The following is a 54121-nucleotide window of genomic DNA, read 5'->3' as shown; positions in this document are numbered from 1 at the left end:
CGCAACGCCCAGGGCGGCGCGCACGGCGCCGACGCGGGCGCGGTGCACCATCTCCGGAATGCGCTGCGGATTGCCGGCGCTGCGCTGGGCGACTTCGCCGGCGTTCACGGCGCGCGCGGCGGCCAGCGCTTGTTCCAGATGCGCCAGCTGCGGGAAGGGCTTGTCGCGGAAGCTCACGCCGTTGCCTTCGCGGCCGCAGGAGTCGCACTCGGTGGCCAGCAGCATCTGCGTGAAGCGGGCCGGCTTGCGGAAGGCGTCGCAGCGCTCCAGCAGTTTCACGATGGTGTTGGCGCGCAGCTGCAGCGCGCGGCCCACGTTGCCGTGCTCGCGCGCCGTCATCACGGCCAGGTCGCGGCATTCGCTGGGCACTTTCAGGCGCTTGCACACCTGTTCCACCAGTTTGGCGCCGTCGCCTTCGTGGCCGTGGTGCGACGGCCATTTTTCCGGCGGCGTGACGCCTTTGCCCAGGTCGTGCATCAGGCTGGCGAAGCGCACCGGCAGCTCGTGGCCGCGCGAGGCCGCATAGTCCACCACCAGTTGCATGTGGATGCCGGTGTCGATTTCGGGATGGTGCGCCGCCGGCTGCGGCACGCCCCACAGCGCGTCCAGCTCCGGCACGATGCGCGCCAGCGCGCCGCAGTCGCGCAGCACCTGCAGCATGCGCGACGGCTTCTGTTCCATCAGGCCGCGCGACACTTCCTGCCACACGCGCTCTGGCACCAGCGCGTCCACTTCGCCCTGCTCCACCATCTGCCGCATCAGCGCATTGGTTTCGGGCGCCACCGTGAACTCCGGGTAGCGCGCGGCGAAGCGGGCCACGCGCAGGATGCGCACAGGGTCTTCGGCAAAGGCGTCGGACACGTGGCGGAAGATGCGCTGTTCGATGTCGCGCCGACCGTTGAAGGGATCGGTCAGGGTGCCGTCTTCGGCCTTGGCGATGGCGTTGATGGTGAGGTCGCGCCGCACCAGGTCGTCTTCCAGCGTGACGTCGGGCGAGGTGTGGAACACGAAGCCCTTGTAGCCGGGCGCGGTCTTGCGCTCGGTGCGCGCCAGCGCGTATTCCTCCTGCGTCTTCGGATGCAGGAACACGGGGAAGTCCTTGCCTACGGGGCGGAAGCCCTGCGCCACCATGTCCTCCGGCGTGGCGCCGACCACCACGTGGTCGTGGTCCTGCACGGGCAGGCCCAGCAGCTCATCGCGCACCGCGCCGCCGACGACGTAGATCCGCATCGCCATCCTCAGTCCGGCATTTCCGCGTCGTGCTGCGGGCAGGTTTCGGTTTCGGCCAACGCTTCGGCAATCCAGCGCGCCACGGCCGGATGCGCGCGCACGCGCTCGCAGTAGGCGTTCAGCGCGGGCGGCAGCACCACGCCGTAGGTCTTGAAGCGCATCACCACCGGAGCGTAGTAGGCGTCGGCGATGGTGAATTCGCCGAACAGGAATTCGTGGTGGCCGAAGCGGCTCAGGCACTCTTCCCAGATTTCGCTGATGCGGCCGATGTCGGCCTGGGTGCCGGGCGTGCGGCCCTTGCCCGGATAGCTGCCCTTGATGTTCATCGACATCGAGTTGCGCAGGCTGGAGAAGCCGGAGTGCATCTCGGCGCACACCGAACGCGCCATGGCGCGCGCCGCCACGTCCTGCGGCCACATATGTTTTTCCGGGAACTGCTCGGCCAGGTATTCGCAGATGGCCAGGCTGTCCCAGATCGTCATCTCGCCCGCCAGCAGTACCGGCACGCGGCCGCAGGCCGAGTACTCGGCGATCCTGGTGGCGGTGTCGTTCTGGTCCAGCAGCACGCGCACTTCCTGGAAGGGGATGTTAAAGGCCGTCATCGCCACCCACGGGCGCATCGACCACGACGAATAATTCTTGTTGCCGATAACGAGGGTCAGGCCCGGTTCGCGCGCGGCGGCCAGGGTTTGCGACAGCGTGGGGTCCAATACTGTGGTTTGCATAGGTGTTCCTGGTTTTGAATTTTTATCTGCCGCCGAAGCTGGCTTCGCTGCGTTCCTGCTCGGTATAGCCTTTCGGCGCGACCGTGCCCAGGCGCGCCTTCAGCGACTGCGGGCGGCCTTCGAACAGGGCGGCGTAAAAGGTGGCGTTCGACATCACGTTTTTCACGTAGACGCGGGTTTCGAAATACGGAATCGATTCAATGAAGACCGCGCTTTCCATCGGCTTGTCCAGCGTGGAGCGCCATGTGCGCAGGCGGCCCGGGCCGGCGTTGTAGGCGGCGGTGGCCAGCACTTGCGAACCGTCCATGCTGCCCAGCACCATGTTCATGTAGTTCGTGCCCAGCATGATGTTGGTCTTCACGTCGGTGATGGCGTCCTGCACGAAATCGGTGACGCCGATTTTTTTCGCCACCCAGCGCGCGGTGGACGGCATCACCTGCATCAGGCCGGAAGCGCCGGCGTGCGATTGCGCGTCCATGATGAAGCGCGACTCCTGGCGGATGATGCCGTACACCCAAGCCTTGTCCAGGCCCAGCGTCTGCGTGGCCGGATGCATGATGTCGTCGTGCGGCGAAGGGAAGCGCTGCGTGTAGTCCACCTGCACGCGGGTGCGGTCGGAGGTGTTGACCATGCGGTCCAGGATGTGGTTCTGGCGCGCGAATTCGGCGGCGGCCAGGTGCTCGCGCTCATTCAGGCTGCGCAGCTCCCAGTTCCATTCGCGCGTACCTTCGAAGCGCAGCCGCATGCCGAAGAATTTCAGCGCGCGCTGGAAGCCGGGCCGCTCGGCGATGGCGGCCACTTCGGCCGGCGCCAGCGGCGCGCCGGGCGGCGGAATGGAGATCAGCTTGCCCAGTTCCTCCTGCGCCAGCAGGCCATAGAAATTGGACTGGTCGGCAATGCCGCGCAGCAGCTGGGCCGCTTCCGGCGTGGGATGCACGGCGCCCGCTTCGGCCATCAGCGCGCGGGCGCGCCAGTAGATCCAGGTGGAGTCGCTGCGCAGCGACTCGGGCATGGCCGCGATGTTTTTCTTCACCTGCTTCCAATCGCCGTCGCGCAGCGCGATGCGGGTCTTCCACTGGTGCTGGTCGATCGACAACGGCGCGCCTTCGGACTTGCGCCAGTAGCTGCCGGTCTCGGGCGCGAGCGTATACGAGGATTGCAGCGCGATGGCGGCCCAGCCTATGGCCTGCTCCTGCGCGGTGAGCCTGGGCGCGGCCTTTTCCAGCGCCAGCACGGCCAGCTTCATGCTGGTCTTGGCGGCGCGGCCGACCGCCACCAGGAAGGTTTCATGGTCGACGCGGCCGGTGCCGGGGCCTTTGGCGATGGCCACCAGCGGCAGGTCCACCGCCTGCGTGATTTTCTTGTCCACGCCGCCCAGCAGCAGGATAGCGCGGCGCGCCTGGCCGGTGGCGTTGAACTCGCCCGACAGGCGCACCTGCGCCCATACGTCCTCGGCGCTGAACTGGCCGGCCTGGAACAAGGTGGCGATCAGGCCGGCGCACGCTTCGCCGTAGCCGTTGGGCGCGGTCAGCAGGGCGCGCGCCTCGTCGGCCACCATCAAGCCCTTCAGCGCCTTGGACTGCAGCGCATAGCATTTGACCTGGGTGTCGTCATTGAGCACGAACTGCGGCAGCTGGTCGTCGAAATTCGGCCAGTCCTTCTTTCGGCCCAGCTCGAGCAGCCAGTCGTTGCGCAGGCGGTCGGCGATGGCGCTGCCTTCGTAGCGCTTGAGGAATTCGCGGATCTCGTAGGTGGTGGCGTCACGCCAGTGCGATTTCAGCCGATAATAATCGACATAGGAAGGAATGGAGTAGTTCGGCAGGCGCGCGGCGTAGAAGTCGGCCTTTTGCGTTTCGTCCTTGCGCACCGCTTCGCGCAGCAGCAGGAAGGCATCGTCCTCTTTGCGGTTGTCCGCGCCAGCGTCTTGTGCGTGCACCAGGCTGACAAAGGCGCATCCTGCAATGACGCCGGCAATCCATTTCGACGGGGAAATCAATGTACGACTCTCACTAAAATTCAAGACAGACCCAAGACATGATCAGCGACCCTAGAATACCACGCAACCCAGCCCAGCCCCTAGCTCCGCCAGAGGGCGGCAACCCGAAATCGGCGCTGCGCAAACAGATGCTGGCGGCGCGCCGCGCGCTGGACGCGGACACGCGCGCGCAATGGGACCGCGCGCTGTGCGAGCAGGTGCTGGCGTGGCAGCGGAAAAACAAGGTGGCGGCGCTGGGCGTGTACTGGCCGCTGCGCGACGAGCCGGACCTGAACGCGGCCTATGCCGAGCTGGCGCGGCGCGGCGTGCGGCTGCTGCTGCCGGTGGTGGTGCAAAAGGACGCGGCGCTCGAGTTTGCGCACTGGCAGATCGGCGAGGCCATGGTGAAGGATGCGATGGGGGTGGCGGTGCCGGCCGAGCTGCGCATGGCGCCCTATCCGCCGGCGCTGCTGGTGCCCTGCCTAAGCTATAACCGGCACGGCTACCGGCTGGGCTATGGCGGCGGCTTTTACGACCGCACGCTGGCACGCGAGCCGCGCCCGGCCACCGTCGGCATTGCGTACTCCTGCCTGCAAGCCGACTTCCCCGATGATAGCCACGACATCGCGCTCGATGCGGTGCTGACGGAGCTGGCGGGTTACGGCTCCGCCTAACCCGCACTACGCGCCAGCGCCATCATCGGCATCATCGGCGCATCGTAGGGCGGGTTAGCGCGGAGCGCGTAACCCGCCAGGCATCAAACCAGCCGCTGCCAGAGCGCTGTGGTGGCGGCGGCCTGGTTCATGCTGTAGAAGTGCAGGCCGGGAGCGCCGCCCGCCAGCAGGCGTTCGCACAGGGCGCTCACCACGTCCAGGCCGAAGGCCTTGATGGAGGCGCTGTCGTCGCCGAAGCTGGCCAGCTTCAGGCGCACCCAGCGCGGGATCTCGGCGCCGCACATGTCGGAAAAACGCATCAGCTGCGTGTAGTTGGTGATCGGCATGATGCCGGCCACGATGGGCACGGCGATGCCCAGCTTCTGCGTCTGCTCGACGAAGTTGAAATAGGCGTCGGCGTTGTAGAAGTACTGCGTGATGGCCGCGTTGGCGCCGGCCTTCACCTTGCGCTCGAAGGCCAGCAGGTCGTCCTGCGGCGATTTCGCCTGCGGGTGCACTTCCGGGTAGGCCGCCACTTCGATGTGGAACCAGTCGCCGGTCTCGGCGCGGATGAATTCCACCAGCTCGTTGGCGTAGCGGAATTCGCCCGAGGCGCCGTAGCCGCTCGGCAGGTCGCCGCGCAGCGCGACGATGCGCTTGATGCCATGCGACTTGTATTCGTTCAGGATGGCGCGGATCGAGGCGCGCGTGCCGCCCACGCAGGACAGGTGCGGCGCGGCGTCTTCACCGGCGGCGAGGATTTCGCGCACGGTGTCGAGCGTGCCGGTCTGCGTGGTGCCGCCGGCGCCAAACGTCACGGAGAAATACTTGGGGTGCAGCTCGGACAGCTTGGCGCGCACGGCGCGCAGCTTTTCCGCTCCTTCCGCCGTCTTGGGCGGAAAGAATTCGATACTGAAATTATGGGTTTCCATCGGCATTCTTCAGAAGTAAGGTGGACAGAGCCCAGGAAATCACACTGTACAAAATCGCGCCGCCCATGGCTGCCCAGAAGCTGTCGACGTGGAAGCCGTCGACCCAGTGGGCCACCAGCCAGAACATGAAGCCGTTGATGACCAGGATGAACAGGCCCAGCGACAGCACCGTGACAGGCAGGGTGAGCAGCAGCAGGACAGGACGTATCAGTGTGTTGACCAGGCCCAGCACTAAGGCTGCGACCAGGGCTGTGCCAATGCTCGTGACATCGACGGAATGCATCAGGTAGGGCACGGCGAACAGGGCCGCGGCATTGATTAACCAGGTAAGGACCAAACGCATACATAAGCCTCGCAACGGAGCTGGCGGGTTACGGCCTGCGGCCTAACCCGCCCTACGCTAAGTCGGTATTGCCGCGTAGGGCGGGTTAGCGCAGCGTAACCCGCCGAGCCTATTAGTAACGGTAATGCTCAGGCTTGTAAGGGCCTTCTTTTTTCACATTGATGTAGGCGGCCTGCTCTTCGGTCAGCTCGGTCAGCTGCGCGTTCAGCTTGCGCAGCTGCAGGCGGGCGACTTTCTCGTCCAGGTGCTTCGGCAGCACGTACACGCCCACCGGGTAGTTCTTGGTGTTCACGAACAGCTCGATCTGGGCGATGGTCTGGTTGGCGAAGGACGAGGACATCACGTACGACGGGTGGCCCGTGCCGCAGCCCAGGTTCACCAGGCGGCCTTCGGCCAGCAGGATGATGCGCTTGCCGTCGGGGAAGATCACATGGTCCACCTGCGGCTTGATGTTTTCCCACTGGTACTTCTTCAATGCGGCAACGTCGATCTCGTTGTCGAAGTGGCCGATGTTGCAGACGATGGCCTGGTCCTTCATGGCCAGCATGTGCTGCTCGGTCAGGATGTGGTAGTTGCCGGTGCAGGTAACGAAAATGTCGCCGTGTTCGGCGGCGTAGTCCATGGTCACCACGCGGTAGCCTTCCATCGCGGCCTGCAGCGCGCAGATCGGGTCGATTTCGGTGACCCACACTTGCGCCGACAGCGCGCGCATGGCTTGCGCCGAGCCCTTGCCCACGTCGCCGTAGCCGGCGATGACGGCGATCTTGCCGGCGATCATGACGTCGGTGGCGCGCTTGATGCCATCCACCAGCGATTCGCGGCAGCCGTACAGGTTATCGAACTTGGACTTGGTGACGGAATCGTTAACGTTGATCGCAGGGAAAGCCAGCTTGCCTTCCTTGTGCATCTGGTACAGGCGGTGCACGCCGGTGGTGGTTTCCTCGGTCACGCCCAGGATGGCCGGCAGGCGCTTGGAGTACCAGGTGGCGTCTTTCGCCAGGTGGGCCTTGATCGAGTTGAACAGGCAGATTTCTTCTTCCGAACCCGGGTTGGCCAGCACCGAGATATCGGTTTCGGCGCGGGTGCCCAGGTGCAGCAGCAGGGTGGCGTCGCCGCCGTCGTCCAGGATCATGTTGGAGTACACGCCCTCGCCCGGCCACTCGAAGATGCGGTGGGTGTATTCCCAGTATTCGTCCAGGTTCTCGCCCTTGACGGCGAACACCGGGGTGCCGGCGGCAGCGATGGCGGCGGCGGCGTGGTCCTGGGTGGAGTAGATGTTGCAGGACGCCCAGCGCACTTGCGCGCCCAGCGCTTCCAGCGTGCGGATCAGCACGGCGGTCTGGATGGTCATGTGCAGCGAACCGGTGATGCGCGCGCCTTTCAGCGGCTGCGCGGCCGCGAATTCCTCGCGGATGGCCATCAGGCCGGGCATTTCGGTTTCAGCGATCTTGATTTCTTTTTCGCCCCATGCGGCCAGGCCGATGTCAGCGATGATGTAGTCTTGTGCGGATTTGAGTACGGCGTTCATCACGCCCTCCTTTCAATGGTTGAAAAAAGTAACGTGAGCGCGGTGTTGATTTCCGAGCCTGGCCTGCCTGGTGGTGATGGCGGGTCGCAGCGCTCCTCGGGAAGGGAATTCTAGCAGAAAAACTGCCGCGCCAGAAAAACTTGGGGTCAGTTCCGGCATTCAGACACGAGCTCAGCCGTTCAATGGTTGAGCTCGTGTCTGAATGCCGGATCTGACCCCGTTGGGGCGCGTTGGGGCGTTAGTTCAGGCCAGCGGCGGCGCGCAGGGCGGCGACCTTGTCGGTGCGCTCCCAGCTGAATTCCGGCTCTTCGCGGCCGAAGTGGCCGTAGGCGGCGGTCTTCTGGTAGATCGGACGCAGCAGGTCCAGCATCTGCACGATGCCTTTCGGACGCAGGTCGAAGTGCTCCAGCACCAGCTTGGCGATGGCGTCGTCCGAAATCACGCCGGTGCCTTCGGTGTACACGGTAATGTTGATCGGACGGGCGATGCCGATCGCGTACGACACTTGCACCTGGCACTGGCGCGCCAGGCCGGCGGCTACGATGTTCTTGGCCACGTAGCGCGCGGCGTAGGCGGCCGAACGGTCCACTTTCGAGGGGTCCTTGCCGGAGAACGCGCCGCCGCCGTGCGGGGCTGCGCCGCCGTAGGTGTCGACGATGATCTTGCGGCCGGTCAGGCCGCAGTCGCCCTGCGGGCCGCCAATGACGAAGCGGCCGGTCGGGTTGACCAGGAATTTGGTGTCCTTCAGCCAGGCCGACGGCAGCACCGGCTTGATGATCTCTTCGATCACCGCTTCTTCGATCTGCTTGTGGCTCACTTCCGGCGCGTGCTGGGTCGACAGCACCACGGTGTCGACCGACACCGGACGACCGTCCACGTAGCGCAGCGTGACTTGCGACTTGGCGTCCGGACGCAGCCATGGCAGGCGGCCGTCCTTGCGCAGCTGCGACTGGCGCTCGACCAGGCGGTGCGCGTAGTAGATCGCGGCCGGCATCAGTTCCGGGGTTTCGTCGCAGGCGTAGCCGAACATCAGGCCCTGGTCGCCGGCGCCCTGGTCCAGGTCCAGGCCCGCGCCTTCGTCCACGCCCTGGGCGATGTCCGGCGATTGTTTGTCGTAGCACACCATCACGGCGCAACCCTTGTAGTCGATGCCGTAGTCGGTGTTGTCGTAGCCGATGCGCTTGATGGTCTCGCGCGCAACTTGAATATAATCAACGTTGGCGTGCGTGGTAATCTCGCCTGCCAGCACCACCAGGCCGGTGTTGCACAGGGTTTCGGCGGCAACGCGCGCTTTCGGGTCTTGCGCCAGGATGGCGTCGAGAATGGCGTCGGAAATCTGGTCGGCGACCTTGTCCGGGTGGCCTTCGGATACGGATTCAGAGGTGAAGAGGTAGTCGTTGGAAGACATCGCAAGCTCCTGATACTGGTTTGGTAAACATGTCGCAACAACCAATACGGCTTGCGACGCTTTAGCGATATTTATATTCCGCTTCGCAAGTTGTCTGTTAACTCAGCGGATACTGCATACGTGGTATTTTACGCTTCTTTTAAAAACTTTTGGCAAGGCAAAATTTTTTGCCCCGATCGAATCATTCATGCTTGTCACCATATTCCGCTTCCTTTCCGTCTTTCCCTTGCCCGTGCTGCATGCCTTGGGCGCCGCGCTCGGCTGGCTGGTTTACCTGCTGTCGCCCTCGCACCGCCGCCGCATGCGCGACAATATGCGCCAGGCCGGCGTCGAGCGCCATCTGGGCGCGGCAATCGCCGAGTCTGGCAAGAGCATACTGGAATTGCCGTTCATCTGGTGCGCGGCACCGGAACGCGTGTCGCGCCACGCCAGCACCGAGAACTGGGAGCTGGTGCAAAAAAACCTGGACGCCGGACGCGGCATTGTGTTCCTGACGCCACACCTTGGCTGTTTTGAAATTGTCGCGCAGGAAATTGCGCTGCGCACCGAGCTGATGGTGATGTACCGGCCGCCGAAAAAGGCCGCGCTCAAGCCGCTGATCGAGGGCGCCCGCGCGCGCAAGAACCTGCTGCTGGCGCCGGCCAATATGTCCGGCGTGCGCATGCTGGCCAAGACGCTCAAGAAAGGCATGCCGATCGGCCTGCTGCCCGACCAGGTGCCGCAGGAGGGCGAAGGCGTGTTCGCCGATTTCTTCGGCCGCAGCGCCTACACCATGACCTTGCCGGCCAAGCTGGCGCAGCTGGGCGACGCGGTGGTCATCGTCACCTACGCCGAGCGCCTGCCGTTCGGGCGCGGCTACGTGATCCGCTTCGTGCCGTTCGAGGGCACGCTGGACGGCAGCACGGCCGAACAGGCGCGCGCCATCAACGCGGCCATGGAAAAGCTGATCGCGCGTGCGCCATCGCAATATTATTGGAGCTACAACCGCTACAAGGTGCCGGCCGGCGCAGTCCACGCCGACACCCCCGCCGCCGCCAGCGACAAGCCGGAGGCGCCATGAGGCTGCTGATGGGGTTCATGTGGCTGCTGCACTGGCTGCCCCTGCCGGTGCTGGGCCGCTTCGGCAAGGCGGTGGGCTCGCTGCTGTTCATCATCATGAAGCCGCGGCGCGACATCACGCTGGTCAACCTGCGCCTGTGCCTGCCCGAACTGTCCGAAGCCGAGCGCACCGCGCTGGCGCGGCGCCACTTCCAGGCCTATGCGCGCAGCGTGTTCGAGCGCGCCATCCTGTGGTGGGCGTCCGAGGCGCGGCTGCAGCGGCTGATCAGGGTGGTGTCGTACGACGGCGCGCACCCGGAGTCGGCCGGCATCCCGGTGGCGGCCATGACGGGCCAGCCGACCATCCTGCTGTGCCCGCACTTCGTGTGCCTGGACGTGGCCGGCGCGGCCATTGCCATGCAGGCGTCGGCCTCGTCCATGTACGTGCAGCAGAAGAACGCCGTGTTCGACAAGGTGCTGCGCGATGGCCGCGCCCGCTTCAAGCCGGTGCGCCTCTTCACCCGCCTGGACGGCATCAAGCCCATCCTGCGCGCGCTGAAGGAAAAGCTGCCCTACTTCATGCTGCCGGACATGGATTTCGGCGAGAAGGACGCCGAGTTCGTGCCCTTCTTCGGCGTGCAGGCCGCCACCTTGTCGGCCACGGCCCGCATCGCGGCCGCCACCGGCGCCCAGGTGATGCCGGTGATCTCCACTTTCCTGCCCGGCTACCAGGGCTGGCAGGTACAATTCTATGCACCGTGGGACAATTATCCTGGTCCGGACATGGTGGAAGCGACGCGCCGCATGAACGCCTTCATCGAGGAGCGCGTGCGCGAGGCCCCGGCCGAATATTTCTGGACGCATAAGCGCTTCAAGACGCGTCCCAACGGCGAGCCTTCCTTCTACGGCAAGGCGCGCTAAGCCAACCTATGCAGCGAACTATGAAACTCAAATTCACCAAGATGCACGGCGCCGGCAATGACTTCGTGGTCATCGACGCCATCGGCCAGCAGATCGATTTCACCGCGGCGCAATGGAAGCAGCTGGGCGACCGCCGCTTCGGCGTGGGCGCGGACCAGATGCTGGTGGTGGAAAAGCCGACCCAGCCGGGCTGCGACTTCCGCTACCGCATCTTCAACAGCGACGGCGGCGAAGTCGAGCAATGCGGCAACGGCGCGCGCGCCTTCGCCAAGTTCGTGTCGCAAAAAGGGTTGACGGACAAGCGCAGCATCTCCGTGGAAACCATGGCCGGCATCATCGCGCCGCGCCTGGAAGACGATGGCAGCGTGACGGTGGACATGGGCGCGCCGGTGCTGGAGCCGGCCCGCGTGCCGTTCGACGCCGATGGCCTGCAGGGCGTGGCCGAGGGCCGCGACACGCTGTGGCCGCTGGTGCTGGAACTGGGCGGCGACAAGGAGACCGTGCTGGTGTCGGTGGTATCGATGGGCAATCCGCACGCGGTGCAGCTGGTGGGCGACGTGGACACGGCGCCGGTGGAGCTGACCGGGCCGCTGATCGAGCACCATCCGCGCTTCCCGCGCCGCGTCAACGCCGGCTTCATGCAGCTGGTAAACCGCCAGCACATCCGCCTGCGCGTGTTCGAGCGCGGCGTGGGCGAAACCCTGGCCTGCGGCACCGGCACCTGCGCCGCCGTGGTGGCCGGCATCCGCCGCGGCCTGCTCGATTCGCCGGTGAAAGTGGACGCGCGCGGCGGCCAGCTGTCGATCGCCTGGGCCGGCGAAGGCCAGCCGGTCTACCTGACCGGCCCGGCCGTCACCGTGTACGAAGGCGAAATCGAGATCTGAACGACCTGAACGATCTGGACCGGCGCTAGGCCGGCTGCAAACCGTTGCTGCCGGCTTGCTCGGCGGCATCGCCGGCGCCCTCGCCCGGCAGCCAGGTCTTGAGCCGGTACAGGCGCTGGCGGTAATTCCCTTCCGGCCCGTTCAGGCCGGCATCCACATGCTCGAATAAGCGGCCGATGCGGTCCAGCGCCTGGCGCTGCTGGGCGTTGCGCACCAGCACCAGGCGGCGCTTGCCGCGCCCGTAGCTGGCGCGGATGTCCACCACCAGGCAGTGGCCGCGGTCGGCCGCCTTCACGTCCAGCAGCAGCGCCTCGGCCCGGCTCAGGCCGAACCATCCCGCCAGTTCCACGCGCGCCGCCAGCAGCGGCTGGCTGCCCAGCAATTCCCGGCTCACGCCCGGCAGGCTGGCGGCCCAGCCGCCGCCGTCGGTCTGCGGCGCGATGCGGCGCAGCGCCGCCTGCGCTTCGCCGCTGCCCTGCGCGGCCGCCTTGTGCAGCCAGTAGGCGGCGCGCACGTCGTTCTCCTCGCCGCCGCGCCGGGTGCGCCAGGCGTGGATGCCGCATTCGAGCTGCGCCGCGCTGTGGCCCATGTCGGCCGCGCGCTCCAGGCAGGCTTGCGCCTCGCTCACGCTGCGCTGTGAAAATTCCGGCTTGATGTAGATGCGCGACAGCGCGAACCAGGCGTCCGCCAGGCCCTGCTCGCCGGCCTGGGTCAGCCAGCGGATGGCGCGCTTGAAATTGACGGCGGCAATGCCGTCGCGCACGCGCTGGCCGTCGCGGGTCATGCGCGCGAACCACAGGCCCAGCGCCAGCTGGGCGGTGCGGTCGCCGCCATGGGCGGCCAGCTCGCGGCAATGCAGTTCGGTGCCGTCCGCCTCCAGGCCGACATCGGCGTCGGCATAGGCATCCACTTGCGCCAGCGCCTGGGCGCAGCGCGCCAGCAGCTGCACCTGCTGCGGCGCGGCTTGCCAGCCGGCGTTGCGCGCCGCTTCGGCGTCCGGCGGCGCTTCGCGCAGCAACTGGCGCACCAGCGGCAGCGCCTGCTCCAGGAAGGCCGCGCGGGGCAGCTTGCCCCAGGCCTCGTCCAGCGCCACGTAGGCCAGCGAGTTGATGGGGATGGGGGGCGCATCCGCTGCGGCGGCGGCCGGCGCTGCAGCGGCCTGGGCGGCCGGCGCCGGCTGCTGCTGGGCCAGCAGGCGCACCGCGCCCGGCAAGCCGGCCCGCACCGCCGCGTCGAGCGCCTGCATGGCCTTGGCGCGCAGCGAGCCGTGCGCGCTGGCGGCTGCCATGCCGAGGGCGCCCAGCGCCCCCAGCGCGCCGGCCGCGTCCGACTCGCCGGGCGGCGTGCTCAGCACCAGCTGGGCCAGCACCAGGCCGGCCGGCAGCACGCCGGCCTCCCAGGCGCGTTCATACCAGGGCAATACCGCCTCGCGGCTGTGCTGTGCGTGTTCGTAGCCGACATGGCTGCCGATCAAACGCCACGCCTCGTCCCGTCCCTGGATGGCGGCACGGTGCAGCCAGTGCAAGGCGGTGGGCGGGCTTTGCGGCAGGCTGGCGCCGCCGAACAGATACAGCTTCCCCAGTGCCAGTTGGCACTGGGCGTCTCCAGCGCGCGCCCCTCGGATCATTACTAGTTCTTCACGATTTGCCATCGTTCCACTATTAATATGATTCATTCAAGAAAACGCTGCGTCTCTGCCGGTCCCGGTCACGCGCCGGGCGGCTAGTTATTTGTTTGATCTTGCCACATTCCAACAATGTCAGTAAGCCCAAGTGTAGTTTTAATGCCAATCGTCTCATGCCCTAAATGCTAAGTGTTTGATATTGCTCAAGTAATGCGGCACGCGAAAGCGTGTACGCTAAATAACAATCCATTAACTAGACGAAAGGAAACCTTGCCACAGTGCATGCAGTGGACAGCCATTCAAGCGTTTCAAAAATACAACAAGAAACCACATTTTTTTGGCTTTCGACCAATACTACCCCTCATAATCGACCAATCCTTTGCCACATTGTGCAGACAGCAATTAAGGTTTAGACCAGATGAGTGTCGAATGCACGCACTTCATGCTTTAGCTCTTTGATCGATTTATCTATAAGGAAGAACAAATGAAAAAATCATTAGTGGCCCTGGCACTCATGGGCGCCTTCGCTGGAGCTCATGCGCAATCGTCCGTCACTATTTACGGCACGCTGGATGCCGGCGTTTCAAAAACCACCGGCACCACGGCCCAGATCGGCAAACGCGACAACAACAAACTCGGCTTCCGCGGCGTGGAAGACCTGGGCAGCGGCCTGAAGGCCCTGTTCCAGCTGGAGATCCGCTACGAGCCGGACACCGGCACCATCGAGAACACGGCCGGCACCAACAGCCGTCCGCTGTTCCAGGGCCAGAGCCGCGTCGGCCTGCAGGGCGACTTCGGTACCGTGCGCCTGGGCCGCGGCCTGACGCCGTTCCAGGAAACGTCCACCGCCTTCGAGCCATGGAGCGGCGTCCCTGCCGTGGCCGGTTACCAGACCAATCTGCAAGTGGCCGGCTACACCAGCGATCCGCTGGCGCCACCGGGCTCCTCGGGCAACCGCTTCTCGAACGCGGTCTGGTATAACACGCCGGTCGTAAGCGGCTTCCAGCTGAACGTGGCCGTGGCCGCCAAGGAAGCGCTGGGCAATACCACCGCCATCGTCGGCCGCGGCACCACGCTGGCGCCGCAGTACGGCGTCAACGCCATGCCGTCGGCCAACCCATGGGGCGCCAGCGCCACCTACACGCTGAACCAGTTCGCCGCCTACGCAGCCTATGAGCGCAACGCGATCGAGACCAAGCTGTGGTCGGTGGGCGCGTCGTTCAAGCCGATCCCGGCCCTGAAGCTGATGGCTTCCTACCAGAAGCAGGACATGGACCACACCGTGGTGGCCGGCGCGGCCAACCACGAAACCGACGCCTGGATCGTGGGCGCCAACTACACCGTAGGCCCGGGCAAGCTGCTGCTGGGCTATGGCGTGAAGACCCCGGACCGCATCCTGAAGACCAAGCAGGCATCGATCGGCTACGAGTACAACCTGTCGACCCGCACCTATATCTACTTCGACCTGTCGAACAAGAAGACGCCGCTGCCGGCAGCGACCAGCACGCTGAACGACAGCACGGTGAACCACTACTCGGTCGGTATCCACCACAACTTCTGACGCGCCCCCGGCGCATCGCAACGAAACGGACCTCCAGCAGGTCCGTTTCTTTTTGATATTGTGACTTTTTCGCAACTGCGACCGCAGAAGCCAACATGGCTTTCTGTACAAGGTTGGATTGCCGTGTCATATTGGTTGCACCGAATTAGTACGCACGTACTATTTTGAGAATAATAAAAAAACACCTCAATCTTTTGGAGACTGCATGAAAACTAAACTGCTCGCAGCGGGTATTGCCGCCTGTTTCGCCGTGCCTGCCCTGGCACAATCCTCGGTCACCATCTACGGTATCGCCGACGCCGGCGTGATGTACGTGAAGAACGGCGGCCAGGACGCCAAGACCAAGCTGGTCAGCGGCATTGCCGACGGCTCCCGCCTCGGCTTCCGCGGCATCGAAGACATGGGTGGCGGCTACAAGGCCATCTTCAACCTGGAAGCGCGCGTCGAACTGGACACCGGCCGCCAGCAAACCGGCAACCTGAGCAGCAACCCGACCTTCGCGCTGACCGAAGGCCTGAACTTCACCGTGCCGGCCGCTGCCGGCGGCGCCGCCACGGCCGAGAAGCTGCGCGCCGGCGTGCAGGCCGCGCTGAACCCGGCCATCAACGTCAACATTAACAACGCGCTGTTCGACCGCACCTCCATGGTCGGCCTGATCACGCCGGTGGGCGCGGTGCTGCTGGGCCGCATGTACACGCCGGGCTACGAAGTGCTGAACGCCGGCGACGTGTTCGAGTCCGGCACGGCGGCCGGCTGGGGCGGCATCGTGGGCGGCACCGGCGGCCTGCTGACGGCCGGCATCGCCATCCGCTCCGACAAGTCGATCCAGTACCGCATGGAACTGCCAAACGGCATCAAGGCCTCGGCCATGTACGGCACCGAGAAATCGGGCTACATTGGCATGGACAAGCGCTCCTGGGGCGCCAACGTGCGCTACGTGGCGAACGGCTGGGACCTCGGCCTGGGCCACAACCACGGTACCGACCAGGTCGGCGCGCGCGGCCTGGTGACCACCACGCTGGCCGGCTCCTACGCCTTCGACAACTGGAAGCTGTTCCTGGGCACCCACAAGCAGAAGAACGAGAACTCGGTCATCATCCGCTACGCGGGCGACCTGCTGGCGCCGACCTTCGCCGCCTTCCCTGCGCCGCTCGGCACGCTGCTGGCCGGCCAGGCCAACGCCGCGCTCAAGCGCAACTTCCTGCTGGACGCCATCAGCTACCAGGTCGGCTTCCACTACAAGGTGGGCGCGGGCCGCATCATGGCATCCGTGGTGCGCCAGGACGACAAGCGCGCCGACGCCAGCGACGCCACCCAGTACGGCATCGGCTACGACTACAACCTGTCCAAGCGCACCGACGTGTACCTGGTGGGCGCCTACATCAAGAACGAAAACGACGGCCAGTACGCCATCGGCGCGGCCAGCGCCTCGGGCGGCTTCACGTCGAAACCGGGCGAGTCGAGCAAGGGCATCCAGGTCGGCATGCGCCACCGCTTCTGATACCGTTTCCGCGCCACACCGAAAGACGCCTGCGGGCGTCTTTTTTATTGTGGCGTCGGTTAGAATGTGCATTGCTCTCAACCCACAAGCTGAACAATGGATGCCACCGCCGTACTGCAATACTTGACCGACCACCCGCACTTCTTCGAAGAGCACGCCAGCCTGCTGGGCGAGGTGAAACTTTCCAGTCCGCTGACCGGGCGCGCCGTCTCGCTGCAGGAGCGCCAGATGGAAGTGATGCGCGACAAGTACAAGGCGCTGGAACTGCGCATGGCCGAACTGTCGCGCCACGCCAAGGAAAACGAAACCATCGCCGGCCGCTTCCACAGCTGGACCCAGGCGCTGCTGCAGGTGCGCGAAGACAGCGCCATGCCGCGCGTGCTGGCCGACAGCCTGAAGAGCAGCTTCCACGTGCCGCAAGCCACCCTGCGCCTGTGGGGCGCCAAGCCCGAGTACGCGGACGAGTGGTTCACCGCCGGCGCCTCGGACGACGCGCGCATCTTCGCCAACAGCCTGATGGCCCCGTACTGCGGCGCCAACAACGACTTCGAGGCGGTGCGCTGGCTGGAAGACGCGGGCCATGTGCAATCGACCGTCATCATCCCGCTGCGCAAGCCGGGCACGTCCGTTCCGGGCGGCAAGAGCGCCACCTTCGGCCTGCTGATCCTGGGCTCGCCGGACTCCGAACGCTTCACCTCGCTGATGGCGACCGACTTCCTGGTCCACATCGGCGAAACGGCCAGCACCGCGCTGGCCCCGCTGCTGGCCTGAGCGCCATGGGCGAGCGCGGCAAAGCCGGGTGGGTGCAGGCCTACATCGAGCAGCTGCGCACGCAGCGCAAGCTGTCGCCGCACACGCTGGACGCCTACCGGCGCGACCTGGCCGAGCTGGCCGCGCTCAGCGGCGAGACCGGCTGGACCGCGCTGACGCAGGCCGACGTGCGGCGCTACGCCGCGCGCCTGCACGGCAAGGAACTGGAGCCGCGCTCCATCGCCCGCAAGCTGTCCAGCTGGCGCGGCTTCTTCGACTGGCTGGCCGGGCAGACCGCGCTGGCCGCCAATCCCGCGCAGGGCGTGCGCGCCCCCAAGCGCGCCAAGACCCTGCCCAAAGCCCTGTCCGTGGACGACGCAGTGCGCCTGGTGTCGACGCCGGCGCACGCCCATGCCGCCGGCGGCCCGGACGCGGCGCTGGAGCCGGCCGCGCTGTGCAACCAGGCCATGTTCGAGCTGCTGTATTCGAGCGGGCTGCGGGTGTCGGAACTGGTGGGGCTGGACGTGCAGTACAGCAAGGACGCGCTGGGCTGGCTGGAACAGGGCAATGCCGACGTGACCGTGCTGGGCAAGGGCAACAAGCGCCGCACCGTGCCCGTGGGCCAGGCCGCCATGGCCGCGCTCGCCGCCTGGCTCAAGGTGCGCCCCGCGCCGGCCGACGGCAGCGCGGCGCTGTTTACCGGCGCGCGCGGCACGCGGGTGTCGGCGCGCGTGGTGCAGCTGCGGCTCAAGGCGCACGGCGTGGCCACCGGCGCGCCGTCCGGCGTGCACCCGCACATGCTGCGCCACTCCTTCGCCTCGCACGTGCTGCAATCGTCGGGCGACCTGCGCGCCGTGCAGGACATGCTGGGCCACGCCACCATCGCCTCCACCCAGGTCTACACGGCGCTGGACTTCCAGCACCTGGCCCAGGTCTACGACCAAGCCCATCCGCGCGCCAAAGTTAAGTAAACAAAGTAAAGTAAGCATGCGCTGCATCAAGGCTCGGGTTTGGCCGCCTTGACGAAATTCCGGCATAATCGCTCGATCCCGGCCCCCACGGGCCAACTAACTACTGATCGGCAAGTTGACATGGCACTGATACCTACCACCATCCTGACCGGCTTCCTCGGCGCGGGCAAAACCACGCTGCTCAACCGTATCCTGCAGGAAAGCCACGGCATGCGCATTGCCGTTATCGAGAACGAATTCGGCCAGGAAAACATCGACAATGAAATCCTGGTGCAGGACAGCAAGGAGCAGATCGTCGAGATGAACAACGGCTGCATCTGCTGCACCGTGCGCGGCGACCTGATCGTGGCGCTGTCCAGCCTGGCGCAAAAGCGCGCGGCCGGCGAGCTGACCTTCGACCGCGTGGTGATCGAGACCACCGGCCTGGCCAACCCCGGCCCGGTGGCGCAAACCTTCTTCATCGACGACGAAGTGGGCAGCCACTACATGCTGGACGCCATCGTCACCGTGGTGGACGCGCGCCATGCCATGCAGCAGCTGGACGACAACGAGGAAGCGCAGCGCCAGGTGGGCTTTGCCGACAAGCTGCTGCTGTCCAAGACCGACCTGGTGGACCAGGCCATGCTGGACGAGCTGCTGCCGCGCCTGAAGCGCATCAACCCGCGCGCGCCGATCAGCCAGTCCAACTTCGGCAGCGCGCCGATTGCGGAAGTGCTGGACCTGAAGGGCTTCAACCTGAACGAAAAGCTGGAGCTGGACCCGGACTTCCTGGCCGCCGAGGAGCACGACCACGAGCACGGCGAGCACGACCACGAGCACGGCGAGCACTGCAACCACCCCAGCCATGCGCACGGGCACGACGGGCATCACGACCACCACCACAGCCATCACACGGACGACATCGCCGCCTTCGTCTTCAAGAGCACGCGCCCGTTCGACAGCGCCAAACTGGACGAATTCCTGGGCGGACTGGTCAATGTGTACGGTCCTCGCATGTTGCGCTACAAAGGCGTATTGTTGATGCAGGGCGCTGAACGCAAGGTGGTGTTCCAGGGCGTGCACCAGCTGATGGGTAGCGATCTGGGCGCAAAGTGGGCAGAAGGCGAAGAACGTGGCAGCAAAATGGTATTTATTGGCAAAAATCTACCGAAAGACATCTTTATTCGCGGATTGGAACAATGTTTGGTATAAACTAACCCGGTTTTGTGGGGTGCCGGTTAGCAACTCAGTAACAACTGAGGTGCCGGTGCAGTTGCCGGTTCCAGCGTGCAACTGATAAATTTGAAAACTCTGTCGTATCGAAGGTAAGCGAAGTGATGACTAAAACTAATAAATCGACCCCCGCCGCTATCGAAGAAGTCCGCCTCCTCACGGAAGAAGAAATTCTGAAGATGGGCGAAGCCGACTACATGAACCCGGCGCAAATGGCATTTTTCAAGGCCAAGCTGCAAGCCCTTGAGAAAGAGCTGCTGAAGAATGCCGGCGAGACGACCGAACACCTGCGCGAAACCGTGCTGGTGCCGGACCCTGCCGACCGTGCCACCATCGAGGAAGAGCACGCCCTGGAACTGCGCACGCGCGACCGCGAGCGCAAGCTGCTGAAGAAAGTGCAGCAATCCATCGTGGCCATCGATAACAACGAATATGGCTGGTGCGAAGAGACTGGCGAACCGATCGGCATTCCGCGCCTGATCGCCCGTCCGACCGCCACCCTGTCGCTGGAAGCACAGCAGCGCCGCGAACTGAAGCAGAAGCTGTACGGCGACTAAGCAACACACCCCGTCGGCCTCCCCCGGCGCGTGGGCGCAGGCGGACGGCTCAGCCCGAAAAAGCATGCAGGCCAAGCCGCATGCTTTTTTTGTTTGTGCCTTGCTCTTCGGCTACACTAAGAGTCCAGCATAGCGAGGAACGCCGTGGGTCTGTTCTCCCTGTTCAAGAAAGGCAAGCCTGACGCCGCCGCCCCGGACGGCGACGACGACGCCGCGCGCCTGGCAGCCAACAGTGAACTCCAGCGCGCCGCCGCCAACAGCCAGCTGCAGCGCGACATTGCGCGCGCCACGGCGCTAAAAATCGACGCCATCGAAGCGGCCATGGAAGCCGACATCTTCAACACGCCCGAACCGGCCTGGGGCAGCCGCCCCGCCCGGCCGCCATCCGCGCCGCCGGCAGCGCCCGCCGCCGGTGCCGGCGACAGCCCGGCCACCCTGCCCCTGCTGGACGCCGGCACCACCCAGCTGCTGGCCGACGATGAAATTCCCGCCCCGGTGGCCGCCGACGCCACCGCGCCGGTGGTGGAAGAAAGCGCCATCCTGTACGCCAACGGCCAGGCTGCCATCGCCGAACAGATGCTGTCCGGCGCGCTGGCCGACGCGGCCGCCTCCGGCGCAGGACCGCAGCAGGACCGCACCGTGTGGTGGCTGCTGTTCGACCTGCACCAGGTGCAAGGCCAGCAGGACCGCTTCGACAGCCTGTCGATCGACTACGCCAGCACCTTTGAAACCTCGCCGCCGCCATGGCGCGGGCCGGCCGGCAGCGCGGCAGCGCCTCTGGGCAGCGTGGCCGCCGGCGTCAGCTACACCGGGGTAGCGCCCACGGTCGCCTTCGGCCCGGCGCTGGACGCGGGCGCGGCCGCCATCATCGACGGACTGCCGGCCCTGGACGCCGCAGCCCCGCTGCGGCTGGACCTGAGCCGCATCGCCAGCGCCGACGCCGAAGGCTGCGCGCTGCTGCTGGCGGCCTTGCAGAGCCTGCAAAAAGCCGGCCGCGAGCTGATCGTGGTGGCCGCCGCCGAGCTGGCCGCGCTGCTGCAGGCCAGCCTGCAAGTGGGCCGCCGGGACGACGGCGAAGCGCCCTGGCTGCTGCTGCTCGAACTGCTGCAGCTGCTCAACCGCGAAAAAGACTTCGAAGAAGCCAGCATGGACTACTGCGTCACCTTCGAGGTATCGCCGCCGCCGTTCGTGGCGCCGCAGAACGTTGCCACGGCCGCGCGCCAGCCGGCGCCGGTGGCCGCCGCCGCGTCCGACCGCTTCATGCTGCCGCCGGTGGTAGAGGGCAACTGCACCGCCCTGCTGGACGCCATCAGCGACTACGCCAGCCACTACCCCGCGCTGGTGTTCGACTGCTCGCGCCTGGCGCGGCTGGACTTCGGCGCCGCCAACCAGCTGCTGGCGCGCCTGCAGCACCTCGCGCTCGACGGCAGAAGAGTAGAATTCCGGGAAGTGAACCACCTCGTGGCAGCCCTGCTGCGGCTGCTGGGCTACGCCAGCCTGGCGCGCATCTTTGCCCACAAGTATTAGCCCGTCTTGCAATTGTTCGGCCAGACCCCATGTCAGGGGCTGGCGCTACTAGCGCATTGAACGTCGAGCGTCATTACATTGAGGTCAACATGGAACAATTTCACGGCACCACCATCCTGTGCGTGCGCCGCGGCAACCAGGTCGCGCTGGGCGGCGACGGCCAGGTAACGCTGGGCAACATCGTCATGAAGGGCACAGCCCGCAAAGTGCGCAAGCTGTACCAGGGCAAAGTGCTGTGCGGCTTTGCCGGCGGCACCGCCGACGCCTTCACCCTGCTGGACCGCTTCGAAGCCAAGCTGGAAAAACACCAGGGCAACCTGCTGCGCGCCTCGGTCGAGCTGGCCAAGGACTGGCGCACCGACCGCGTGCTGCGGCGCCTGGAAGCGATGCTGCTGGTGGCCGACGCCACCTCCACCCTGGTGATCACCGGCAACGGCGACGTGCTCGAGCCCGAGAAAGGCATCGGCGCCATCGGCTCCGGCGGCACCTATGCCCAGTCGGCCGCGCTGGCGCTGCAGGAAAACACCGAGCTGAGCCCGGCCGAGATCGTCAAGAAAGCGCTGACCATCGCCGGCGAGCTGTGCATCTACACGAATATGTCCCACATCATCGAAACGCTGGACGGGAAGGCAGAATGAATATGACTCCGCAAGAAATCGTCGGCGAGCTCGACAAGCACGTGGTTGGCCAGGGCAAGGCCAAGCGCGCCGTGGCCATCGCACTGCGCAACCGCTGGCGCCGCCAGCAGGTGGAAGAGCCGCTGCGCCACGAGATCACGCCCAAGAACATCCTGATGATAGGCCCGACCGGCGTCGGCAAGACCGAGATCGCGCGCCGCCTGGCCAAGCTGGCCGACGCGCCCTTCATCAAGATCGAAGCGACCAAGTTCACCGAAGTGGGCTATGTGGGGCGCGACGTGGACACCATCATCCGCGACCTGGTCGACATCGGCATCAAGCAAACCCGTTCGGCCGAGATGGCCAAGGTGCGCGCGCGCGCCGAGGACGCCGCCGAGGACCGCGTGCTCGACATCCTGCTGCCGCCGCCGCGCGACTTCGGCTTCGCCACCGCCGCCCCGGCCGACGAGGCCAAGCCGGACACCACGCGCCAGACCTTCCGCAAGCGCCTGCGCGAAGGCGAGCTGGACGACAAGGAAATCGAGATCGAGCTGGCCGACACCGCGCCGCAGATGGAAATCATGGCCCCGCCCGGCATGGAGGAAATGACCGAGCAGATCAAGTCCATGTTCTCCGGCATCGGCGGCGGGCGCAAGAAGGCGCGCAAGGTCAAGATCAAGGAAGCGATGAAGCTGCTGCTGGACGAGGAAGCGGCCAAGCTGGTCAATGAAGACGAGATGAAGCAGAAAGCCATCCAGAACGTGGAGCAGAACGGTATCGTGTTCCTGGACGAGATCGACAAGATCGCCTCGCGTTCCGAAGTGGGCGGCGCCGACGTCTCGCGCGCCGGCGTGCAGCGCGACCTGCTGCCGCTGGTGGAAGGCACGACGGTCAACACCAAGTACGGCATGATACGCACCGACCACATCCTGTTCATCGCGTCCGGCGCCTTCCACCTGGCCAAGCCGTCCGACCTGATTCCCGAGCTGCAGGGCCGCTTCCCGATCCGGGTGGAGCTGGAATCGCTGTCGATCGCCGACTTCGAGCGGATTTTGACGTCCACCGACGCCTGCCTGACCAAGCAATACGAAGCGCTGCTGGCCACCGAAGGCGTGACGCTGGAATTCGCGCCGGGCGGCATCACGCGGCTGGCGGAGATTTCCTACCAGGTCAACGAGCGCACCGAAAACATCGGCGCGCGGCGGCTGTACACCGTGATGGAAAAGCTGCTGGAAGAAATTTCCTTCAGCGCCAGCGACGGCGGCAAGGACGGCGGCGTGCAAACGCTGACCATCGACGCCGACTACGTCAACGCGCGCCTGGATGCGCTGGCGGTCAACGAAGACCTGTCGCGCTACGTGCTGTAAGGAAGACGGAGGGCAACACGATGGCAAACAAGGCCCTGGCGACGCGGCAAAAGATGCAGTTCCGCGTCGAACCCTCCCAAAAGCCGCGCAACCCCTACGCGGCGCTGGCCAAGAACAGGTCAGCCGGCCCGCACGCCAAGCCCGCCGCGGCGCAGCGCCAGGCCGCCAAGGCCGCCCTCAAGAAAATCGACCCCGCCAAGCCCGAAGACTGACACCTGCCGCAAACGAGCTGAGCCGCATTCGGGGTCTGACCCCGAATGCGGCTCAGTTCGCTTGCTGGCTGGCTCGCTGGCGTTAGCGGGTATTGGTGACGGGCGGGGGCATCTGGGGAGCGGGCTGCTGCACGGGCGGGGCCGGCTGCTGCGGCGCCGCGGGCTGCACTTGCTGCTGGACCGGGGGCATCGGCAGCGGCGCGGCGGTGGCGCTGGAGGCGCCGGCGCTTTCCGGCGGCGGCAGGTCGAGCCGCTTGGGAACGCCGCCTTCGGATAGCACCACGTACAGGGCTTGCACTTCCTGCACTTTGACATTGCTGGCCACGTCAGCGCCCACCGGGTAGGCCTTGCCGGGCTGGCCGTCCACCGCGATGATGGCGACGCTGCCGCGGCCATTCCCGGCCGCGACCACGCCGCGCAGCTGGTAGTTGCTGGCCGCGGCGACGGCGATGTCGCCGCCGAACAGGTTGCGCGCGGCGGCCACCGAGGCTTCCGGCGGCGCCTGCATGGGCACGGCGGCAATGGCGCGCTGCTCGGGTTTGAACAGCAGCATGCCCCAGTAGGCGCACGACGCGGACATGGCCACCACGGCCACAAAGCTTGCTACGACAGGCAGACGATTCATTTCAGTGCACCAGCTGGTTAATTTCGATAATCGGCATCAGCACCGCCAGGACGATCAGCAGCACCACCACACCCATGGCGAGGATCAGCGCCGGTTCCAGCAGGCCGGCGATGGTGAGCGTGCGCCGTTCCAGGTCGGCTTCCTGCGCACTGGCCGCGCGGTTGAGCATGGCCGGCAGCTCGCCGGTGATTTCGCCGGCCCGTATCATGTGGATCAGCATCGGCGGGAAGTGCTTCTGCGCCGACAGCGCGCGCGCCAGGCTCACGCCTTCGCGCACCGCGTCGCTGGCTTCTTCCACCAGCTGCTGCATGGCGACGTTGGTGAGCGTGTCGCGGCTGGTTTCCAGCGCGCGCAGGATCGGCACGCCGGAACCGGTGGTGATGGCCAGCGTGCTGGCGAAGCGCGAGGTGTTCAGGCTGCGCTCGAACTTGCCGTACAGCGGCGCGGTCAGCAGCCAGGTGTGCCAGCGCGTCTTGAGCGCGATGTTCTGCAGCGCGCGCCGCCACGCGACCCAGGCGCCAATCAGCAGCACCAGCACGATCAGCCCGTAGTTGCGCACGAAGTCGGACACGGCCAGCATGATCACGGTGAGCACCGGCAGCTTCTGCTTGGTGTTGGCGAACACGGACACGATCTGCGGCACCACGTAGGTGAGCAGGAAGATCACAATCGAAAACGCCACCACGGTGACGATGGCCGGGTAGGTGAACGCCAGCTTGACCTTCTGCACCAGCGCGTTGCGGCGCTCGATGTAGTCGGCCAGGCGGGTGAGCACGCGCGACAGCTGGCCGATCTGCTCGCCCGACGCCACCAGCGCGCGGTAGATCTCGGCGAAGTCGCGCGGGTGGCGCGACAGCACTTCGGACAGCGCGGCGCCGCCGATCACTTCGGAGCGGATGGAGGCAATCAGGTCGCGCACATAGGGCCGCTCGGCCTGTTCCAGCAGCGCCGAGAAGGCCTGCTCGAGCGGCAGCCCCGCTTCCAGCAGGCTGGCCAGCTGGCGCGTGAACAGCGCCAGTTCGGTGGTCGACAAGCGCTCGCCGAAGCCGCGCCGCTTGGTCTTGCCGCTGGCGTCGACCTGGGCTGAGATGGCTTCCACCTTGAGCGGCGTGAGCCCTTGCGTGCGCAGGTCGGAACGGGCCGAGCGCGGGCTGTCGGCGTTGACCACGCCCTTCCTGGTGGCGCCGCCGGCGTCGACGGCTTCGTAGCGGAATGCTGGCATCTGCCTTAGTCCTTCGCGACGCGCAGCAGCTCGGCCTGCGTTGTGGTGCCGTCGCGCAGCCAGCGTTCGCCGTCTTCGCGCATGGTCTTCATGCCGCCGGCCTGCGCGGTGTGGCGCACTTCGGCTTCCGAGGCGCGGTTGTGGATCTGGGCGCGGATTTCCTCGGTGGTCTGCAGCAGTTCATAGATGCCGACCCGGCCCTGGTAGCCGGTGTGGCCGCAATGCTCGCAGCCCACCGCGTGCCATTGCGCGCCGTCGAAGGTCTTGCAGGACGGGCACAGCTTGCGCACCAGGCGCTGCGCCAGCACGCCAAGCAGCGAGGACGACAGCAGGAAGGGCTCGATGCCCATGTCCAGCAAGCGCGTCACGGCCGCCGAGGCGTCGTTGGTGTGCAGGGTGGCCAGCACCAGGTGGCCGGTGAGCGAGGCCTGCACCGCGATCTGCGCCGTTTCCAGGTCGCGGATCTCGCCGATCATGATCACGTCCGGATCCTGGCGCAGGATGGCGCGCAGGGCCTTGGCGAAGGTCATGTCGATGCGCGGGTTGACCTGGGTCTGGCCCACGCCCTGCAGGTCGTATTCGATCGGGTCTTCCACCGTGAGGATGTTGGTGGTGGTGGAGTTCACGCGCGACAGCGCGGCGTACAGGGTGGTGGTCTTGCCCGAGCCGGTGGGGCCGGTGACCAGCACGATGCCGTGCGGCTGCGCGATCAGGCCGTCGAACTGCGGCAGCATGTCCTCGCTCATGCCCAGGTGCGCCAGGTCCAGGCGGCCGGCTTCCTTGTCCAGCAGACGCAGCACGGCGCGCTCGCCGTGGCCGGTGGGCAGCGTGGACACGCGCACGTCCACCGGCTTGCCGCCCACGCGCAGGGTGATGCGGCCGTCCTGCGGCAAGCGCTTCTCGGCAATGTCCAGCTGCGCCATGATCTTGATGCGCGAGATCAGCGAGCCGTGGATGGCCTTGCGCGGCTTGACCACGTCGCGCAGCGTGCCGTCCACGCGGAAGCGCACCACCGAGGTCTGCTCGAACGGTTCGATGTGGATGTCGGACGCGCCTTCGCGCAGCGCCTGCGTGAGCAGCGCGTTGATCATGCGGATCACCGGCGCGTCGTCGGACGATTCCAGCAAGTCCTCGATGGCCGGCACGTCCTGCAGCAGCTTGGTCAGGTCCAGGTCGGCGTCGAACTCGTCGGCCACCTGCGAGGCGTCGCCGCCGGCGCCGGCGTAGGCCTTGGCGATGGCTTCCTCCAGGTCGGCGCGGCCCAGGGTTTTCAGGTTGATGCGGCCGAAGCGGCGCGACACTTCGGCGATGGCGGCCGGCGCGGTGGCGCTGGAGACGTACAGGTCCACCGAGTGCTCGGCTTCCTGGCCCGGCTGGGCCAGCACCGAATAGTCGCGCGCGAAGGCGTAGGGCAGCAGGTTGCTCATTCTGGCTGCTTGCCTTCAGCTGCGCCCGGCATCTGGGCAGGCGCCGGCGCCTGGCCCGGCACCAGCGGCGGCACGGGACGCGCCAGCTGGCCGCTGCCCGGCGTCGGCGTGCCGTCCTGCAGCGTCGGCAGCATCGGCTGGCCGAGATTCTTCAGCAGCGGCGTGTCGTTCGGCTTCACGTCCTGCTGGGTGGCGCGCATGTAGTCGTAGCGGTCGGTGGCCAGGCTGGTGCTCTGGTCCTTGTTGCGGATCACCACCGGGCGCAGGAACACCATCAGGTTGGTCTTCTTGCGGCCGCGCTTCTGGTACTTGAACAGGTTGCCGAGGATGGGGATGTCGCCCAGACCGCGCACTTTTTCCACGTTGTCGTTGGCGTCGTCCGAGATCAGGCCGCCCAGCACCACGATCTGGCCGTCGTCGGCAATGATGTTGGTCTCGATCACGCGCGTTTTCAGCACGATGCCGCTCTCCGACGTGACGCTGGTGTCGATGCTCGAACTCTCGTTGTAGATGGCCAGCTTGATGGTGCCGCCTTCGGAAATCTGCGGCCGCACTTTCAGGGTCAGGCCCACGTCCTTGCGGTCGATGGTCTGGAACGGGTTGGTGCTGGTGCCGGACGTGGTGGTGAACTGGCCGGTCAGGATGGGCACGTTCTGGCCGACGCGGATGGTCGCCAGCTCATTGTCCAGCGTGAATACATTGGGCGTGGACAGGATGTTGGTGCCGCCGTCCGATTCCAGCGTGTGCGCCACGGCGCCCAGGCCCAGCTTGCCGTTCGCCAGCTGCTTGAAGATGCCGATGGTCATGCCGGCGCCCGGCAGCACCTTGCCGTCGCCGGCCGCCAGGCTGAGCAGGTTGTTGCCGGTGCCGCCGGCGAAGGAGGTGCCGCCGCCGATGCGGTAGGTGGAATTGTCGTTGCCGCTCAGGCCCAGCCACTGCACGCCGAATTCGGAAGCCTTGTCCGCGCTCACTTCGACGATCAGCGATTCGATGTAGACCTGGGCGCGGCGCACGTCCAACTGGTCGATCACGGCGCGCAGGTTGCGGTACACCGATTCCGGCGCGGTGATGATCAGGGTGTTGGTGGTGGCGTCGGCCTGGATGAAGCCGCCCGCGCCGCCGGCGTTCAGCTGCGTGGTGGCGCTGCCGGCGTTGAGCAGCGGATTGGTGGAGCCGGTGGTGCCGGTGGTGCCGGTGCTGCTGCCGGTCATGCCGCTGCCGCTGATGTTGCCACCGCCCTGGCCCTGCTGGTTGCTCAGCCCGGAGGTGCTGGCGGCCTGGCCGGTGATGCTGCTGTCGCCCGACATGACCGAGCGCAGCGTCTGCGCCAGCTTGGTCGCTTCGGCGTTCTTCAGGTAGACCACGTGCACATTGCCTAGCTGCGCGGTGGGCTGGTCCAGCTTGGCGATCAGCGACTTGGCCAGGTTGGCGCGCGCCACCGACGGCGCGCGCAGCACCAGCGAGTTGGTGCGCGGGTCCGCCAGCACGCTGACGCGGCCGGAATCGGCGCCGCCGCCGGCGCCCGGCTCGAGCAGCTTGGTCAGCATGCTGGCCAGGTCGCTGGCGATGGCGTAGCGCACCGGGATCACGTCCATGTCGGTGCTGGCCGGCGCGTCCAGCGCGGCGATCAGCTTGCCCAGGCGTTTCAGGTTGTCCGCGTAGTCGGTGATGACCAGGGTGTTGTTGCCGGGGTTGGCGTTGATGGTGTTGTTGGGCGTGATGAGCGGGCGCAGCACGGTCACCAGGTTGGCCGACGATTCATAGTTCAGGTGGAACACCTGGGTGGCGATCTGGTCGCCCTTCAGCGCCGAGCCGGCGCCGATCTGGGTCGGTGTGGCCTGCAGCTTCGCTTCCGCCTCCGGCACCACCTTGGCGTAGCCGTCGCCGCTGACGATGGCGAAGCCCTGCAGGCGCAGCGCGGAGGTCAGCAGCGCGAACGCCTGCGTCTTGCTCATCGGGCCTTCGGACACCAGCGTCAGCGTGCCTTTGACGCGCGGGTCGATCAGGAAGGTGATGTTGGTGTAGTGCCCCACCGCCTTGATCACGGACTCGATGTCGGCGCCGACGAAATTGAGCGCGGCGTCATCGCCGGGCGCGGCCCAAGCCGGCGCTTGCGCGGTGAGCGCGGCGCAGCACAGCATGGCGGCGGCGCTCAAGCGGCGCAGCACGGGGAGTTTGGACTGGCTCACGGCCTGGGACTGTTTTTTCATTATCTGCACTGTTATCTGAACTCTAACGCGATGATGTTCTTGCCGTCCTTGTTGGGACGGCGCTGGCCCAGCAAATTCAATAGATTGCCAAGCGACTGTTCATAACCGTCGGCCGCTTCGGCCTGTCCGGAAAATTGCAGGCGGCCGTTGTTCAGGCTGCCTTTCCCGCTCAACAGCAGCGGGCCTTTCAGGGAACTCAGTTCCAGCTGCGCCTGCTGGCCGCGCCAGTCCAGCGCCAGCTGGTAGCTGCCCAGCGGCTTCAGCGGCGACAGCCGCGACGACATGTCGGCCATCTCCAGCGTGGTGCGGCCGTTCACGTCCACTTGCCGGCCGGCCAGCGCCAGTTCCAGCGTGGTCCACGACAGCCGCAGGCGGCCGCTGGGCGCCAGCGTGTTCAAGGGCGCGCCCAGGCCCGCCAGGCCGTCGGCCGGCAACAGCAAGGCCGACGGACTCAGCTGCCACTGCCTCCAGCTGCCCTTGAAGCTGACTGGTTGCGCCAGCGCCTGCTCGTTGGACAATTCCATGTCCACCATGCCCAGCAGCGACAGCGGCGACACTGTCCACACGAAACGCCCCGGCAGCAGCGGCGTCACCGCGCCATTGCTGCTGGCCGCGCCGCCGACAAACGCCGAACCGCGCCACAGCGTACCCTGCGCGTCGCCCAGCGTCAAACGGCCGCCGGTCTGCGTTTCCACCGCGTCCGCCACCCAGGCGGCCGGGAAGAAGGACAGCACCGACAACAGCACGCCCAGCAGCACCGCCAGCAACCATAGCACGGCGCGCTTCATCTGCCCCCGCCGGGGTTGCCGGCGCCCTGGCCGGAAGCCTGGCGCAGCGTGATATTGGCGTCCACCATGCCGGCCGTGGCCAGCCCGGTGATGACGCTTTCCTGCACCAGCAAGGCGCTGTCGCGGCGCTGCGCGTCCAGCCAGGTGACCAGCGCGGCGAAGGGCACGCCCTTCAGTTCCAGCTTGGCGTATTCACCGGTGAGGTTGAGCGACTGCGGCTTCAGGCCGGCCGCGTTCAGGCTGGCGTTCAGCGCGTCGCGCGACATGGGCGGCGCCTGCACCGGCGGCCGTGCCGCCAGCTCGGCGGCGGTGCGGCCCATGGCCTTCAGTTCGGCCACGTCCTGGCGCAGCTGCGGCAGTGCCTTGCGCAGCTTGTCGCGCCCTTCCAGCGCGGGCGCGACGAACACGCTGTACACCAGCGCCAGCCCGACCACGATACCGCCGATGGCCAGCATGCGGCGTTCCTGTTCGCTGCGTTCATTCCAGAAGGACGACGCGGTGTCGCGCAATTGCTGGATCTTCATGCTTGCTTCGCTCATGCCTTGCTCCCGGTATTGCCGCTACCGCTACCGCCGCTGCCGCTGCGCAGCTGCCACACGCCGGCGGCGATTTCCGCCAGTTGCAGGCCGCGCGCCGACAAGGCGCCCTGCAGCTGCTGCAGGGTGGCCGCGTCCGCCGCGTTGGGTTTGAGTTTGATGACCAGGCTGCGGTCGCGGTATTCCATCGAGGCCACCACGTCGCGCTTGCCGCTGGCGGCCAGCGCTTCGCCGAAGGCGGCGGCGATGGCGGTGAATTCATCCGCATTGACTTCGCCGCTGCCGGCCTTGGCGGCGGCGATGTTCATGCGCATCTGCGCGGCCGGGTCGCGGATCACGGTCTCCTTCGGATAGGCGGCGCGGAAGATCTGCACCATGGACTCGCGCAGCTCGCGCTCCTCGCGCTGCATGCGCAGCCATTCGATATTCATGCCGGCCAGGTTGACCACCACGGCCAGCAGCGCCAGGCGCAGCGGCCAGCGCCAGCGCTGCCAGGCGCGCGATTGCCCACCGGTGGCGCCCAGGCCAGCGGCCAGGTCCGGCGCGGCGCCGCCCTTGGCGCTCCTGGCGGCGGACACCCAGTGCTCCCAGCGGTCCGTGTCCAGTTCGACGTGGCTGACGGCAGCCAGCAGCGGCTGGTATTGCGGCAGCAGCGCGGCCGGCACGTACACGGTCAGCGGGGCGTCGCCGGCCAGCGCGCGCAGCATGTGCAGCGCCGCTTCCGGCTGCGGGCCTACGGTCAGGCCCATGCCGTCCTGCAAGCCCCTGCGCAGCGTCAGTTCCAGGCCGGCGTCGGTCTGCGCCAGCGCGGCGGAGGCGCCGCCGGGCGCCAGCGGCAGGCACAGCTGCGCGGGCAGCGCGGCAACCGATTGCGCGCCTTGCGCCACCAGGGTTTTCACCAGCACCTCGAGCCAGCTGCGCTGCACCACGGCCACCGTGCGCGTGCTGCCGTCCTGGGTGGCGGTGAGCGGCGCGAGCGCCAGCACGCAGTCGGCCGGGTCGCCCAGCACCTGGTCTTCCACCAGCGCGGGCAGCGCGGCTTTCAGGCGCGCGTTCGACAGCGGCGGCACCGGCACGTGCAGCAAGGTGACGTCGGCGGCGGCCAGCAGCAGCACCACGCGGCGCGCGGAGGCCACCAGCTCGGCCAGGTTGCCCAGCGGGGAGGCGCCCTGCTGCATCACGTTGCCGCCGTCGCCCACCAGCGCGAAATGGCAGGCGGGCGCCGCGCCTGCGGCGCCGTCCGCAGCGGCCCTGGCCGGATACCGGATGTATAAAGTCGTCAAAGAAGAATCTCGCTTTCGTTCATGCTACTTAAATTTCCCGTGTCCACAACAGCATCACCGTCTTGCCGCGATAAATCAGCGACTGCGCATCGAGCGCCGCGCGGTCCAGGCGCACGCGGCTGAGCACCAGGAAGTGGTCGCTCTTGACGCTTACGCCCACGCCCTGCGGCAGCTGCTTGCCGCTTTGCCCCGCCAGGTAGCTCTTGAAATCGGCTTCCGAGTTGAACGGCGTGCGGCGCCGGAACTGCACCATCGTCGCCCCTTCCGACACCGAACAGTTCTCCACCAGCGACGCCAGCACTTCGGCCGGCGCCGTATTCACGTTCACTGTGGTGCGGATCGGCAGCACGATGACGAACTCGCGCAGCTTTTCGATGGCCTGCGGCGTGAAACCGGTCACGGCCAGCAAGTCTTCCACCCGGATCAGTTCCAGCGGCTCGCGCCGCGTGCCGTTGCTGCTGCCACCCAGCCCGCCTCCCGCCGTGCCGCCCGGGGTGCCACCCGGCGTGCCGTCCGCACCGGCAGCCGGCGCCACCGCCGGCTGGCTCAGCAGCACTTCGTCGGCCAGCGATTGCGCCAGGCTGGGATTGAGCTGCAAGTGCTGCAGCAGGCGCCGGAACACCTGCACCTGCGCCGCATCCACCGCGCCGTTTTGCACAAGGTTGGTCAGATTGTAACGCGCCTGCGCGTCGGTAACCCGGCCCGAAAGGGTGGCATCGAATTTTTCGTTGGCGGCGCGCTCGCGTTCAACGTATTCGTCCAGCCGCGTTTCGGCCAGCGGCGTGGACCAGGCGCCGGTTTCGGCGGTAACGTTGGGGGTTGGAGATCATGTCCTGCTGCAGGATCAGGCGCGCCCAGTCCAGCGCGCCGCGCAGTATCCACTTGGTCTGCAGGTGCAGGCGCTGGTTCTCCATCGAGCGCACCTGCACCTGCTGCTGCCAGAACAGGCTGGCCACGATGGTGACGGCCAGCGTGGTCAGCAGCAGCGCGGTGATGACGGCCACGCCGGCCTGGCGACGCAGGCGCGGCATGGCGCGCGGGCAGGCGCGCGTGCGGCGCGGCAAGCGGCCCATCAGCGCTCTCCCATCAGAAAGGTCTTGACCAGCGGGCCGGTCTGGCCATGCAGCTGCAGCGACAGTTCCAGGCCATCGAGGTCCGGGGTGCCGGCACTGGCCTGCGCGCCTTGGCCGCCTTGGCCGCCTTGGGCGCCGGCGCTGGCCTGCGCCGCCTGCACGCCCTGCACAGGCTGCCAGCCGCCGTCGCGCCAGCCGCGCACGGCCATGCTGTCCACGCCGCTTTGCAGCGCGACGGCCGGCGCGCTGTCGGTGTCGCCGACGGCGGCAGCCCACAAGGTGTCGAGCTGCGCCAGGTCGCGCGTGGGCAGCGACTCGCGGCGCGTGAGCACGCCGTCGCGGATGCGGTAAGTCACCACTTGCAGGCGCGACGGTTCGCCCTCCGCCAGCACGGTGCGCACGAAGATCATGCGGTCCGCATCGGCCGCCAGGCTTTCGCGCAAGCGCAGCTGCTTGCGCAGCACGCGCTGTTCCATGTCGCTTTGCAGCTGGGCGAACGCCAGCTGGATGCCGCGCGTCTGCTCCATCTGCTCGGTGAGCGCCTGGCGCGAGCGGACGATGCCGTCCAAGCCGCGCCAGCCCAGCACGGCGACGATGGCCAGCACCGCCACCGCCACCAGCAGTTCCACCAGCGTGAAGCCGCGCATGCGGCGCGGGCTTGAATCAAAGGTCTTCATTCCAGCAGCTTCAGTTGCACCAGCTTGATGATGAGACGATCCGGCTGCTTCTCGTCGAACACGCTGACCTCGACCCGGCGCAGGCGCGGATTGGGACTGGCGATCACTTCCTCCTGGCATACCAGCTTCAGGTCGCCTTGCGGGCATTCGAAGGAGGACTTGCCCACGTTGGGGAACTGCTTGTTCAGGCTCAGCTGCACCAGGCGGTTTTCGGCCGACCAGGTGGCCATCATGGAGGCGCGCAGGCCGTCGCTGTTCTGCGTCAGGCTGCCGACCGCGCGCAGCGATGCGCCCAGCGCGGTGCCGACGATCACCAGCGCCACCAGCACTTCCAGCAATGTAAAGCCGCCTGCGCGTCGTGTCCTGTGCATTATCAATCGGATCTCAATCCACGGTGAAGTGGCCGATGCCGTCGGCGCGGATGGCGACGCTGACGTCGCCGCTGGCCATGGTCAGCACAAAGGGTTTATCGACCGGCTCGCGGCCGAAGGTGATGCGCAAGGTGTCGCCCGGCACGGTGGAGGCCGGCTCCAGCAGCAGCGTCACGGGACTGTTCTTGAACGGGCGCTCGCGCAGCAGGTCGTCCTGCTTGTCCTGCGACACCGGCTCCCACACGCGCTGCTCGTTGCGCACCAGGAAACGGTAGCTTTCCGGCCCGGCCTCGAAGGCCACCAGGCGGTTGCGCACGATGGCCTCGTCGCGCGCCAGCTGCAGCAGCAGCGCCACGCGCTGCGCCTCCTGCTGCATGGCCTGGCGCCGGCTGGGCGCCGCGTTGAGCGACACCAGCCCTATCGTGATGCCGGCAATAACCAGCACCACCAGCAGCTCGATCAGCGTAAAGCCGCGCTGCGGTTGGGTGTGTCGCGCGGCGGCCGCCATGGCGGAAGCTTAGTTGTCCCAGGAGCCGATGTCGGCATCGTCGCCGGTGCCGCCGGGCTGGCCGTCGGCGCCCAGCGAGAACACGTCGACCTCGCCCTTCAGGCCGGGCGAGAGCAGCTGGTAGGGATTGCCCCACGGGTCTTTCGGCATCTTCTCCAGGTAGCCGCCCGCCTTCCAGCCATTGGCGGCCGGGCCGGTGGTCGGCTTGGTGAGCAGCGCCTGCAGGCCCTGTTCCGTGGTCGGGTAACGCTGGTTGTCCAGCTTGTACAATTTCAGCGCCTGCATCACGGTGGCGATGTCGACCTTGGCGGCGGCGATCTTGGACTCGCCGGTGCGGCTCAGCAGCTTGGGCACAACCAGCGCCGCCAGCACGCCCATGATGACCACCACCACCATGATCTCGATCAGGGTGAAGCCGCGTGCGCGGCGCTTGGCAGGGAGTGTTACGTTTTGCATAGTCAGGGACACTTTTCAGGTGAGAGTGCGGAAGTATAAGGCTTAATCAGGCCCGGTGGACGATTGCGCGGCGCACACCGGGCAAGCGTCGTTGCGGCCGATCGCGATACTGGTCCATTCCATGCGCAAGCCGTCCAGCAGCAGCAGGCGGCCGGCCAGCGGCTCGCCTATGCCCATCAGCAGCTTGAGCGCCTCGGCCGCCTGCATGGCGCCGACCACGCCCACCAGCGGCGCGAACACGCCCATGGTGGAGCAGGCCACGTCCTCGAAGGGCTGGTCTTGCGGGAACAGGCAGGAATAGCACGGCAGGTGCGCGCCGCGCTGCGCGCCGCCGCGCGTGTCGAACACGCTGACCTGGCCGTCGAAGCGGATCACCGCGCCGGACACCAGCGGCACGCCGTGCGCCACGCAGGCGCGGTTGACGGCGTGGCGGGTGGCGAAGTTGTCGGTGCAGTCGAGCACCACGTCGGCCCGGCTCACCAGCTCGGCCAGGCGGGCGTCGTCCGCGCGCTCCACCAGCGCTTCGATCGCGATGGTGGGGTTGATGGCGGCCAGCGTGGCGCGCGCCGACTCGGCCTTGGGCTGGCCCACGCGCGCCATATTGTGCGCGATCTGGCGCTGCAGGTTGGTCAGGTCCACCGTGTCGTTGTCGACGAGGGTGAGCGTGCCCACGCCGCCCGAGGCCAAATACATGGCGGCCGGCGAGCCGAGTCCCCCGGCGCCGATCACCAGCGCGCGCGCCTCAAGCAGCCGCTGCTGGCCTTCGATGCCGATCTCGTCAAGCAGGATGTGGCGCGAGTAGCGCAGCAGCTGGCTGTCGTCCATTGCCTTATTTCTTCAGCGGCTTGGCCGGGGCGTCCTGTTTGACCGGGGCGTCCGGCTTGGCCGGCTTGGCGGCTTCCGGGTCCAGGTCGCGCGCTTTTTCGGTTTTCGACAGCTGCACCGGCAGGCCCTTGAAATGGTTCAGCGCCTGCGCCAGCTGGAAGTCGTCCTTGCTGCCGAACTCCACCGGCTTGCGCGTCTTGGCCAGCGCGAGCAGGCGCTGCTCTTCTTCCAGCTCGTCGTGCAGCGGCTGCGGCGGCGCGGACGGCAGCTCGGCTTCGTCCTTGTTGTTCAGGTGCTTGACCAGGTCGGCCTCGCGCACGCGCAGGCTGTTCAGGCCGTCGCCGTCGGCGGTTTCATCGACCAGCAGGTCCGGCACGATGCCGCGCGCCTGGATCGAGCGGCCGTGCGGCGTGTAGTAGCGCGCCGTGGTCAGCTTGACGGCGGTGTCGGCGGTGAGCTGGCGCAGGGTCTGCACCGAGCCCTTGCCGAAGGTCTGCGTGCCCATGACGATGGCGCGCTTGTAGTCTTGCAGCGCGCCGGCCACGATTTCCGAAGCGGACGCGGAGCCGGAATTGACCAGCACCACCATGGGCACGGTCTTCAGCGCGGCCGGCAGCTTGGCCAGCGGGTCGCTGTTGGCGCGGCCGGAATAGTATTCGGGACGGGCGTAGAAAGTCTGCTTGGAGTCGGCCAGCTGGCCGTTGGTGGAGACCACCACCGCGTCCCTGGGCAGGAAGGCGGCCGACACGCCGATGGCACCCGGCACCACGCCGCCCGGGTCGTTGCGCAGGTCCAGCACCAGGCCCTTGATGCCGGGGTTCTGCGCGTACAGGTTGCCCAGCTTGCGCGCCAGGTCGTCCACCGTCGGCTCCTGGAACTGCGACACGCGCAGCCAGGCGTAGCCCGGTTCTATCATCTTGGCCTTCACGCTCTGCACGCGGATCTCTTCGCGCACGATGGGCACGATGAGCGGCTTGTCCTCGCCCTTGCGCGACAGCGTGAGCACGATTTTCGAGTGCGGCTCGCCGCGCATCTTCTTGATGGCGTCGTCCAGCGACAGGCCGCGGATGGGCGTATTGTCCAGCCGGGTGATCAGGTCGCCGGCCTTGATGCCGGCCTTGAAGGCGGGCGAATCCTCGATCGGCGACACCACCTTGACATAGCCGTCCTCGATGCCGACTTCGATGCCGATGCCGACGAACTTGCCCAGCATCGATTCGCGCATTTCCTTGAAGGCTTTTTTGTCGAGGTAGACCGAGTGCGGATCGAGCGAGGCCACCATGCCGGAAATGGCTTCGGTGACGAGCTTCTTGTCGTCCACGTTCTCCACGTAGTCGGACTTGATGAGGCCGAACACATCGGACAGCTGGCGCAATTCCTCCAGCGGCAGCGGGTTGCCCGGCGCTTTTTGTGCTACAGCGGAAAACTGCAGGGAGGCAGCCACGCCGGCCACCATGCCCAGGCCGATCAGGCCGAAATTCTTGAACTTGTTACCCATGACTTCTTCCGCTGTGTTGGACTTCAGAATTTGACCCAGCTGGCCGGATCGAACTCCTTGCCCTTGTGCCTGAGTTCAAAGTATAAACCCGATTCTTCGTTGCCGCCGGTGTTTCCGGCCGCCGCAATCACGTCGCCGGCCTTGACCACCTCGCCCACGCGCCGCAGCAGCGACTGGTTGTTGGCGTACAAGCTCCAGTACTGCCCGCCGTGGTCGATGATGATCAGGTTGCCGAAGCCGCGCAGCCAGCTCGCGTGCACCACGCGGCCGCTGGCCACGGTGTGCACGTCGGCGCCTTCCGCCGCGCGGATGAACATGCCTTTCCAGCTGGGGCCGTCGCCGCGCTTGCTGCCGAAGCGGGCCGCCACCTTGCCCGCCACCGGCGGACGCAGCTGGCCTTTCAGCGCGGCGAAGGCGCCGTCCGGCATGGCCGGGGCCAGCGCGATGTCGGCCTTGCGCGCGGGCGGCTCTTCCTTCGCGGCCGCCACTTGGGATTCGTCCACTTCGATCGGCTCCAGCTTGCCGCCCTCGCCTGCGGCCTGCGCAGTCTGGGCCGGCGGGGCCGGCGGCGTCACGGCGGCCGGCGGCAGCGGCAGCGGCGCCGGTTTCGGCTTGCCTTCGGCCTTGGCGATGCGCTCGCGTTCGGCCTGCTCGGCGCGGGCCTTGGCCAGCGCGTCGGCACGCGCCTTGGCCTGTTCGCGCGCCTTGGCCTGCGCCAGCGCGCGCGCTTCGGCGTCCGCCCTGGCCTTGGCGGCCTTGGCGGCGGCCACACGCTCCAGGCGCGCCTTCTCGGCGGCGGCCGCTTTCGCCTGCTCCTCGATCAGCTTGCCCAGCTTGTCCACCAGGCCGGCCATGCGCTGCTCGTCCTGCGCCAGCTTGCCCGCTTCCTTGCGCTGCGCCACCAGGCGCTGCGACAGGCCGGCCAGCACGGCGGCGCGCTTGGCTTTTTCCTTGACCAGCAATTCTTTCTGCTGGCGTTCTTCCTGCGCGATTTCCTCCAGCTCGTCGCGCGCGTTCTGCGCTTCGGCCTGGTTCGCTTCCACCGCGCGCAGATTGGCGCGCAGCGATTCCAGCAGCTTGGCCTGCGCCTGCGACACGTAGGCCATCAGCTGCAGGTCGCGGTTGATGCGGTTCGGGTTGTCCCCGGACAGCAGCAGCTTGATGCGGTCTTCATTGCCCGCCACGTATTGCTCGCGCAGCAGCTTGGCCAGCTGCTGCTTTTGCAGCTCCACCGTGGCCTGCAGGCGCGCGCGCTCCTCGCCCAGCGCTTGCAGCTTGACGTTGGTCTGCGATTGCTCCTCAGAAAGCTCGCGCAGGCTGCGGTTGGCATTCGAGATCGCTTCCTCGGACTCGGCCAGGGTGTCGGCCGCGTCTTCGCGGGCGCTCTCGGTCTTGCCGATGTCGCGCTTGAGCTCGTTGAGCTTTTGCTGCAGGCCGGCGCGCTCGGCTTCGGCCTGCAGCTTCTGCTTGCTGCGTTCGGTGGGCTTGGCGGGGGCGGCCGGCGCAGGCGCCGCCGCTCCCAGCATCAGCAGGAGCGACAGCGCCGCCCCCGCACTGCGGGTGGAAGAAGACCAGGACATCTACTGCTTACTTGGCCTTGCCTTGGTTGGCTACCGCGGCTTGCGCAGCGGCAATAGCGGCCGGGTCGCCCAGGTAGTAGTGGCGGATCGGCTTCAGGTCGGCGTCCAGCTCGTACACCAGCGGCTGGCCGTTGGGGATGTTGAGGCCGACGATGTCGCTGTCGCTGATGCCGTCGAGCATCTTGATCAGCGCGCGCAGGCTGTTGCCGTGAGCCGAGATGATGATTTTCTTGCCGGCGCGGATGGCCGGGGCGATTTCCTCGTCCCAGGCCGGCATCACGCGCGCCACGGTGTCCTTCAGGCATTCGGTCAGCGGGATGCTGTCCTTCGGCAGGCCGGCGTAGCGCGGGTCGTTGAAGGAGGTGCGGTCGTCGTCGGCGGCCAGCGGCGGCGGCGGGGTGTCGTAGCTGCGGCGCCATACCAGCACTTGCTCGTCGCCGTACTTGGCGGCGGTTTCGCCCTTGTCCAGGCCTTGCAGGGCGCCGTAGTGGCGCTCGTTGAGGCGCCAGTCATGCTTGATCGGCAAGTACATCATGTCCATCTCGTCCAGCGTCAGCCAGAGGGTGCGGATGGCGCGCTTGAGCACCGAGGTGTACGCCAGATCGAAGGTGTAGCCTTCCTGTTTCAGGACTTGGCCGGCGGCCTTGGCTTCCGCCACGCCTTTTTCCGTCAGGTCGACATCGGTCCAGCCGGTGAAGCGGTTTTCGAGGTTCCAGGTGGACTCGCCGTGACGCATGAAGACAATTTTGTACATAGGACTATCTATTAAAGTGTGAAAAAATCTGCGGGAGGCAGCGTTTCAGCCTCTGTTCAGCTTCTATTTTATAATGCGCGCATAACCTATAACCATTGGAACACCGTGAAATTCCTTATTGATCAGATTTTTCTTATTGGCATCGTCGCCCTGTCGGGCGGCGCGCTGCTGTGGCCGGTACTCACCCAGCGCGGCAAAAAAGTCTCGCCGAACGAGGCGGTGCAGTTGATAAACCGCGCCAAGACCACCATCTTGGACGTGCGCGACGGCAAGGAATACGCCGATGGCCACCTGCCGGACGCCAAGCATATCCCGGCCGGCGAGCTGAAGCAGCGCGTGAGCGAGCTGGACAAATTCAAGAACCGCACCATCGTCGTGGTCTGCCAAAAAGGCGCACGCGCTTTCGGCGCGGCAAAGATCCTGGAAGGGGCTGGATTCGACAACGTGGTCGTCCTCGAGGGCGGCCAGGCCGCCTGGCAGACCGCAGGCTTGCCAATTGCCAAATAATTGACTGAGGAACTATCATCATGACAGCCCCCGTAACCCTGTACAGCACCGCCGTCTGCCCCTATTGCGTGCGCGCCGAGCGCCTGCTGGAAGCCAAAGGCGTGACCGGCATCAACAAGATCCGCGTCGATCTCGACCCCGAGCAGCGCGTGCTGATGATGCAGAAAACCGGCCGGCGCACCGTGCCGCAGATTTACATCGGCGACACCCACGTCGGCGGTTTCGATGATTTGTATGCGCTCGATCAAGCCGGTGGCCTGGACCCCTTGTTAAAAGGCTGACCGCCCTCAAATTGGTTTTGCTACAATTGCTGCGCATTTGCGCGGCCCGTCCCTGTTGACGGCCGCGCGGGTACCCTAACAGCGAGCGGTCCTGCCGCTCTTTTCCTATCTATGAAAGCGCACCATGTCTGACGAAAATCTGCAACCAGTCTTCCAAATCCAACGCGTCTACCTGAAAGACATGTCGCTGGAACAGCCGAACTCCCCAGCCATTTTCCTGGAACAGGAAGCGCCTGCGATCGAAGTGGCGCTGGACGTGGCAGCCGAGCCGCTGGCTGAAGGCATCTTCGAATCGACCGTCACCATTACCGTGACCGCCAAGATCAAAGACAAAGTGGCTTTCCTGGTTGAAGGCAAGCAAGCCGGCATCTTCGAAGCGCGCAACATCCCGGCCGACCAGCTGGACCCGCTGCTGGGCATCGGTTGCCCGAACATCGTGTACCCTTACCTGCGCGCCAACATCGCCGACATGATCACCCGCGCCGGCTTCCCGCCCGTGCACCTGGCCGAGATCAACTTCGAAGTGTTCTACCAGCAGCGCCTGGCCGCCATCGCCGAGCAGCAAGCCGCTGCCGCCGCCGCGCCGACCGAAGGTGCCGCACACTAATTGCAGCCTGACTGCGCGAGCAGTTAAGATGCAGTATCGGCGGGGCGCGCTGCGCGCCGCCATCCCAAAGGCCGGCAGCGGCCTTTGCGTTTTTTCACTCCCGAATTCTGATCAGAGGCACGGTATGACACTCTTCCGATGGATTGCAGGCGCCGCACTGCTGCTGGCCGCGACGGCCGGGCACGCGCTCGACTTCAAATCGGTGGGCGCGGCCCCAGCCATCCTGTACGACGCGCCGTCCACCAAGGGCGGCAAGCTGTTCGTGGCGCCGCGCGGCATGCCGCTCGAAGTGGTGCTGAGCTACGGCGAATGGGTCAAGGTGCGCGACGCCAGCGGCGACCTGGCCTGGACCGAAGCCAAGGGCCTGAGCCCCAAGCGCACCTTGGTGGTGCGCGCCGCCAACACCAAGGTGCGCGCCGCCGCCGACGACAATGCCGCCACCGTGTTCATCGCCGACAAGGGCGTGCTGCTGGAGCTGGCCGAATCGGCCGGCAACGGCTGGATCAAGGTGCGCCACCGCGACGGCCAGTCCGGCTACGTGAAAAGCAGCGATATCTGGGGCATTTAAGAAAGCCTAGCCATGCAGAACCATCCACATGCCGCCGGCGCGCGCCGGATCAGCGTGCTCGGCGCGGGCGCCTGGGGCACGGCGGTCGCCATGGCGCTGGCGCAGCGCCACGATGTATTGTTGTGGGGGCGCAACAGTGCCGCCATGCATGAAATGGCCGCCGCGCGCGACAACCTCCATTATCTTCCCGGCCACCCTTTTCCGCCCGGTTTATCGGTCGGCGCCGATTTCGACGCCGCGCTGGCCCACGGCAGCGACCTGCTGATCGCGGCCTGCCCGGTAGCCGGCCTGCGCCCGCTGCTGGAACAGCTCAAGGGCCGGCCGATTCCGAATATCGTTTGGCTGTGCAAGGGCTTTGAATACGGCACCGGCCTGCTGCCGCACCAGATCATGCGCGAAGTGCTGGGCGACAGCGTGCCCAGCGGCGCCCTGTCCGGCCCCTCGTTCGCGCAGGAAGTGGCGCACGGCCTGCCGTGCGCGCTGACCATCGCGTCCAGCTCGGCCGCGCTGCGCGACTGCGTGGTGGCCGCCATGCACGGCGGTAACGTCCGCGTCTACAGCAGCGCCGACCTGGTGGGCGTGGAAGTGGGCGGCGCCGTCAAGAACGTGCTGGCCATCGCCACCGGCGTGGCCGACGGCCTGGGCCTGGGCCTGAACGCGCGCGCCGCCCTCATCACGCGCGGCCTGGCCGAGATCACCCGCCTGGGCAGCGCGCTGGGCGGGCAGGTGGAAACCTTTATGGGACTGACCGGCATGGGCGACCTCATCCTCACCTGCACCGGCGACCTGTCGCGCAACCGGCGCGTCGGCCTCGGCCTGGCGCAGGGCAAGGCGCTGGACACCATTGTCGGCGAGCTGGGCCATGTGGCCGAGGGCGTGCCCTGCGCCAAGGCCGTGCGCGAGCTGGCGGCCAGGCTGGGCGTGGACATGCCCATCACCAATGCGGTGGCAGGCGTGCTGTTCGACGGCGACCAGCCGCAAGCGCTGGTGGCCAAATTACTGGCCCGCGATCCCCGCGCCGAGGCGGGATTTCCAAATTGAAATGTTGAATATAGTTCTGCCAATTGTTACATCGCCGAACAAAATAAATGTGGCGCACGGTTGAAAGCGTGCCTTAATTTTGTGCGAAACTAACGGAAATGCCCGCCGGAAAGGTCCGGCGCTTTCTTTTTTTTTTCAGGCGACAATTGGCAATGAAACAAATCCGCACGCCCGTCCCAGCCGCGGCAAGCGCTGGCACCGAAGCACTCCCCACCGGCCGCAACGACGCCAGGCAGCGCCGGCAATTCATCAAGTTGATGTCGGCCAGCGCCGCTACGCTCGCGCTACAAGCGTGCGGCGGAGGGGGGTAGCGCTACCGCTGGCACCGCCCAGGCCGGGCCGGCGCCGTCGTCCGATCCCGCCCCGCCGCCGACCACCGCAGCAGGCAGCAGCGGGCCGTCCGCGCTGGTGCCGGCCAGCGCGCCGCCGGTGTGGAGCGTGGTGCCGGCGCTGACGTTCACGCAAGGCGTGGCCAGCACCATTTCCATCTCCAAATACGTGAAAAGCGCCAGCGGCGGCCCGCTGGCCATCGCCCTGAACAGCATCGCCTTGCCGCCCGGCGTGACCTATAACGCCCGCACCCTGTCCTTCGTCTATGACGGCATCGGCGCCGTGGGCAGCACGGACGGCCACGTGCTGACCGCCAGCGACATCTGACAGGCGGCATCCATGGCACAGTCCTCTTCCAACCCCTTCGCCATCCAGGTGCAAGCGCCTGCAGCGTCATTTGCCAGCTTCACGCTGACGGCGGCAGCCAGCGGCGCCAACCTGCCATTCACGCTGGGCCAGGCTTTCCGCCAGGGCCAGGTACCGGCCGGCAAATTCGTCGGCAGCAGCCTGGCCGGGCTGCAGGTGACGCCCAAGAATTACTGGCCGGACGGCTCGCTCAAGTTCGCCGTGCTGTCCGGCCGCGCCACCCTGGCGGCCAATACCGCCCAGGTTTGCACGCTCAACGCCAGCGGCGCGGCCGGCACCGGCGCCGCGCTCACCACGGCCGCGCTGCGCGCCACCAACATCGCCGCCGCCGTTGACGCAGGCGGCTTCGGCGCGGCCAGCTGGTCGGGCGCCGACTGGGACGCGCCGTTCCAGGCCTGGGTCGCCGGCCCAACGATGAGTTCCTGGATCTACCGCAAGCCCATCGGCAGCGACGCCCACCTGGTGGCATGGCTGGAAGTGCGGCTGTACGCCGGCGGCGCGGTGGAAGTGCTGCCGTGGGTGGAAAACGGCTACCTGAAAGTGGCCGGCCCCACCAACAAAAGCGCCACCTACACGTTTACCCTGGGCGGCACGCAGCGCTTCAGCGCCGCCATCGACCTGCCCCACCATTGCCGCACGGTGCTGCTGCAAGGCGCGGCGCACAGCCACTGGCTGGGCGCCGATCCGCGCATCACGCCCAGCCACGACAAAGCCTATCTGCAAGCGTCGCGCCTGGTGCCCAACTACCGCGGCGTGGTGCCCAGCACGGCCGAGGCCCTGGCCGGCCTAGTGACCTCGTACACGCCACTGCAGCAGGGCAACTATTCGAACGCCATGGGCCAGACCGGCTACCACGGTGCGATCGGCCTGCTGCCCGAATGGGACGTGCTCTACCTGACCAGCAGCGATACGCGCGCCTACGCCGCCGTGGTGGTGAACGCCTACGGCGCGGGCCGCTACGGCATCCACTTCCGCGACGAAACCACGCAGCGGCCGCTGCGCTTGTCCAGCTATCCCAACCTGGTGGCGCACAGCAGCAGCTCGGTGGCCGGCGTGGGCGGTTCCACCAAGGGCGAGTACACGGCCGCCGCCAGCGGCACCGCCGCACCGGTGTGGGATACGCCGCACCATCCAGCCATCGGCTACACCGCCTATCTGCTGACGGGACGCTATTACTTCATGGAAGAGGTGCAATTCTCCGCCACGCTGGGCTACCTGAAGAACCCGGACAACCACCGCAGCTATGCCTCGGGGCTGTTCCTGAGCAATTCCGGCTCCAACACCACGCGCGGCGCGGCATGGTCGCTGCGCACGCTGGCACAGGCGCTGTGCGTGACACCCGACAACGATACGGTACTGCGCGGTGAATTCACGGCCTCGCTGGCGGCCAACGCGGAGTTCTATCACGCCACCTACGTTGCCAAGCCGAACAATCAATTCGGCTTCGTGGTGCCATACACCAACTATACGCAGGGCGGCGGCGTGCAGTCTGAAGCGACCTGGCAACAGGACTTCTTCACCGCGGCGATCGGCTATGCCATCGACCTGCAGCCGCCGCTGGCGGCAGCCACGCTGAGCAAGCTGAAAGCGTTCTTCTCGTGGAAGGCGCAAAGCGTGATCGGCCGCCTGGGCGGCACCGGGGACAGCGAGTATTTGTACCGCGACGCGGCCCAGTATTACATGCCGGTGGCCCCGGTGGAGCGCGCCGACTTCGAAGGCGGCACCGGCCCCTGGTACGCCAGCTGGGGCGAGCTGTATTTCGCCGCGCAGGGCGTGCGCAACCCGGGCGCCGCCGGTCCTTTACGAGGCGGTAACTTCCCGGACGCCACCGGCTATTGGGGCAATCTGCAGCCCGCGATCGCCTATGCCGTGCAGCACGGCGTGCCCGGCGCCCAAGCCGCCTACAACCGCATGATTACCGCAAGTAACTGGAACGAGCTTGCCGCAGGCTGGAACAGGGCGCCCGTCTGGGGCGTCGAGCCGCGCGTCAGCTAAGCCCGTCAAGGAAAACCATGAGCCAAGCATCATCCAACACCTTCACCGTCAGCGTGACGGCCAATCCCGCGCCGCGTCCGGTACTGCCGGCATGGGTGCCACCGGCCGGCTATTTCGCCGACGTGCCGATGACGAATACGCCGATCAGCGTCACGCCATCGATCTACCCGCGCGACAACTACATCATGAACATGCCGTTCGCCATCTGGGGCGGCAGCGCCATCCTGCGCGACTACGGCCCCTACGGCGCGCAAGTGTATTACTCGGCCGGCCATGAGTCGACGCAGGGCATGACCAATCAGCAGTTCACGCTGATCTGCGACTTCAACTCGCTGACGTGGAAAACCGCCAACCTGCCGCTGCAAAGCCACCCGGCCAACAGTTTCGACGCCAACGGCTACGCGGCGGACGGCACGCCTTACAATCCGCACAGCTACCTGGGCTTGCAGGAAATGCCGAAGGCCTGGGGCGGCGGGCCGCAAGGCACGCTGGTGTCCTTCTTCTGGGCCGGCTCGCGCTACCCCAACCGCATCAAGCTGCTGGATGTGTCGCGCGAGCAGCTGGGCTACAGCCAGCTGGCCACGCGCCAGCCGCAGAACGCCGCGCCCACCGAGATCCGCTTCTCGGCCGCCGGCGCCGGAGGCAACTACCCAACCACGGCGATCGACGAGCAGCGCCAGGGCTGGTGGGTCGCGGTCAATGGCCCGGTCGACTACACGCTGTTCGTCAGCAAGGCCGGCGACATCACCCAATACCCGGCCCTGGGAGGCAACCTGGGCAACGGCGTGCTGGCCTTGTGCTCCAAGCTGAACCTGCTGGTGGCGGTGGACGGCGGCTATATCAACGGCGCCTACGCCAACGGCTCTTACCGCGCACTCTACATCCGCAACCTGGCCACCGGCGAGGTCACGCGCAACACCACGCTGGGCACGGTGCCGGCGCTGCTGGGCGGCTATGACGGCGGCGGCATGAACTTCCACCGGCCCGACACCATGGGCCTGGAATGGGTAGACGAGCTGGGCGCCATGTTCGGGCTGGACCAGTCGGTTGCGCCGCCGGAAGTGGTGAAGCTGACGCCGCCGGCCAGCAATCCGGCCACCAGCCCGTGGACCTGGAGCAAGGTGGCGCTGCGGCACTGGGACCAGGACGCGGGCGGGCAAGCGCAGTTGCAGGCAGCCGAAAACGGCGCCTGGTCGAAATTCCGCTGGTCGAAGCAGCTGCAGGCCTTCGTCTACTGTTCCGACCAGACGCGCAAGCCGCAGATCATCAAACTCAGCTGAAGCGGGACGCCAGCGCGGCGCTGGCCAGCAGTGCGGCCATTGCCAGCAGCAACAGCCAGCGCGCCCGGCGCCCCAGCCGGGTCTGCAGCTGGCCGGCCAGCACGGCCTCATGGCGGCTGATCAGCTCGCCGATGCTGTACCATCCATGCAGCGACACGCGCGACAGCCCGGCTTTCGCGCGCTGCTCGGTCAGCTCCTCGGCGCGGTCCTGCAGGGCCACGGTTTCCGGCGTGGTCGTCAGGATGATGAGTTCTTCCACGGGATGCGGAAAGGTGTCGAGCTCGCGCACCGCCGCGTCCAGGTTGGCGATGCTGAGCGACTTGCCGAAACTGCGGCTGCGGCCCTTGCACTGCAACACCAACACCTTGCCGTTCGGCAGCCGCGCCCAGGCGTCCGCCCCGTGCTGGCGGTGGTCCGCCGGCCCCCAGCGTTCAAACTGCACGCCGTGCACGGCCGACATCAGGCTGCGGCTCAGGCGGTCAAAGTCCTGCCAGCTGGCCGGTTTCCTCAATTCTGCTGCAATGCGCCCCATGATCCATCCCTCGGTGAAGATGTGATTTTTATCATGTTAAAATGACATCTTTCTGCGAGGAAGTCAAGTATTGCCGAGCTCCCGGGGCCGGCGGCGTCGCTTATTTGACAATGGTCGCCAGCGGCTTGTCCTTGTCCACCAGGTAGGTCGCCAGTTCGGCCGCGTTGCCGGTGCCGACGTTCTTCGCCACGTGCAGCGCGCCGGCCGGGATGAAGATGGCGTCGCCCACTTTCAGCGTGACGGGCGCGCGGCCTTCGACCTGGTACTCCAGCGTGCCTTCCAGCACGAAGGCGACTTCCTCGCCGGGATGGGAGTGCTTGGGCGAGACCGTGCCTTCGGCGAAGTCGACGCGCACCTGCAGCACCTCGCGGCCGGGGACACTGAAGTCGCTTTTCAGGATGTCGGTGCGCTTCAGGCCCTGCATCTGCGCGGGCGCCTGCGCCTGCGCCGCCTGCGCCACCAGCGCGCTGCCGGCGATCACTGCTGCTGCCATCATGGTGGATACGGTTTTCATCTGAATGTCCTTTTCTGCGTTGACCGGATCGGATATCGATTCCATGGCGCCATTACACCGGCGCCGTGTATCGGCCGTGTGTCGCGAAAAGGCTGGGGGAAGTCGCCGTGTATCCGCCGCCGGCAGGGATACACGGCGATACACGCAAATACAGCAAAGCAGGCCGCCAATGCAAAAAGCCCAGCCGAAAGGCTGGGCTTTTCATCGTATCTGGTGCCGACTGCCGGTTTCGAACTGGCCACCTGATGATTACAAATCAACTGCTCTACCAAATGAGCTAAGTCGGCGTTGCGCGAAGATTATACGCTATTTGATACGCGTGAGGGTGGGGCGTCCGCCGCCTTTTTTGGGCGGGTCGCCGCCGTCGTCCGGGCCGTCTTCGCCGTCCGCGTCGGCCGGGCGGGCCTGCGGCGCCGGGGTCGGCACCGGGGCCAGGGTCGGCGCGCTGGACACCGGCGCCAGCGGGGCGGGGGCCGATGCCGGAGCGGGCGCCGGCGCGTCGTCGCGGCCACCCAGTTGCGGCTCGAACGCCATGCCCTGGCCGTTTTCGTTGGCGTAGATGGCCATCACGTTGTTGACCGGCACGTAGATCTCGCGCGACACGCCGCCGAAGCGGGCGTGGAAGCGGATGCTGTCATTGTCCATCTTCAGCCCGGAGGTGGCGCCGAAGCTGATGTTGAGCACGATCTCGCCCTTCTTGACGTATTCCATCGGCACCGTGGTGGCGGCGTCGACTTTCACGGCTAGGTAGGGCGTGTAGCCGCTGTCGGTGCACCATTCGTAAATGGCGCGCAGCATGTAGGGCTTGGTGGAAATCTCGGACATGATCAGCGGCGCATGACCTTCTCGGACGGCGTCAGCGCTTCGATGTAGGCCGGACGCGAGAAGATGCGCTCGGCGTATTTCATCAGCGGCGCGGCGGTCTTCGACAGCTCGATGCCGTAATGGTCCAGGCGCCACAGCAGCGGGGCCACGGCCACGTCCAGCATGGAGAACTCGTCGCCCAGCATGTACTTGTTCTTCAGGAACAGCGGCGCCAGCGTGGTCAGGCGGTCGCGGATTTCCGCGCGCGCCTTGTCGTGGCTCTTGTCGTTGGCCTTGGCGCGCTCGCTTTCCAGCGTGTGCACGTGCACGAACAGCTCTTTCTCGAAGTTGAACAGCATCAGGCGTGCACGCGCGCGCATCAGCGGGTCGGCCGGCATCAGCTGCGGGTGCGGGAAACGCTCGTCGATGTACTCGTTGATGATGTTCGATTCGTACAGGATCAGTTCGCGCTCGACCAGGATGGGCACCTGGCCGTACGGGTTCATGGTGGAGATGTCTTCCGGCTTGTTGAACAGGTCGACGTCGCGCACTTCGAAGTCCATGCCTTTTTCAAACAGGACCAGGCGGCAGCGTTGCGAAAATGGGCAGGTTGTACCCGAATAGAGAACCATCATTTTTGTAGTTCCTTAGAAACAAAATGGGATGCAGCCGCGAACGGCTCACCCCAGAACGCGCCCGCCACGCGGGCGACGCACAAAACACATAGCCGGCCTCAGGCCGGCATGCTCACTTATTTGACCTCTTTCCAGTACGACGCGTTCAGGCGCCAGGCCAGCAGCGCGAAGCCCGTCAGGAAAATCAGCACCCACACGCCGAGGCGCTTGCGGGTCTGCGCGGCAGGTTCGGCCATCCACTCCATGTAGCCGACCAGGTCCGCCACATTGGTGTCGAAAGTCAGCTTGTCCATGGCGCCGGGCTTGACCTGCTCGAAGCCGACGAATTTATGCACCACCTTGCTGGGGTCGTGCGGATCTTTTTCCTCCGCAAACTTGGCCACTTGCACGCCTTGCAGTTCATGCAACACGTGCGGCATGGCCACGTTCTGCACCATCAGGTTGTTCCAGCCGTTGGGGCGGGTGTCATCCTTGTAGAAGGTGCGCAGATAGGTGTACAGATAGTCGCCGCCGGTGCCGCCCGGGCCAGCCTTGGCGCGGGAAATCACCGACAGGTCCGGCGGCACGACGCCGAACCAGGCCTTGGCATCCTTGGCCGGCATGGCCGTGATCATCATCTCGCCCACTTTTTCGCCGGTAAACAACAGGTTGCCCTTGATCTGCTCTTCCGTCAGGCCGAGGTCTTTGAGGCGGTTAAACCGCATCGAAGACGCATTATGGCAGTTCAGGCAGTAGTTCACAAACAACTTAGCGCCATTTTGCAGCGCGGCCATGTTGGTGGAGCGGTCCGGCGCCTTGTCCAGCGGGTGGCCGCCTTCGCTTGCCAGGGCCAGGCCTGGCAGCAGCGCCAGGATTGCGAACAGTTTCTTTGCAAAATTCATATGCTTGTCCTTTTGAGCTGTGGTCGGCGTATCAGTGCGGATGGAAAGTCACGCGGGATGGCACAGGCTTGAACTGGCCCATCGCGCTCCACCACGGCATCAACAGGAAGAAGGCAAAGTAGTACAGGGTGCACACTTGCGACACGATGGTGCCGATCACGCTAGGCGGCTGGGTGCCCAGGTAGCCCAGGGTGACGAAGGACAGGCCGAACAGCGCGTACACATATTTATGCCAGTCCGGACGGTAGCGGATCGACTTCACCGGCGAGTGGTCCAGCCACGGCAGGAAGGCCAGGATGACGACCGAGCTGCCGAAGAACACCACGCCCCAGAATTTCGCGTCCAGCACCGACGGCAGCATGCCGACGATAGCGACCAGCGCGATCACGGCGATGATGGCCTTGGTGGTGAAGGCCAGGCGCGACTTCAGCCACAGGAAGGCCACGTAGGCGGCCACCGCGACCATCAGCACCCACATGAAATCGGCGGTGGTGGCGCGCAGCACCGAGTAGAACGGCGTGAAGTACCAGGTTGGCGCGATGTGCAGCGGGGTCTTCAGCGAGTCGCCCGGCAGGAAGTTGTTATATTCCAGGAAATAGCCGCCCATTTCCGGCGCGAAGAACACCACGGTGCTGAAGATCAGCAGGAACACCGAGACACCGAAGATGTCGTGCACGGTGTAGTACGGGTGCGACGGGATGGAGTCGAGCGGATGGCCGTCCGGACCCAGGTTTTCCTTCACTTCGATGCCGTCCGGGTTCAGCGAGCCCACTTCGTGCAGCGCGATCAGGTGGGCGGCAACCAGGCCCAGCAGCACGAGCGGAATGGCGATCACGTGGAAGGCGAAGAAGCGGTTCAGGGTGGCGTCGGACACCACGTAGTCGCCGCGTATCCACAGCGACAGGTCGGGGCCGATCAGCGGGATGGCGCCGAACAGGTTGACGATCACCTGGGCGCCCCAGTACGACATCTGGCCCCATGGCAGCAGGTAGCCGAAGAAGGCCTCGGCCATCAGGCACAGGAAGATGGCGAAGCCGAACAGCCAGACCAGCTCGCGTGGCTTGCGGTAGGAACCGTACAGCAGGCCGCGCGTCATGTGCAGGTAGACGATGATGAAGAAGGCGGAGGCGCCGGTCGAGTGCATATAGCGCACCAGCCAGCCCCACGGCACTTCGCGCATGATGTATTCCACCGAACCGAAGGCCAGGTTGGCGTCCGGCTTGTAGTGCATGGTCAGGAAGATGCCGGTGACGATCTGCAGCACCAGCACCAGCGCGGCCAGCGAGCCGAAGATGTACCAGAAATTGAAGTTTTTCGGCGCGTAGTACTTGCCCCACTGGTCGTTCCACAGCTTGGTCAGCGGGAAGCGGTCGTCCACCCAGCCCAGCGCTTTTTGCGCGACCGGAGCGTTGGCGGGGAGTTTGGTCTCTTTAAAAGCTGCCATGGTTTATGCCTCGCCTTTCTCGTCTTTGCCGATCACCAGCTTGGTGTCGCTCAGATACATGTGACGCGGAACCTGCAGGTTGTCCGGCGCAGGCTTGTTCTTGAAGACGCGGCCGGCCATGTCGAAGGTCGAGCCGTGGCACGGGCACAGGAAGCCGCCAGCCCAGTCGTCCGGCAGCGAAGGCTGCGGTCCCGGGGTGAATTTTGACGATGGCGAGCAGCCGAGGTGGGTGCAGATGCCCACCGCGACCAGGATTTCTGGTTTGCGGGAACGCTGCTCGTTGCGGCAGTATTCCGGGGTGAATTCTTCGGGGTTGCGTTTGGATTCGGCGTCGGCCACTTTGCCGTCGGTCTGCTTGAGGGAGGCGACCATCTCGGGGGTGCGCTTCAGGATCCAGACCGGCTTGCCGCGCCACTCGACGGTGCGCATTTCGCCCGGCTGCAGCGTGGAGATATCGACTTCGACGGGTGCGCCGGCCGCTTTCGCTCGCTCGGACGGCTGGAAGGTGCTTACCAGAACACCGGCGGTGGACAGTCCAACTACGCCACCTGCCGCGCATGTTGCGGCGATCAAGCCACGACGGCCAGAATCGACCTGCTTATCGTTACTCATACCAAACCCCAATCATCAAATTGCGAAATAGTTATTATGCGTTAACCAAGCTTCCAGCAACCTTAGATTATAGGTGAAGCCAAAACCGTTTTAAAGCGAAACGTTGCATTTGTCTAAATTCCGCCCCATCCCGATCGTCATAGACTATCGACCAGTTGCTAAAAAACACGTTATGATCGGCTTTACAACTTAGCCAGGGAGCTCACAATGGGAATGATGCAAGAATTTAAAGACTTCGCCATGAAGGGCAATGTGGTCGATCTGGCGGTCGGCGTGATCGTCGGCGCCGCCTTCAGCAAGATTGTCGATTCGCTGGTGCAGGACATCATCATGCCGCCGATCGGCAAGCTGATCGGCGGCCTGGATTTCGCCAACTACTACGTGCCGCTGAACGGCCAGGCCAGCACCCTGAGCCTGGTGGAGGCCAAGAAACTGGGCGCGGTACTGGCGTACGGTAACTTCCTGACCATCCTGCTAAACTTCATTATCCTGGCGTTCATCATCTTCCAGATGGTGCGCATCCTGCAGAAAGCCCGCAAGGCCGAACCCGCTCCAACGGAAACGCCGGCGCCGACTGCCGAGGATATCCTGCTGCTGCGCGAAATCCGCGACGCACTGAAAAAATAAGCCGGACGGCACGCAGACCGTCCCGGCGGCAAAGTTAGGACGGCATCATGCGACGACTGTGGTTATTGTTTGCACAAGCGGTGACCGTGGTCCTGGCGCTGTACTTCGTCTACAGCGCCATGCGCCCGGACTGGCCGGGCTTGCCTGGCCTGGGCGGCGGCGCGTCCGCGCAGCTGTCCGGCCCCGGGTGCAGCGCGCAGCGCCCTCGCCGGCGGCAACCTGCCGCCCTCGCCCGGTTCCTACCGCGCGGCGGCGGCGCAAGCCATGCCCGCCGTGGTCAACGTGCTGACCACCAAGGCGCCGCGCCGCAAGCATCCGCTCACGCGCGATCCCTTCTTCAAGAAATTCTTCGGCGACCGCGACCGTGACGGCGACGACGACGACCAGTCCAGCCTGGGCTCGGGCGTCATCGTCAGTGCGCAAGGTTATATCCTGACCAACAACCACGTGGTGGACGCGGCCGACGAGATCCAGGTGGTGCTGGCCGACGGCCGCAAGGCCGCCGCCAAGGTGGTGGGCACCGACCCCGAAACCGACCTGGCCGTGATCAAGGTGGACCTCGACAAGCTGCCGGTGATCGTGCTGGGCCACGCCGAGCAGGCCAAGGTGGGCGACGTGGTGCTGGCCATCGGCAACCCCTTCGGCGTGGGCCAGACCGTGACCATGGGCATCATTTCCGCGCTGGGCCGCAACAACTTGCACATCAACAATTTCGAGAATTTCATCCAGACCGACGCCGCCATCAACTTCGGCAACTCGGGCGGCGCGCTGATCGACACCAACGGCAACTTGCTGGGCATTAACTCGGCGATCTACTCGCAGACCGGCGGCTCGGTCGGGATCGGCTTCGCCATTCCCGTGTCCACCGCCAAGACCGTGATGGAATCCATCATCGCCTCGGGCCACGTGGTGCGCGGCTGGATAGGCGTGGAGTCGCAGGAGATCACGCCCGAGCTGGCCGACAGCTTCGGCCTCAAGGTGCAAAGCGGCGCCATCATCGCCGGCGTGGTGCGCAACGGCCCGGCCGACAAGGGCGGCATGAAGCCGGGTGACATCCTGCTGTCGGTGGAAGGCAAGGCCGTCAACGACACCAACGACATGCTCAATTTGATCGCCCAGCTGCCGCCGGGCGAAAAAGCTACAATGCGCGTGCTGCGCAAGAGCCGCGAGACGGACCTTGCCATTACCGTGGGCAAGCGCCCGATTTCCCGCTAAGTATCAGATAAAAACCACCGACACGACATGCACCTGCGCGACCTGAAGAACTACCTCACCGAACTGGCCGACAACAACAACCGCCCCTGGTTCATCATGAACAAGCCGCGCTACGACATCCTGCGCGAAGAATTCCTGGAGCTGGTGACGCAAGTGGTCGGCGAGCTGGGCAAGTTCGATCCGGCGGTGAAGTTCTGCAATCCGAAGAAAGCCATGTTCCGCATCAACCGCGACGTGCGCTTCGCCCACGACAAGAGCCCCTATAAAACGCGCTTCTCGGCCGCCATCGCGCCCAACGACATGCGCCGCCCGTCCAAGGCGGGCGGCCCCACGTACTACTTCCAGCTCGACGGCGAAGGCCGGCTGCTGTTCGGCGCCGGCGAATACATGCCGCCGCCCGAGCGCACCCGGGCCCTGCGCAAGCACATGGTGGAAGACGCGGCCGGCTTTTCCAAGGCGCTGAAAAACAAGGCCCTGAAGGCGCGCTACGGCACCATTCAGGACGAGGGCAAG

At 66.1% G+C, this 54121-nt stretch carries 57 protein-coding genes, 1 tRNA gene, 1 pseudogene and 1 riboswitch (2 of these 60 only partly in view); of the genes and pseudogenes, 25 read left to right on the top strand and 34 right to left on the bottom strand.

Annotation, left to right across the window (positions count from 1 at the left end; all coding sequences use genetic code 11):
- The 3 genes in view from ACFJI2_RS28655 to ACFJI2_RS28645 are tightly spaced (at most 22 nt apart) and all read right to left on the bottom strand, a layout consistent with a single transcriptional unit that may run on beyond the window.
- A protein-coding gene (locus ACFJI2_RS28655; RefSeq protein WP_377705925.1) for a multifunctional CCA addition/repair protein crosses the window boundary here: on the bottom strand, nucleotides 1–1230 show its 5' portion. It extends 30 nt beyond the left edge of the window; 1230 of the gene's 1260 nt are visible here — the first part of the coding sequence; the start codon lies at nucleotides 1228–1230; the stop codon falls past the left edge of the window.
- A gap of 8 nt (nucleotides 1231–1238) precedes the next feature.
- A complete protein-coding gene (locus ACFJI2_RS28650; protein ID WP_377702892.1) occupies nucleotides 1239–1955 on the bottom strand; it encodes a glutathione S-transferase family protein in 717 nt (238 codons plus the stop codon).
- A 22-nt stretch (nucleotides 1956–1977) separates the two neighbouring features.
- On the bottom strand, nucleotides 1978–3951 hold the full coding sequence (locus ACFJI2_RS28645) for a transglycosylase SLT domain-containing protein (protein WP_377702891.1): 1974 nt from the start codon (nucleotides 3949–3951) through the stop codon (nucleotides 1978–1980).
- Nucleotides 3952–3989: 38 nt separating this feature from the next.
- On the opposite strand from ACFJI2_RS28645, the gene ACFJI2_RS28640 reads away from it, so the two are divergent.
- The gene (locus ACFJI2_RS28640; protein WP_377702890.1) at nucleotides 3990–4604 is read left to right on the top strand and encodes a 5-formyltetrahydrofolate cyclo-ligase; all 615 of its coding nucleotides are present in this window, start codon (nucleotides 3990–3992) and stop codon (nucleotides 4602–4604) included.
- 83 nt (nucleotides 4605–4687) lie between these two features.
- Here ACFJI2_RS28640 and metF read toward each other — a convergent pair whose 3' ends face one another.
- The 4 genes from metF to metK all read right to left on the bottom strand — a co-directional run bounded on the left by metF (nucleotide 4688) and on the right by metK (nucleotide 8794).
- On the bottom strand, nucleotides 4688–5515 hold the full coding sequence (gene metF, locus ACFJI2_RS28635; protein ID WP_377702888.1) for a methylenetetrahydrofolate reductase [NAD(P)H]: 828 nt from the start codon (nucleotides 5513–5515) through the stop codon (nucleotides 4688–4690).
- Nucleotides 5502–5858: a phage holin family protein gene (locus ACFJI2_RS28630; protein WP_377702887.1), complete on the bottom strand. Its 357-nt coding sequence runs from the start codon at nucleotides 5856–5858 to the stop codon at nucleotides 5502–5504. The genes metF and ACFJI2_RS28630 overlap by 14 nt, the downstream gene beginning before the upstream one ends.
- Before the next feature lie 112 nt (nucleotides 5859–5970).
- Nucleotides 5971–7386, bottom strand: coding sequence for an adenosylhomocysteinase (gene ahcY, locus ACFJI2_RS28625; RefSeq protein WP_107869877.1), 1416 nt, complete (start codon nucleotides 7384–7386; stop codon nucleotides 5971–5973).
- 28 nt (nucleotides 7387–7414) lie between these two features.
- Nucleotides 7415–7490, bottom strand: a riboswitch (S-adenosyl-L-homocysteine riboswitch).
- Between the two features lie 134 nt (nucleotides 7491–7624).
- Nucleotides 7625–8794 carry a methionine adenosyltransferase gene (gene metK, locus ACFJI2_RS28620; RefSeq protein ID WP_377702886.1) on the bottom strand — a complete coding sequence of 390 codons (1170 nt, stop codon included), beginning with the start codon at nucleotides 8792–8794 and terminating at the stop codon, nucleotides 7625–7627.
- Between the two features lie 187 nt (nucleotides 8795–8981).
- Between metK and ACFJI2_RS28615 the strand changes: the two genes are divergently transcribed.
- The 3 genes from ACFJI2_RS28615 to dapF are packed head-to-tail and all read left to right on the top strand — an operon-like array spanning nucleotide 8982 to nucleotide 11637.
- Entirely contained in the window at nucleotides 8982–9854 is an 873-nt protein-coding gene (locus ACFJI2_RS28615; protein ID WP_377702885.1) for a lysophospholipid acyltransferase family protein, read from the top strand.
- Complete coding sequence (locus tag ACFJI2_RS28610) at nucleotides 9851–10753, top strand: lipid A biosynthesis acyltransferase (protein ID WP_377702884.1); 903 nt, start codon at nucleotides 9851–9853, stop codon at nucleotides 10751–10753. Before ACFJI2_RS28615 ends, ACFJI2_RS28610 begins: the two co-directional genes overlap by 4 nt.
- 20 nt (nucleotides 10754–10773) lie before the next feature.
- Nucleotides 10774–11637 (top strand): diaminopimelate epimerase, encoded by an 864-nt coding sequence (gene dapF, locus ACFJI2_RS28605; RefSeq protein WP_377702883.1) that lies wholly within the window; start codon nucleotides 10774–10776, stop codon nucleotides 11635–11637.
- Between the two features lie 25 nt (nucleotides 11638–11662).
- On the opposite strand, the gene ACFJI2_RS28600 is transcribed toward dapF, so the two are convergent.
- Entirely contained in the window at nucleotides 11663–13264 is a 1602-nt protein-coding gene (locus ACFJI2_RS28600; RefSeq protein ID WP_377702882.1) for a hypothetical protein, read from the bottom strand.
- Nucleotides 13265–13745: 481 nt separating this feature from the next.
- Between ACFJI2_RS28600 and ACFJI2_RS28595 the strand changes: the two genes are divergently transcribed.
- The 10 genes from ACFJI2_RS28595 (at nucleotide 13746) to ACFJI2_RS28550 (ending at nucleotide 23536) form a co-directional block, all read left to right on the top strand.
- On the top strand, nucleotides 13746–14822 hold the full coding sequence (locus ACFJI2_RS28595; RefSeq protein ID WP_377702881.1) for a porin: 1077 nt from the start codon (nucleotides 13746–13748) through the stop codon (nucleotides 14820–14822).
- A 205-nt stretch (nucleotides 14823–15027) separates the two neighbouring features.
- A complete protein-coding gene (locus tag ACFJI2_RS28590) occupies nucleotides 15028–16323 on the top strand; it encodes a porin (RefSeq protein ID WP_377702880.1) in 1296 nt (431 codons plus the stop codon).
- Between the two features lie 96 nt (nucleotides 16324–16419).
- Nucleotides 16420–17094 (top strand): DUF484 family protein, encoded by a 675-nt coding sequence (locus tag ACFJI2_RS28585; RefSeq protein ID WP_377702879.1) that lies wholly within the window; start codon nucleotides 16420–16422, stop codon nucleotides 17092–17094.
- A gap of 5 nt (nucleotides 17095–17099) precedes the next feature.
- Nucleotides 17100–18044: a tyrosine recombinase XerC gene (locus ACFJI2_RS28580; RefSeq protein ID WP_377702878.1), complete on the top strand. Its 945-nt coding sequence runs from the start codon at nucleotides 17100–17102 to the stop codon at nucleotides 18042–18044.
- A 120-nt stretch (nucleotides 18045–18164) separates the two neighbouring features.
- The gene (locus ACFJI2_RS28575; protein ID WP_377702877.1) at nucleotides 18165–19235 is read left to right on the top strand and encodes a CobW family GTP-binding protein; all 1071 of its coding nucleotides are present in this window, start codon (nucleotides 18165–18167) and stop codon (nucleotides 19233–19235) included.
- A 125-nt stretch (nucleotides 19236–19360) separates the two neighbouring features.
- Nucleotides 19361–19813, top strand: a complete 453-nt coding sequence (dksA, locus tag ACFJI2_RS28570) for an RNA polymerase-binding protein DksA (RefSeq protein ID WP_056401310.1) — start codon at nucleotides 19361–19363, stop codon at nucleotides 19811–19813.
- Between the two features lie 144 nt (nucleotides 19814–19957).
- Nucleotides 19958–21340 carry an STAS domain-containing protein gene (locus tag ACFJI2_RS28565; protein ID WP_377702876.1) on the top strand — a complete coding sequence of 461 codons (1383 nt, stop codon included), beginning with the start codon at nucleotides 19958–19960 and terminating at the stop codon, nucleotides 21338–21340.
- Nucleotides 21341–21429: 89 nt separating this feature from the next.
- Nucleotides 21430–21978, top strand: a complete 549-nt coding sequence (hslV, locus tag ACFJI2_RS28560) for an ATP-dependent protease subunit HslV (RefSeq protein WP_107869866.1) — start codon at nucleotides 21430–21432, stop codon at nucleotides 21976–21978.
- Complete coding sequence (hslU, locus tag ACFJI2_RS28555) at nucleotides 21975–23324, top strand: ATP-dependent protease ATPase subunit HslU (RefSeq protein ID WP_107979812.1); 1350 nt, start codon at nucleotides 21975–21977, stop codon at nucleotides 23322–23324. The genes hslV and hslU overlap by 4 nt, the downstream gene beginning before the upstream one ends.
- Before the next feature lie 20 nt (nucleotides 23325–23344).
- Nucleotides 23345–23536, top strand: a complete 192-nt coding sequence (locus tag ACFJI2_RS28550) for a hypothetical protein (RefSeq protein ID WP_377702875.1) — start codon at nucleotides 23345–23347, stop codon at nucleotides 23534–23536.
- Nucleotides 23537–23618: 82 nt separating this feature from the next.
- Here ACFJI2_RS28550 and ACFJI2_RS28545 read toward each other — a convergent pair whose 3' ends face one another.
- From ACFJI2_RS28545 to gpmA, 17 genes are read right to left on the bottom strand one after another with little or no spacing between them, the layout of a single operon-like run.
- Nucleotides 23619–24161: a type II secretion system protein N gene (locus tag ACFJI2_RS28545; protein WP_377702874.1), complete on the bottom strand. Its 543-nt coding sequence runs from the start codon at nucleotides 24159–24161 to the stop codon at nucleotides 23619–23621.
- A 1-nt stretch (nucleotide 24162) separates the two neighbouring features.
- Nucleotides 24163–25383 (bottom strand): type II secretion system inner membrane protein GspF, encoded by a 1221-nt coding sequence (gene gspF / locus ACFJI2_RS28540; protein ID WP_132133406.1) that lies wholly within the window; start codon nucleotides 25381–25383, stop codon nucleotides 24163–24165.
- A 5-nt stretch (nucleotides 25384–25388) separates the two neighbouring features.
- Entirely contained in the window at nucleotides 25389–26810 is a 1422-nt protein-coding gene (gspE, locus tag ACFJI2_RS28535) for a type II secretion system ATPase GspE (protein WP_107869861.1), read from the bottom strand.
- Nucleotides 26807–29020, bottom strand: coding sequence for a type II secretion system secretin GspD (gspD, locus tag ACFJI2_RS28530; RefSeq protein WP_377702873.1), 2214 nt, complete (start codon nucleotides 29018–29020; stop codon nucleotides 26807–26809). The genes gspE and gspD overlap by 4 nt, the downstream gene beginning before the upstream one ends.
- Nucleotides 29021–29031: 11 nt before the next feature.
- Nucleotides 29032–29808, bottom strand: a complete 777-nt coding sequence (gene gspN / locus ACFJI2_RS28525; protein ID WP_377702872.1) for a type II secretion system protein N — start codon at nucleotides 29806–29808, stop codon at nucleotides 29032–29034.
- The gene (gene gspM / locus ACFJI2_RS28520; RefSeq protein ID WP_107869858.1) at nucleotides 29805–30347 is read right to left on the bottom strand and encodes a type II secretion system protein M; all 543 of its coding nucleotides are present in this window, start codon (nucleotides 30345–30347) and stop codon (nucleotides 29805–29807) included. The genes gspN and gspM overlap by 4 nt, the downstream gene beginning before the upstream one ends.
- Entirely contained in the window at nucleotides 30344–31627 is a 1284-nt protein-coding gene (gene gspL / locus ACFJI2_RS28515) for a type II secretion system protein GspL (protein ID WP_377702871.1), read from the bottom strand. Before gspL ends, gspM begins: the two co-directional genes overlap by 4 nt.
- 28 nt (nucleotides 31628–31655) lie before the next feature.
- On the bottom strand, nucleotides 31656–32390 hold the full coding sequence (gene gspK / locus ACFJI2_RS28510; RefSeq protein WP_377705924.1) for a type II secretion system minor pseudopilin GspK: 735 nt from the start codon (nucleotides 32388–32390) through the stop codon (nucleotides 31656–31658).
- Nucleotides 32374–32700 carry a hypothetical protein gene (locus ACFJI2_RS28505; RefSeq protein ID WP_377702870.1) on the bottom strand — a complete coding sequence of 109 codons (327 nt, stop codon included), beginning with the start codon at nucleotides 32698–32700 and terminating at the stop codon, nucleotides 32374–32376. The genes gspK and ACFJI2_RS28505 overlap by 17 nt, the downstream gene beginning before the upstream one ends.
- Nucleotides 32700–33377: a type II secretion system protein J gene (locus ACFJI2_RS28500; RefSeq protein WP_377702869.1), complete on the bottom strand. Its 678-nt coding sequence runs from the start codon at nucleotides 33375–33377 to the stop codon at nucleotides 32700–32702. The genes ACFJI2_RS28505 and ACFJI2_RS28500 overlap by 1 nt, the downstream gene beginning before the upstream one ends.
- Nucleotides 33374–33748: a type II secretion system minor pseudopilin GspI gene (gene gspI / locus ACFJI2_RS28495; RefSeq protein WP_377702868.1), complete on the bottom strand. Its 375-nt coding sequence runs from the start codon at nucleotides 33746–33748 to the stop codon at nucleotides 33374–33376. The genes ACFJI2_RS28500 and gspI overlap by 4 nt, the downstream gene beginning before the upstream one ends.
- 13 nt (nucleotides 33749–33761) lie before the next feature.
- Nucleotides 33762–34256 (bottom strand): type II secretion system minor pseudopilin GspH, encoded by a 495-nt coding sequence (gspH, locus tag ACFJI2_RS28490; protein ID WP_377702867.1) that lies wholly within the window; start codon nucleotides 34254–34256, stop codon nucleotides 33762–33764.
- Nucleotides 34257–34265: 9 nt separating this feature from the next.
- A complete protein-coding gene (gspG, locus tag ACFJI2_RS28485; RefSeq protein ID WP_377702866.1) occupies nucleotides 34266–34712 on the bottom strand; it encodes a type II secretion system major pseudopilin GspG in 447 nt (148 codons plus the stop codon).
- Between the two features lie 42 nt (nucleotides 34713–34754).
- On the bottom strand, nucleotides 34755–35537 hold the full coding sequence (locus tag ACFJI2_RS28480; RefSeq protein WP_377702865.1) for a HesA/MoeB/ThiF family protein: 783 nt from the start codon (nucleotides 35535–35537) through the stop codon (nucleotides 34755–34757).
- Between the two features lie 4 nt (nucleotides 35538–35541).
- Nucleotides 35542–37035 (bottom strand): S41 family peptidase, encoded by a 1494-nt coding sequence (locus tag ACFJI2_RS28475; protein WP_377702864.1) that lies wholly within the window; start codon nucleotides 37033–37035, stop codon nucleotides 35542–35544.
- A gap of 23 nt (nucleotides 37036–37058) precedes the next feature.
- Nucleotides 37059–38615 (bottom strand): peptidoglycan DD-metalloendopeptidase family protein, encoded by a 1557-nt coding sequence (locus ACFJI2_RS28470; protein WP_377702863.1) that lies wholly within the window; start codon nucleotides 38613–38615, stop codon nucleotides 37059–37061.
- A 7-nt stretch (nucleotides 38616–38622) separates the two neighbouring features.
- A complete protein-coding gene (gpmA, locus tag ACFJI2_RS28465) occupies nucleotides 38623–39369 on the bottom strand; it encodes a 2,3-diphosphoglycerate-dependent phosphoglycerate mutase (RefSeq protein ID WP_377702862.1) in 747 nt (248 codons plus the stop codon).
- Nucleotides 39370–39474: 105 nt separating this feature from the next.
- Here gpmA and ACFJI2_RS28460 point away from each other — a divergent pair, with 105 nt between their 5' ends.
- The 5 genes from ACFJI2_RS28460 (at nucleotide 39475) to ACFJI2_RS28440 (ending at nucleotide 42373) form a co-directional block, all read left to right on the top strand.
- Nucleotides 39475–39876: a rhodanese-like domain-containing protein gene (locus ACFJI2_RS28460; protein WP_107869849.1), complete on the top strand. Its 402-nt coding sequence runs from the start codon at nucleotides 39475–39477 to the stop codon at nucleotides 39874–39876.
- A gap of 20 nt (nucleotides 39877–39896) precedes the next feature.
- Nucleotides 39897–40157, top strand: coding sequence for a glutaredoxin 3 (gene grxC, locus ACFJI2_RS28455; RefSeq protein ID WP_056401242.1), 261 nt, complete (start codon nucleotides 39897–39899; stop codon nucleotides 40155–40157).
- 124 nt (nucleotides 40158–40281) lie between these two features.
- Nucleotides 40282–40764 carry a protein-export chaperone SecB gene (secB, locus tag ACFJI2_RS28450; protein ID WP_107869848.1) on the top strand — a complete coding sequence of 161 codons (483 nt, stop codon included), beginning with the start codon at nucleotides 40282–40284 and terminating at the stop codon, nucleotides 40762–40764.
- Between the two features lie 124 nt (nucleotides 40765–40888).
- A complete protein-coding gene (locus tag ACFJI2_RS28445; RefSeq protein ID WP_377702861.1) occupies nucleotides 40889–41332 on the top strand; it encodes an SH3 domain-containing protein in 444 nt (147 codons plus the stop codon).
- Nucleotides 41333–41344: 12 nt separating this feature from the next.
- Entirely contained in the window at nucleotides 41345–42373 is a 1029-nt protein-coding gene (locus ACFJI2_RS28440; RefSeq protein WP_377702860.1) for an NAD(P)H-dependent glycerol-3-phosphate dehydrogenase, read from the top strand.
- A gap of 284 nt (nucleotides 42374–42657) precedes the next feature.
- Here ACFJI2_RS28440 and ACFJI2_RS28435 read toward each other — a convergent pair whose 3' ends face one another.
- Nucleotides 42658–42855 carry a hypothetical protein gene (locus ACFJI2_RS28435; protein ID WP_377702859.1) on the bottom strand — a complete coding sequence of 66 codons (198 nt, stop codon included), beginning with the start codon at nucleotides 42853–42855 and terminating at the stop codon, nucleotides 42658–42660.
- On the opposite strand from ACFJI2_RS28435, the gene ACFJI2_RS28430 reads away from it, so the two are divergent.
- From ACFJI2_RS28430 to ACFJI2_RS28420, 3 genes are read left to right on the top strand one after another with little or no spacing between them, the layout of a single operon-like run.
- A complete protein-coding gene (locus tag ACFJI2_RS28430; protein ID WP_377702858.1) occupies nucleotides 42842–43030 on the top strand; it encodes a hypothetical protein in 189 nt (62 codons plus the stop codon). The genes ACFJI2_RS28435 and ACFJI2_RS28430 overlap by 14 nt on opposite strands.
- A gap of 12 nt (nucleotides 43031–43042) precedes the next feature.
- Nucleotides 43043–45064 (top strand): hypothetical protein, encoded by a 2022-nt coding sequence (locus ACFJI2_RS28425; protein ID WP_377702857.1) that lies wholly within the window; start codon nucleotides 43043–43045, stop codon nucleotides 45062–45064.
- A gap of 17 nt (nucleotides 45065–45081) precedes the next feature.
- Nucleotides 45082–46344, top strand: a complete 1263-nt coding sequence (locus ACFJI2_RS28420; protein WP_377702856.1) for a hypothetical protein — start codon at nucleotides 45082–45084, stop codon at nucleotides 46342–46344.
- Here ACFJI2_RS28420 and ACFJI2_RS28415 read toward each other — a convergent pair.
- From ACFJI2_RS28415 to petA, 8 genes are all read right to left on the bottom strand, one after another.
- The gene (locus ACFJI2_RS28415) at nucleotides 46337–46876 is read right to left on the bottom strand and encodes a hypothetical protein (RefSeq protein ID WP_377702855.1); all 540 of its coding nucleotides are present in this window, start codon (nucleotides 46874–46876) and stop codon (nucleotides 46337–46339) included. The genes ACFJI2_RS28420 and ACFJI2_RS28415 overlap by 8 nt on opposite strands.
- A gap of 100 nt (nucleotides 46877–46976) precedes the next feature.
- Nucleotides 46977–47390, bottom strand: coding sequence for a cupin domain-containing protein (locus ACFJI2_RS28410; RefSeq protein WP_377702854.1), 414 nt, complete (start codon nucleotides 47388–47390; stop codon nucleotides 46977–46979).
- A 211-nt stretch (nucleotides 47391–47601) separates the two neighbouring features.
- Nucleotides 47602–47677: transfer RNA gene (locus ACFJI2_RS28405), tRNA-Thr, on the bottom strand.
- Between the two features lie 19 nt (nucleotides 47678–47696).
- On the bottom strand, nucleotides 47697–48215 hold the full coding sequence (locus tag ACFJI2_RS28400) for a ClpXP protease specificity-enhancing factor (RefSeq protein ID WP_377702853.1): 519 nt from the start codon (nucleotides 48213–48215) through the stop codon (nucleotides 47697–47699).
- A gap of 2 nt (nucleotides 48216–48217) precedes the next feature.
- The gene (locus ACFJI2_RS28395; protein ID WP_050409980.1) at nucleotides 48218–48829 is read right to left on the bottom strand and encodes a glutathione S-transferase N-terminal domain-containing protein; all 612 of its coding nucleotides are present in this window, start codon (nucleotides 48827–48829) and stop codon (nucleotides 48218–48220) included.
- A gap of 116 nt (nucleotides 48830–48945) precedes the next feature.
- The gene (locus tag ACFJI2_RS28390) at nucleotides 48946–49710 is read right to left on the bottom strand and encodes a cytochrome c1 (RefSeq protein ID WP_377702852.1); all 765 of its coding nucleotides are present in this window, start codon (nucleotides 49708–49710) and stop codon (nucleotides 48946–48948) included.
- Between the two features lie 31 nt (nucleotides 49711–49741).
- Entirely contained in the window at nucleotides 49742–51154 is a 1413-nt protein-coding gene (locus tag ACFJI2_RS28385; protein ID WP_377702851.1) for a cytochrome bc complex cytochrome b subunit, read from the bottom strand.
- A gap of 3 nt (nucleotides 51155–51157) precedes the next feature.
- On the bottom strand, nucleotides 51158–51766 hold the full coding sequence (gene petA, locus ACFJI2_RS28380) for a ubiquinol-cytochrome c reductase iron-sulfur subunit (protein WP_107869838.1): 609 nt from the start codon (nucleotides 51764–51766) through the stop codon (nucleotides 51158–51160).
- 207 nt (nucleotides 51767–51973) lie between these two features.
- Between petA and mscL the strand changes: the two genes are divergently transcribed.
- From mscL to ACFJI2_RS28365, 3 genes and pseudogenes are all read left to right on the top strand, one after another.
- Nucleotides 51974–52393 carry a large conductance mechanosensitive channel protein MscL gene (gene mscL, locus ACFJI2_RS28375; RefSeq protein WP_377702850.1) on the top strand — a complete coding sequence of 140 codons (420 nt, stop codon included), beginning with the start codon at nucleotides 51974–51976 and terminating at the stop codon, nucleotides 52391–52393.
- 47 nt (nucleotides 52394–52440) lie between these two features.
- A pseudogene (locus ACFJI2_RS28370) lies at nucleotides 52441–53608 on the top strand (S1C family serine protease).
- A 27-nt stretch (nucleotides 53609–53635) separates the two neighbouring features.
- Nucleotides 53636–54121: the 5' portion of a DUF2461 domain-containing protein gene (locus ACFJI2_RS28365; protein ID WP_377702849.1), read on the top strand. 207 nt of this gene lie beyond the right edge of the window; only the first 486 of its 693 coding nucleotides appear in the window; its start codon is at nucleotides 53636–53638; its stop codon lies off the right edge, out of view.

Origin of the sequence: Pseudoduganella sp. UC29_71, from assembly GCF_042693265.1 — a bacterium.
Lineage (GTDB): Bacteria > Pseudomonadota > Gammaproteobacteria > Burkholderiales > Burkholderiaceae_D > Rugamonas.
The sequence above is the reverse complement of the archived record's forward strand: the minus strand, read 5'-3'. Positions and strand labels throughout refer to the sequence as shown.

What these genes read in the sequence shown, in the direction of transcription:
- gpmA (WP_377702862.1), bottom strand. Translation starts at nt 39,369, where the DNA reads ATGTACAAAATTGTCTTCATGCGTCACGGCGAGTCCACCTGGAACCTC.
- gspG (WP_377702866.1), bottom strand. Translation starts at nt 34,712, where the DNA reads ATGCAAAACGTAACACTCCCTGCCAAGCGCCGCGCACGCGGCTTCACC.
- gspN (WP_377702872.1), bottom strand. Translation starts at nt 29,808, where the DNA reads ATGAAGCGCGCCGTGCTATGGTTGCTGGCGGTGCTGCTGGGCGTGCTG.
- ahcY (WP_107869877.1), bottom strand. Translation starts at nt 7,386, where the DNA reads ATGAACGCCGTACTCAAATCCGCACAAGACTACATCATCGCTGACATC.
- ACFJI2_RS28640 (WP_377702890.1), top strand. Translation starts at nt 3,990, where the DNA reads ATGATCAGCGACCCTAGAATACCACGCAACCCAGCCCAGCCCCTAGCT.
- ACFJI2_RS28650 (WP_377702892.1), bottom strand. Translation starts at nt 1,955, where the DNA reads ATGCAAACCACAGTATTGGACCCCACGCTGTCGCAAACCCTGGCCGCC.
- gspI (WP_377702868.1), bottom strand. Translation starts at nt 33,748, where the DNA reads ATGCACAGGACACGACGCGCAGGCGGCTTTACATTGCTGGAAGTGCTG.
- ACFJI2_RS28440 (WP_377702860.1), top strand. Translation starts at nt 41,345, where the DNA reads ATGCAGAACCATCCACATGCCGCCGGCGCGCGCCGGATCAGCGTGCTC.
- hslV (WP_107869866.1), top strand. Translation starts at nt 21,430, where the DNA reads ATGGAACAATTTCACGGCACCACCATCCTGTGCGTGCGCCGCGGCAAC.
- hslU (WP_107979812.1), top strand. Translation starts at nt 21,975, where the DNA reads ATGAATATGACTCCGCAAGAAATCGTCGGCGAGCTCGACAAGCACGTG.
- ACFJI2_RS28610 (WP_377702884.1), top strand. Translation starts at nt 9,851, where the DNA reads ATGAGGCTGCTGATGGGGTTCATGTGGCTGCTGCACTGGCTGCCCCTG.
- ACFJI2_RS28410 (WP_377702854.1), bottom strand. Translation starts at nt 47,390, where the DNA reads ATGAAAACCGTATCCACCATGATGGCAGCAGCAGTGATCGCCGGCAGC.
- ACFJI2_RS28385 (WP_377702851.1), bottom strand. Translation starts at nt 51,154, where the DNA reads ATGGCAGCTTTTAAAGAGACCAAACTCCCCGCCAACGCTCCGGTCGCG.
- ACFJI2_RS28445 (WP_377702861.1), top strand. Translation starts at nt 40,889, where the DNA reads ATGACACTCTTCCGATGGATTGCAGGCGCCGCACTGCTGCTGGCCGCG.
- dksA (WP_056401310.1), top strand. Translation starts at nt 19,361, where the DNA reads ATGACTAAAACTAATAAATCGACCCCCGCCGCTATCGAAGAAGTCCGC.
- metF (WP_377702888.1), bottom strand. Translation starts at nt 5,515, where the DNA reads ATGGAAACCCATAATTTCAGTATCGAATTCTTTCCGCCCAAGACGGCG.
- ACFJI2_RS28590 (WP_377702880.1), top strand. Translation starts at nt 15,028, where the DNA reads ATGAAAACTAAACTGCTCGCAGCGGGTATTGCCGCCTGTTTCGCCGTG.
- gspD (WP_377702873.1), bottom strand. Translation starts at nt 29,020, where the DNA reads ATGAAAAAACAGTCCCAGGCCGTGAGCCAGTCCAAACTCCCCGTGCTG.
- ACFJI2_RS28470 (WP_377702863.1), bottom strand. Translation starts at nt 38,615, where the DNA reads ATGTCCTGGTCTTCTTCCACCCGCAGTGCGGGGGCGGCGCTGTCGCTC.
- metK (WP_377702886.1), bottom strand. Translation starts at nt 8,794, where the DNA reads ATGTCTTCCAACGACTACCTCTTCACCTCTGAATCCGTATCCGAAGGC.
- ACFJI2_RS28595 (WP_377702881.1), top strand. Translation starts at nt 13,746, where the DNA reads ATGAAAAAATCATTAGTGGCCCTGGCACTCATGGGCGCCTTCGCTGGA.
- ACFJI2_RS28575 (WP_377702877.1), top strand. Translation starts at nt 18,165, where the DNA reads ATGGCACTGATACCTACCACCATCCTGACCGGCTTCCTCGGCGCGGGC.
- ACFJI2_RS28550 (WP_377702875.1), top strand. Translation starts at nt 23,345, where the DNA reads ATGGCAAACAAGGCCCTGGCGACGCGGCAAAAGATGCAGTTCCGCGTC.
- grxC (WP_056401242.1), top strand. Translation starts at nt 39,897, where the DNA reads ATGACAGCCCCCGTAACCCTGTACAGCACCGCCGTCTGCCCCTATTGC.
- ACFJI2_RS28505 (WP_377702870.1), bottom strand. Translation starts at nt 32,700, where the DNA reads ATGGGCCGCTTGCCGCGCCGCACGCGCGCCTGCCCGCGCGCCATGCCG.
- gspM (WP_107869858.1), bottom strand. Translation starts at nt 30,347, where the DNA reads ATGAGCGAAGCAAGCATGAAGATCCAGCAATTGCGCGACACCGCGTCG.
- ACFJI2_RS28545 (WP_377702874.1), bottom strand. Translation starts at nt 24,161, where the DNA reads ATGAATCGTCTGCCTGTCGTAGCAAGCTTTGTGGCCGTGGTGGCCATG.
- ACFJI2_RS28580 (WP_377702878.1), top strand. Translation starts at nt 17,100, where the DNA reads ATGGGCGAGCGCGGCAAAGCCGGGTGGGTGCAGGCCTACATCGAGCAG.
- ACFJI2_RS28630 (WP_377702887.1), bottom strand. Translation starts at nt 5,858, where the DNA reads ATGCGTTTGGTCCTTACCTGGTTAATCAATGCCGCGGCCCTGTTCGCC.
- gspF (WP_132133406.1), bottom strand. Translation starts at nt 25,383, where the DNA reads ATGCCAGCATTCCGCTACGAAGCCGTCGACGCCGGCGGCGCCACCAGG.
- ACFJI2_RS28390 (WP_377702852.1), bottom strand. Translation starts at nt 49,710, where the DNA reads ATGAATTTTGCAAAGAAACTGTTCGCAATCCTGGCGCTGCTGCCAGGC.
- gspE (WP_107869861.1), bottom strand. Translation starts at nt 26,810, where the DNA reads ATGAGCAACCTGCTGCCCTACGCCTTCGCGCGCGACTATTCGGTGCTG.
- gspH (WP_377702867.1), bottom strand. Translation starts at nt 34,256, where the DNA reads ATGGCGGCCGCCGCGCGACACACCCAACCGCAGCGCGGCTTTACGCTG.
- dapF (WP_377702883.1), top strand. Translation starts at nt 10,774, where the DNA reads ATGAAACTCAAATTCACCAAGATGCACGGCGCCGGCAATGACTTCGTG.
- ACFJI2_RS28475 (WP_377702864.1), bottom strand. Translation starts at nt 37,035, where the DNA reads ATGGGTAACAAGTTCAAGAATTTCGGCCTGATCGGCCTGGGCATGGTG.
- ACFJI2_RS28415 (WP_377702855.1), bottom strand. Translation starts at nt 46,876, where the DNA reads ATGGGGCGCATTGCAGCAGAATTGAGGAAACCGGCCAGCTGGCAGGAC.
- ACFJI2_RS28615 (WP_377702885.1), top strand. Translation starts at nt 8,982, where the DNA reads ATGCTTGTCACCATATTCCGCTTCCTTTCCGTCTTTCCCTTGCCCGTG.
- ACFJI2_RS28600 (WP_377702882.1), bottom strand. Translation starts at nt 13,264, where the DNA reads ATGATCCGAGGGGCGCGCGCTGGAGACGCCCAGTGCCAACTGGCACTG.
- ACFJI2_RS28400 (WP_377702853.1), bottom strand. Translation starts at nt 48,215, where the DNA reads ATGTCCGAGATTTCCACCAAGCCCTACATGCTGCGCGCCATTTACGAA.
- ACFJI2_RS28480 (WP_377702865.1), bottom strand. Translation starts at nt 35,537, where the DNA reads ATGGACGACAGCCAGCTGCTGCGCTACTCGCGCCACATCCTGCTTGAC.
- ACFJI2_RS28420 (WP_377702856.1), top strand. Translation starts at nt 45,082, where the DNA reads ATGAGCCAAGCATCATCCAACACCTTCACCGTCAGCGTGACGGCCAAT.
- petA (WP_107869838.1), bottom strand. Translation starts at nt 51,766, where the DNA reads ATGAGTAACGATAAGCAGGTCGATTCTGGCCGTCGTGGCTTGATCGCC.
- mscL (WP_377702850.1), top strand. Translation starts at nt 51,974, where the DNA reads ATGGGAATGATGCAAGAATTTAAAGACTTCGCCATGAAGGGCAATGTG.
- ACFJI2_RS28585 (WP_377702879.1), top strand. Translation starts at nt 16,420, where the DNA reads ATGGATGCCACCGCCGTACTGCAATACTTGACCGACCACCCGCACTTC.
- ACFJI2_RS28500 (WP_377702869.1), bottom strand. Translation starts at nt 33,377, where the DNA reads ATGAAGACCTTTGATTCAAGCCCGCGCCGCATGCGCGGCTTCACGCTG.
- ACFJI2_RS28425 (WP_377702857.1), top strand. Translation starts at nt 43,043, where the DNA reads ATGGCACAGTCCTCTTCCAACCCCTTCGCCATCCAGGTGCAAGCGCCT.
- secB (WP_107869848.1), top strand. Translation starts at nt 40,282, where the DNA reads ATGTCTGACGAAAATCTGCAACCAGTCTTCCAAATCCAACGCGTCTAC.
- ACFJI2_RS28395 (WP_050409980.1), bottom strand. Translation starts at nt 48,829, where the DNA reads ATGATGGTTCTCTATTCGGGTACAACCTGCCCATTTTCGCAACGCTGC.
- ACFJI2_RS28435 (WP_377702859.1), bottom strand. Translation starts at nt 42,855, where the DNA reads ATGGTGCTGGCCACGCCTTGCGTGAACGTCAGCGCCGGCACCACGCTC.